The sequence below is a fragment of the Flavobacterium psychrolimnae genome, from assembly GCF_003312425.1.
Taxonomy (GTDB): Bacteria; Bacteroidota; Bacteroidia; order Flavobacteriales; family Flavobacteriaceae; genus Flavobacterium; species Flavobacterium psychrolimnae.
Genome location: NZ_QNUX01000007.1, coordinates 57672 through 115342, shown reverse-complemented (window position 1 = coordinate 115342; position 57671 = coordinate 57672). Strand labels below are relative to the sequence as shown.

Genomic DNA, 57671 nt, shown 5'->3' with positions numbered 1-57671 from the left:
AGTTGAAGTTCTCTTACTTTACCGGCTTGTTTGAAAATAACACTGAAAGGTTTAAAGGTTTTTCTGGGTTTAAAGTTCTTTTTGCAAAAGGCAGTTAACTCAAATAATGCTTTCAATTTTTTGATTTCAACGCGGAGTTCATGAAAAGTTTCTACAGAATATGATTCGGGTGCTTTTTCCAAAATGAGGTTCAAAGCACTTTCTCTGGTTTTAAAATATGTAACAAGTTCTTTCATTTCGCAGCCAAATAATTGATTTGATTTTCTATAAATTCCTTATGCGGTTTTTAAAATCCTTTGTATAAAAGCAGTTCAAGCTATTGAAGTAAATTTACAATAATATGGCGATAAATTTATTTAAGTTTTTGTAAATCAATCGCTTATTATTTTTATTTTACTAAAAGGCGTAAAAAAACCGAAAATCTCTTTTCGGTTGTTGTTTTTTAAATTTTTAAAATTTTCAGTTATAAGGTTTTATTTTTTTGCATTCATTTCCATGTAGTCTATTGTTAATTCGGACATCGCTTTCATTCCTAACACAAAGCCACCTTCGTCAATATAAAAATCAGGTGTGTGATGTGAGGCTGTTTCGGCAGGATTTTTGCCTTTCGGCATTCCGCCAAGGAAAAAGAAAAGTCCGGGTATTTTATCTTGATAGTACGAAAAATCTTCTGCTCCAGTTGCTGCCGGAGTTAGTATCACATTGCTTTTTCCAGCCACAGCTTCCAGTGTTGGTACCATTTTCTCGGTCAATGTTGGGTCATTGTAGGTTATCAATGTTTGTTTTGTAATGCTGATTTCAGCGGCGGCTCCTGCGCTTTCTGCGATATTAGTGGTGATTTGTTTCACTCGGTTGTGAATCATTTCCTGTACTTTTTTATCTAAAGTCCGAATTGTTCCTGCCATTTCAAGTTCTTCCGGAATAATATTGCTTCTTACACCGGATGTGATTTTCCCGACACTTACCACAGCTGCTGATTCCGTGAGATCTACATTGCGACTCACGATAGTTTGTAAACCCAATATGATCTGGGAAGCGGTAACAATAGGATCTACGGATTGCCATGGGCTGGCTCCGTGGGACTGTTTTCCTTTTATTTTTATTTTGAACCAGTCCGATGACGCCATGGCTCCTTTTGGTCGGTAATTGATTTTGCCGATTTCAGTATCAGCGCTAATGTGTAATCCAAAAATCACATCAACTTTTGGGTTTTCAAGAACACCTTCTTTAACCATTAGTGCAGCTCCACCTTCTTCACCTTCGGGCGGCCCTTCTTCAGCAGGTTGGAAAATGAATTTTACTGTTCCTTTTAATTCACTTTTGATAGAAGCGAGGATTTCAGCTGTTCCCATCAGCATGGCAATATGCGAATCGTGTCCGCATGCATGCATGACGCCTACTTGCTGACCGTTATATTCTCCCATTGCTTTGGAAGCAAAAGGAATATTTACTCTTTCGGTTACGGGTAATGCATCCATATCGGCTCGAAGAGCGACTACTGGACCGGGTTTTCCTCCTTTTAAAATACCTACAACACCCGTTTTGGCTACGCCAGTTTGTACTTCTATACCCAACGATTGCAAATGCACTGCTATTTTTTTGGCTGTTTTGAATTCTCGATTGCCTAATTCGGGGTTTTGGTGAAAATCTCTTCGCCAAGAGCTGACTTTGGATTCTAAAGATGCTGCTTTTTGAGCCACTTTAATTTTAAGATCGGAATTTTGTGCTGCAGCAAAAATAGAATACGTAAATAAGCCAGCAAAAAGAATAGTTTTTTTCATTAGTTGTGGTTTAAATTTTGGTTGGGTAACAGCTTTAATTTAATTGAAATTTAGTCTGTTTTGGTACTAAATAAAGTTGGTTGAAAACAAATATAGCAAAATTATTTTGCCTGGAGGGAATTTTAAATAGTGGCCTAAAGTATCTTTCTGTGAGTAGAATATAAAAAAAAACCGCCTTGTTTGTTACAACAAGACGGCAGCTTACGAATTTATTTTTGCTTCTTTAATTTGCTCTTAAATAGTTTTTCAAACTTTTCCATTTTGGGTTGAATTACCATCTGACAATAAGGCTGTGTTTTGTTATTTTCATAGTAATTCTGATGATAGGATTCTGCTTTGTAAAATTTGGTCAGAGGTTCTATTGTTGTTACTATTGGACTATCATAAATTTTAGCTTTTTTAAGGTCATTGATAACTGTTTGTGCAGCTTTCTTTTGAATTTCATTTTTATAAAAAATGGCAGAACGGTATTGTGTACCTACATCGGCACCTTGACGGTTTAGCGTAGTTGGATCATGAACCGTAAAAAAAACTTTGAAAATTTCATCCAGATTCGTTACATTTTTGTCGTAAGTAATCTGCACTACTTCGGCATAACCAGACCTTCCCGTAGACACATCTTCGTAGGTAGGATTCGCATTTTTACCGCCTGCATAACCTGATATAGCTGATTGTACTCCGTTTAAATTTTCATAAACGGCTTCCACACACCAGTAACACCCGCCGGCTAAAGTGATGGATTCAAGATTGGATTGCTTTGGTGCTTTACTTTGGGCAAACAAACTAGTTGTTGCCAAAAGGCACACTAAAAGTAGTTTCTTCATGTTATTTGGTGTCAGGAATAAAGTCAAGCGCGATAGAATTCATACAGTATCTTTTTCCGGTTGGTTCCGGCCCGTCATCAAAAAGATGCCCTAAGTGACCGTCACATCTTCCGCAAAGTGCTTCGATTCTTTCCATACCCAGAGAATTATCGGTTTTATAAACCACACTGTTTTTATTATCTTGTTCAAAGAAACTTGGCCAGCCACAATTGCTTGAAAATTTAGCACCGGAACGAAATAGTTTGTTCCCACAGGCGGCACAATAATAGGTTCCTTTGTCATCAGTATTCCAATATTTTCCTGTAAAAGGTCTTTCCGTATCTGCATTACGCGTCACTTCATACACATCTTCAGGCAATACTTTTTTCCACTCGGCATCACTTACGTTGAGTTTTGTCGTGTCCGTATTGGAATAGTATGGATTTCCGGGTTTTTTAATAGTATTTTCCATTGCGACTGTTTTTTTTGTGTTTCCTTGTTTTTTTGTGGTTTGCGCACAAGCTGTGAACATGAACAGCGGGATTAAAAATAACATGCTTAGTACCTGATTTCTTGTTTTCATTTTTTTTGTATTTAAATTACAAATGTAAAAGAGTTTTAAATTTTAAAATGTCGCTTACTTTGCAATTGAATTTTATTTTTATTCCGTTATGACTTCTCTCTATTTACGAAAAATTATTGTTTTTAGTTTTAAAATTTTAAAGTATAATAATCTGTAAATAAGCAGTGTATTTTTGACAATATAAAATTAGAATTTTAGGATATTCAACACTCGTTAAACTTTTCACAATTTCAAAAACCCTTCAGTTACCATTTCTTTTTTTGTATTTTTGACCTGAAATACATCGATATGTTAGAAGAAAACGTAATATTAGTTAACGAGAAGGATGAGCAAATAGGATTGATGCCTAAGCTTGAAGCACATGAAAAAGCGGTCCTGCATCGTGCTTTTTCGGTTTTTGTTTTAAACAGCAAAAACGAAATCATGTTGCAACAACGGGCACATCAAAAATACCATTCCCCTTTGTTGTGGACCAATACGTGTTGCAGTCATCAGCGTGAGGGAGAGACAAATGTACAGGCTGGAAGCCGAAGATTATTTGAAGAAATGGGTTTTAAAACCGAACTGAAAGAACTTTTCCATTTTATTTACAAAGCCCCTTTTGATAATGGTTTGACAGAGCATGAACTTGATCATGTGATGATTGGCTATTATAATGAGGAGCCAGTTATCAATCCGGAGGAAGTTGAAGATTGGAAATGGATGAAAATTGAGGATGTGAAAATGGATATGGAGCTTCATCCTGCATTGTACACCGTTTGGTTCAAAATAATTTTCGATGAATTTTATCATTTTCTGGAAGAACACAAAAGCCCTTTGTCCCCAAATAACCTATAATTCATAAATTTTATGAAAGTTACCATTTCACGGAAAGCCCATTTTAATGCGGCTCACAGATTATACAGAAAAGATTGGTCGTTTGAGCAAAACGATGCGATTTTTGGTAAGTGTAATAATCCTAATTTTCATGGGCATAATTACGAATTGATTGTTAGTGTTACCGGAGCAATTGACCCTGAAACAGGATATGTAATGGATGTGAAATTTTTGAGTGATATTATTAAAGAAGATGTCGAAAATCAGTTTGATCATAAAAATCTGAATTTAGATGTTCCAGAATTTCAGGATTTAAATCCAACCGCCGAAAATATTGTGGTGGTTATTTGGAATAAAATTAGAAAAAGAATCAAGCCTGAATTTGAATTAGAAGTGGTTTTGTATGAAACGCCTCGTAATTTTGTAACCTACAGAGGAGAATAATGGAAGTAAAAGTAGGGGATACAATTCCCAATTTCACAGCTAAAGATACTAATGGAACTGATTTTGATAGTGCAACTGTAGTGGGACATAAACCGCTTGTTATTTATTTTTATCCAAAAGACAACACGCCGGGTTGTACGGCTCAAGCGTGCAGTTTTAGAGATCAGTACGAGGATTTTAAGGATCTTGGTGCGGAAGTAATCGGAATTAGCAGTGATAGTGTTGGCTCACATCAAAAATTTGCTAAGCAATTTAAACTTCCTTTTATCCTTTTGTCGGATTCAGATAAAAAAATCAGAAAACTTTTTGGTGTTCCCACCGGAATGTTCGGATTACTTCCGGGAAGAGTGACCTATGTAACCGATAAAAATGGAGTGGTCCAAATGATTTTTGACAGTATGCTGGCTACAAAACATATTCCCAAAGCGCTAGAGGCTATTAAAAAATTAGTGTAATTTATTGCTGAAAGCTATTGGGATCCATTACTGAAGGATGCCGACTTATACTTTGTTTTTTGGTTATTAACTGGTTTCTGTAAATGGAAATCTATTTTCATCGGAAACAATATGGATTTTTTATACATTTGGACTTCGAAAAAAACATTTGAATGAAACTTTATCCTTTACAATTTGAGCCCATTTTAAAAGAAAGAATATGGGGTGGCGAAAAACTAAAAACGCTACTTCATAAACCAATTACTTCAAATATCACAGGAGAAAGCTGGGAGCTGTCTACCGTGGAAGGCGACGTAAGTATTGTTGCAAACGGAGAATTGAAGGGGAAATCATTGACTGAATTAATCAATTCGTTCCCTAATGAAATTTTAGGAACTGCTGTTCATATTCGTTTTGGAAAACAATTTCCGCTACTTTTCAAATATTTAGATGCACGCGAGGATTTGTCCATACAAGTTCATCCTAATGATGAATTGGCAAAAAAACGCCATAATTCTTTTGGAAAAACCGAAATGTGGTACATCATGCAAGCAGATGATAATGCTCGTATCATTGTAGGTTTCAAAGAAAATTCAAATGCTGAGGAATATTTAGAAAATCTGGAAAATAAAACCTTACTTTCTATACTGGATGATGTAAAAGTAAAATCACGAGATGTTTTCTTTTTAGAAACTGGTACGGTTCACGCCATTGGTGCAGGGCTTGTCGTAGCTGAGATTCAACAGACTTCAGATATTACCTATCGATTGTATGATTTTGACAGATTAGATGCGAATGGGAATACCAGAGAATTGCATGTTGATTTGGCTTTGGAGGCAATCAATTACAATAAGGTAGAAACTAAAAAATTATATACCACTAATAGCAATCAGTCCAATACAGTGGTTGATTGTCCTTATTTTACCACTAATTTTATTCCTTTAGACGGAGCAATTTCAGTTTCTAAATCTGGAGAAAGTTTTACGGTTTATATGTGTGTTGAGGGATCCTTTGAAATAGAATACAACCACTCAAAAATACAATATACAAAAGGAGAAACTGTTTTGATTCCTGCGGCAATGAATGCATTCATTCTCAATGGAAAAGCATCGATTTTAGAAATTTACATTTCATAGTCGGTAATAGAAAGATTATGTGTACTTTTGCAGACGCAAATTAAAATTCAAATTTTAAAAAAATAAAAATGGCAAACGTTAAGAATTTAAAAAAAGACATCAACTACGTTTTAGGAGATATTATTGAAGCAGTTTACTTGTTCGAAATTTCTACTACAGGAAAACCAACAACAGAAACTAATGCTTTAATCGACGAAGCTATCGCTGCTTTTGACGCTTTGATCACAAAAGTGAACGCAAAAAAGGTAGAAGATAAAAAAGCGCACTTCAAACAAATCAACGTTGAATTGGAACAAACTGCTAATCAATTGATTGCTAAAATCAACGAATTGTAGTCAAAAAAAACGCAAAAAAAGTTTGAATTTGTTTTGGAAAAAAGAAATTCAGTCTTATATTTGCACCCGTAATGAGTCGCCAGCGTAGCTCAGTTGGCTAGAGCAGCTGATTTGTAATCAGCAGGTCGTGGGTTCGAGTCCCTCCGCCGGCTCTTAATAAAACCATCTAACTTTTGTTAGGTGGTTTTTTGTTTTAGACAAAATAACAATTTAATTGTATTTTTATGTAATGTGCTAATTTTTTTGTTAAATTTGAAATCTAACCTAAAACCAATACATTATGGAAGAGCATTCAGTTATTGAAAGTTTCGAGATGAAACTTAATGAGTCAGCAAAAGACTTTTTAAAAGAAACGGCAAAGTGGGCGTATTTTTTATCTATCCTTGGCTACATAGGAATTGGCTTTATTATTTTTGCTGCTTTATTCGCCGGGACATTATTCTCCGCTATGGGCAAGATGAATCCTGCTATGGGCGCTATGGGCTCTTCTTTCGGGATTATGATGGCTGTGGTATACTTTTTAATTGCGTTGCTTTATTTCTTTCCGGTGTACTACTTAAATAAATTTGCGTCAAATGCAAAAGCGGCCTTCAAAAACAATGATTCCGAAACTTTGACAACTTCCTTAGAATATCTAAAATCACATTACAAATACATTGGAATCATGACTTTGGTCGTTTTCTCTCTTTATCTTTTAATGTTTGTAGGAATGATTGTTGCAGGAATTGCTTCCAGTACTGTTTAATCTCTTAGTAGGTTCTAAAACACGTTTGTTTGAATTTTATACTGAATTTGAATCTACTTCCTAATCATAAATGCAAAAAACCATCTTGCCGAGCAAGATGGTTTTTTAATTTTAGTTTTAAATTGGTGTAAGATTTAGAGAAAAACTTTGTGTTTTTAAAACTTTCGCTTTCTCATAAAATAATTACTGCTGTTTTTTGATAGTTGCAATATATTCCGTTAGTTTTTTTCCGTAAAGAGATTTTGCAACTTTTGCAGACATTGATTTCTGAATGGTATCTAAATATTTTACGTTGATATCGTAAATCTCAGATAGTGCAATAAAAGGCGATACTTCGTAATCTCTATTGTTTAAGGCAAAATTGGTAGCGAATAAATACTTTCTTTTGATATTAGAATCCTGTTTTGCAGCCAGACTATCTATAGCTTTTGTGTTTTGGTTTTTGATGGCATTGAATTTTTTCTCAATCAGCGAAAGATTTTCATCAGTGAAACGAGTATTTATTTTTTTATATTCTTCGAATATCTCCTGATTTTTTGATCCTGTGATTTTTGCATCAGACAAATAACGGTCTAAACTAGTTTCAATTTTGATGTTGCCCGGTTCAGCAAAGAATGGGATATTATTGTCTAAAGAATTACTCACGCCTCGGTCTAAGAACAAATAAAGCATTTCTGGAGATTGTAGGTTAAGATTGCTTTCGAAAGCAGCGCTTCCATCAATATTTATGGTGTCAATGGCTACCAAACTTGTGTCAACAACTCTTTGGATGTAAAGAGTTCCTTTTTTTAATCCTTTAATATTTCCGGTAATGTGAACATTGCCTTTAGATTCATTCTTGTTACAAGAGGCTATAAGGATAAGTGTAACGAATGCAATAATTGATTTTTTCATGTGAAATTAAAGTTTGTTTTGAATAGGGAATCGCCATTCTTATTCTAATTTTATTGGAACGATTGCGATTTAATTGGTGTTTGTATTTTGGCGCAAAATAAAGAAAATTGTTGGAAAGATTTTGGTAACGCATCCAAATTTTACAAAAAAAATCCCAATCTATTTCTAAATTGGGATTTCTTAAAATTATTTCAGGATTTATGCTTTAAACCAAGCTTCTTTCAATGCTTTTTTTGATGCATCAGTTGCTCTTAGTCCTTCTTTTTCTTCGTAAGGAAGTTTAACTTTTCCTTTGATTACTTGTTCTTTACCATCGCGTTTTATTTTTACGGCAATAGCATCGTTCTCTTTCCAGCTCTGACTTTCAGTAATCATTTCATAGATATTGTCTAATGAATACGGTTTGTCATTGATAGCAACTAGAATATCTCCGCCTTTTAATCCCAAATTGGTATAAAAAACATTCAACTCCATATTAGGAATAACCAAAATTTCTTTGGTAGCTTGATTCACAGTGATGTATGGAGATTGTCCTTTTAGGAATACATTTCCAGGTACTTTTTCCATAGATTTTGTCACCCCAACTTTAGCCAAATAAGTTTCGTAAGGAATTGGAGTTGCACCAGAAACATACGTAGTCAAAAAAGCTCCCACTTCAGGATAGGTGAATGAAGTAATTTTAGCGAAAAGCTCATTATCATTAAATGGTTTTGAAGCGCCATATTCATTAGATAATTTTTGCATCAAATCAAGAATTCCTCTTTCTCCGTTGCTTTTTTCTCTGATGATAATATCGAGACACATTCCAATAAGTGCTCCTTTTTCATACACGTTCAAGTATTGTGCTTTGTAAGGTTCTGTCAATACATTTGCACTCATTGTTGTGAAAGGCATCGTGTCATTCATAGCATTTGCGTGCTCAATTTTTTCTGCCATACGAGTATAAAACTCCTCTTCTGTAATCAACCCTTGGCTTATTTGGAAAAGGTTCGCAAAATATTCTGTTACTCCTTCATACATCCATAAATGTTCTGACATTTTAGGCGTGTTGTAATCAAAATAATGAATCTCTTTAGAATGAATTGTTAAAGGCGTTACAATATGAAAAAATTCATGTGAAACGACATCTTTCATAGATTTTACCAATTCTGATTTAGGCATCATTTCAGGTAAAACAACTGTTGTAGCTGTAGGATGTTCCAAAGCTCCAAATCCTTTTGCGTCAGTAGGCGTCATGCTGGATAAATACAGTAATACAGTATATTTTTTAGTAGCATTAATTTTTCCTAAAAACGTTTTCTGAGCAATCATCATCGTTTTCATTTCTGGAGTAATGCTTTCTGCAGTTACTTTTCCAGTTGGAGAATAAACACCAATCAGAATTTCCATTCCATCTACTGTGAAAGTAGTGTAGTCCGGTTTTGCATACATAACAGGATTTTCAACTAATTCAGCATAACGCTGCGTTTTAAAAACATCGTTGGTCGCACTTGCATCCAAATCAGTCATTGATGTTGCGCCCCAAAGCGTTTCAGGATGTGAGATGCTCACAGTGTATGCGAAATCTTTTTTGTCTTGGAAATAACCCACAAAACCATGCATGTTTAGCATGAAGTTTTTACCCGCATCAATATTGGTTCCCGCAGGAGAAAAAATATCGTTTTGACCAAAACCGCCCCCTTTTTCAGTATCGAAAGTATCATTAACCAGATAAGTGATTTTTACCAATGATTTTGCGTTCTTAATATTCCACGTGTTATCATCGGTTTTTGTGGTAGAAAGTATGTTTCCTTTGCTGTCAAATGCTTTGAAGTCATCGATGTATTTCCCATAATCATCAATAGAATACGTTCCTGGGACAATTTTAGGCACGCTATATGTAACTTCTTCGGTGTTGATTTTTGGCGAAGTAATGGTAACCATCACTTTATCGTCTTTAATGTCATTTAAATTAATGGCAACTTCCACTTGTTCTTTTGCTACAGCAGTGACAGCTGACGTTCCAGTTTTACAGCTCCAAAGAACTGAAGCAAATGCTAATGCAAAAATTATTCTTTTCATTTGTTGTTATTTTTTTAAATATTAGTCTTCCCAACTATAAAATTGTTACAGTTTACAATGATTTTACAAAGGCTATTATTGTGCTTTTTAATTTTGGAACTATTGGTAAATCGGGATTAGTATAGGATTTCATGTTTTCAGCATCATCGCTTTTGATTTCTTTAAAAACATGATTCATATTTTCGATCAAAACGAGTTCAGCCTCCGGCTTTGCTTTTTTTAGTAGTTCCGCTTCTTGAACTGAAACTTGTATATCCTTGGTTCCGTTAATTATTAGGATTGGCATTTGTAATTTTGCAAGTTCCATTTGCGGATTGTATTTTATCCACGAAATCATATAGGGTTGAATGCTTTCTCTAAAAATGGAAGCTAACATCGGATTTTTTAATTCGAAAGTTTTTCCGCTTTTCAGGATATCAAGATTTTTTTGTGTTTCTTCTTTTAGAAAAGGCGCCTGTTTTGCGATTTGTTCAACTAAAACGGCATCAATAGTTCTTGCGGCTCCAGCCAAAGAAATAAAACCATCAGCTTTGTCTTTTGCGGCAATCATTCCTATTAATGAACCTTCACTGTGACCGGCGATTATAATTTTGTTGTATTTTTTTTGATTTTTAAAAAACATCAAGACAGCTGTCGCATCGGTAATAAAATCGTCAAAAGTTAGCGTTGCCTCATTTACGTTTCCTATTTTCACTTGCGAAATGATTCTTTTATCATAACTGAAAACGGCAATGTCATTTTTTACTAATTCTTCGGATAGGTATTTTAAAGAATTGTTGGTTAATCCTTTTTGATTTCCATCCCTGTCTGTTGGTCCTGAACCAGCAATTAAGATGACAAGATTCGTCTTTTTATTTTGTTTTAATGGGGAATACAACGAACCATTTATCAATGGATTTATAGCGATTTCTTCTTTATTAAAAGATTTAGTTGCTGATTCTGTTTGAGAAAAACCGAATAGAGAAAACAACAGTAGTAGGAGCAGGAGAGATTTTTTCATTTTATATTTAGTAAGTTCAGCGTTAATTCCGGATTTTCAACTTCAATAATTAGTTTATGGTAGTAAGAATCTTTGAGTTCAACAATAATCGCATTTTTTTTATTGCAGACATCCCAGAAATTGCGTTTGCCGTTTTTTATATAGGTTCCGGCAGTAATAACCCAGGGTAATTGGGTACCCGGCATTTTCCACCCAATCCAAAACGTGAATTCATCTTTGCTTTGATACGCATGGATTATTTTGTCTTTTGGTACCCTAATTTTATTTTCGAAAGCCCAAAATTTGTGACTTCCTAAAATATCAAAAATAAATTCATCTTCGTTTGATGTTACTGAAACCATATTGTGAGGTGTAAAGCAAGTATATTAAAAAACAAAAAACTCCCGGATATCAGGAGTTTCATAGTTTAATCTAGTTTGTTTTTTATATAATATTTGCCATCCAAATCTTCATCAAAATCATCAATTTTAACGGGTTTTGGTTTTGGTTTATTTGCAGTAGCTTTCTTTTTCCACATTTCAAATTTTTCTGCCGGCATCTTCTTTTTCATTATCTCAAGAATCTCTTTTTCTGCCAGACCAAATTCTTTTTTTATGATTTCAAAAGGATTTTTTTCTTCTAAAGCCATTGTAACAAGTTTTTCTGTTTGCTCCCAGTTCAATTCTTTTCGGTTACTCTTTTTCATCACGTGAAAATTAATTCAAATAAGTTGTTAATGATTAATAAATTACATTTCTAATTTGATACCAATATTAAGAAAAAAAATAATTAGATTTTCTCAAAAGGCCATTTTTTTTATGCTTTTCACCTAATTTCTTTCAAAGGTGGTTTTTGAAAGGGTATTTTTAATAAACTTTTTAATTCATTGTGGTCTTCAGGATTCGGGTAAGTGTCAATACCGTATATGATTTCTTCTTTTGGCAGTGTCATAAAGGTTCCAAAAAGCCGGTCCCAAATTGAAAATATATTTCCGTAATTACTATCCGTGTACGGCAAAACATGATGATGGTGTACTTTATGCATGTCTGGAGAAACGATAAAATAACTCAAAATAGTGTCCACTTTTTTCGGAAGTGAAATGTTAGCATGATTGAATTGTGTGGCCACAACCGATAAGGTTTGATACAGAAAAACCAGCCACATGGGACTACCAATAATTAAAACACCTAATGCCGTAAAGGTAAACCGAATCACACTTTCGCCAGGATGATGTCGATTTGCAGTTGTGGTGTCAATCCAAGTATCCGTATGATGGATCAAATGGAAACGCCATAAGAATTTGGTTTTATGCTCCACTAAATGTACCAAATAAGCGCCAATTAAATCCAATAGAAGTAATCCGATGAAAGCGTAAAGCCACAAAGACATTTCAGGCAACCATTGTAGAATTCCAAAATTATTAGCAATAGTCCAATCGGCAGTTTTTAATAAAATAAATGCGAGACAAAAATTGACTACAATAGTAGTAAAGGTCATAAATATATTTATTCCCGCATGCTTCCATTTCTTATAGGTAAAGTTGAAAAGCGGAAAAGCATTTTCAAGTAACCAAAAAAATGTAATTCCGCCCACAAGAATTAAGCTTCGGTGTGAAGATGGAATTGTAGAAAAATAAGCAATAATATCATTCATAATTGGAGTATTTATTTCAAATTTAATACATTTTTGGAAAATATCTATTTGATAACGCGAAAAGTAAGGTTTATTCTTGGGTTAATGGGTTTTGCTGTTTTCGGGATTTGGTGTTTCCAAAAATGCTGCGTTTTTCCTCTCATCAGCAGCAAACTTCCATGTTGCAAAACAATATTTTTTTTAAGGTCTTTGTCCAAATTATGTTTCAATTGAAACGTACGTTCGGCGCCAAAACTCAACGAAGCAATCACAGGATTTGTTCCCAATTCTTTTTCGTTATCGGCGTGCCAGCCGTTGCTATCTTTTCCGTCGCGATACTGATTGAGTAAAACGGTTGTGAAAATGGTATCCGAAACCTTTTCGATTTCCGTTTTTAGCTTTTGCAAAAGCGAATTCCAAGGATGCGGTTGCATAGTTATATTCGAATAGGAATAGGGTTTTCCTTCGTTTCCAAACAAAGCCGTCAAGCGAGGTTGTGGATGAATTTTACCATAAACCCTAATTTCATCTTGTTGCCAAGGAATATCTTTTACTAATTCGGCAAAAATAATATCCGCTTGCTCTTTGTCATAAAACTGAGGGTAATAGATAATTTCAGCGTCCGGCAAGTCAAGGAATATAGGTTCTGGTGTGGATTCGAAAAGTGATTTCACTGGATTATGTATATTGGTACGCCCAGAAAATGAGAGCTAATTGTAAAGGCATTCGCAAAAGCAAAACCCATTTTGGTAAACCCATTCTTGCTTTTTCATCGAAATACATGTATAAATGTGTTGGGAAAATAGCAATTAATAAAGCAATAACTCCCCATGAAGCGTAGCTTGAAAGCACCGGAATACACAATGATATCCCTAAAATTATTTCGGCTAAACCGCTAATTTGGTTTAATACTTTTGGATTCGGGAAATAAGGCGGAATGATTTTCAGGTACAATCTCGGGTTTCTGAAATGGTTTAATCCTGCAATAAAGTAAACAAAAGCCATCACATATAAATGCCAAGGTAAATTCATAATAAAGTTATTTATCACGAATTTATAAAAATTTAAATGAAATTAGCACAAATGGTTTGAATAGAAATTAAGCTTTTTTCTTAAAATTCACATTCATAATCACAATTGCCAAGATGATTAAAACAATTCCAACCCATTGAAGCAGAATTACTTTTTCATTCAAAAGAAAATACGCCATCAGTACTGATACGGGAAGTTCCAGTGCCGAAACAATACTTCCAAGTCCAATTCCGGTAAGTGGGAAACCAGCGTTGAATAATAAAGGTGGAATTATAGTTCCAAAAAGAGCCAGTATGATTCCCCATTTCATGAAAATCTCAAAATTGAAAGGAGTAGTTTGTGTGGCAATTGCAAATCCGGTTACAATTACAGCTCCGCCAAGGAGCATGAATAAACTGCGTTGCGCTGACGAAACATGTGTGGCTACTCGATTAGCGGTAAACATCGTTGTGGTGAAGGAAGTTGCAGCCAAAAGTCCTAAAACGATGCCGCGCCAGTCTAATTCTACTTTGCTTTGAATCAAATTTGTGGCAAGCGCCGTTCCAAATAACACGATGATTACCGATATGATTTTTTGAGTGGAAGGTAATTTCTTTTCTAAAATCATTTCGAATAAAACGCCCATCCAAACGGTTTGCATCAATAAAACGATAGCAATCGAAACAGGAATGTATTTAACGGCTAAATAATAAAAAATACTCGTCATTCCCAGCGAAGTTCCCGCCAACATTAATTGGGTTATGTTTTTCTTGGAAGCCTTTACAACGTCATTTCCTTTTTTAGCTTTTTGGAACATATTAATCAGCAGCATTCCCGTGATTCCGTATACAAATTGCGCAATGGTAACTTCGGGTGTAGTGAAACCTTCACCGTAGGCTATTTTTACAAAAGTAGCCAGCATCCCATAACTCGTTGCACCAAGGCCTACTAGGAAAACCCCTTTTAATACATTATTCTTTATCATTTTTTTTCAATTTTAAAAAGCGGGCAAAGATAGGGTTTAGTTCCTAGTTATGAGGTATAAATTATAAGTTAATAGGTAAGACTTTAATTCTGTTGTGAATACGAGTCGGAAGGAGCTGATTTAATATAAATATTTAAGATTTTCAGACGAATACTGATGTTATTTTACTTCTTTCTCGACTAAATCACTCAAATGCAATCGCAATGCATTTACTGAAATACTGATTTCCCAAAACGATAATCCCAATGAAATCAATAATCCTAATAAACTCATTCCAAAAAGATAAATTCCGGCTGTTTGCTGTTCCAAGAATAATAACAGCATGGCAAAAACAGATAAAAACAGACTTAAAACGCCTGCCATTTGCATGTTGCGAATCAAAGTCAATCGTAAGTTCAGGTTTTTGATTTCCAATAAAATAGTATCGTTTTGTTTTTCCTTATACGTTTTTTTTAAACCTCTGACGATTGTGGCAATGGTCAAAAAGCGATTGGTATACGCTAATAAAATCAACGAGGTTGCACCGAAAAGTAAGGCAGGAGTTTCTATTTGTAAAATCATTTTGGATTTAGTTTTGGAATTGTATTTTAATAAAGAGTTGCAAAGTTCGTTATTCTGTGCTGAAATCGGTCTTTAAGTCTTGTGAAATATAATAATTTTCTTAAATCAGTTCGTTTTTTGGTAACGTTTAGAATTATAGTGCTACTAAAGGAATAACACAAATAGAAACGATGAAAAAGAATTATTTTTTAAGTATGTTTTTTTTAGGAGTAACATTCACAATCTCAGCGCAGGAAGAACCCAAAAAGGCTGTTGAATTAAATGAAGTTGCGATTGTAAAAACTAAAAAAGCAATTGAGCAAAAAGCAGACAGAACCATATTTGATTTTTCCAGTCAGCCCAGTTTGAATTCCGGATCCGTTTTAGAAGGGATTAAAAAACTGCCGGGACTTATCGCTTCAGATGTTGCTGGGATGATGTATCAAGGCAAACAGTTGGATGTTTTTATGGACGGAAGACCGCTTAATATTACTTCAAATGAATTGAATTCTTTTTTGGAAGGAATGCCTGCGAATGCCATTGAAAAAATTGAAATCATCACGCAACCAGGAGCGGAGTTTCCTGCTACTTCGGGTGGTGCGATTATGAATATCATCACGAATAAAAACGCTAAAAATTATTTAAGCGCTACGTATACCAACAGTACTAATTTTACGAGTTACGATCATTTACGATGGAGAATCAATAATAGTCTGTTGTTGAGCGCTAAGAATAAATATTTTGGATGGCAATTGAATGTTGGACAAAATTACAGAGAATCTGCTGTGTGGACTTCACTGACTAAAAATGAAAATAACACGACTTCGTTACTTTCCACAACTGAGGCTGATCGCTTCGGACGTACTAATTTCGCAAAATCTGCACTGACATTTGATATTGGCAACGACCGATTGTTATTTAATTACGATGTAAACTACAGCAACAATAATAGCAATACATTAGGAAATGGTCCCGGTTTTAGTACTAATGACGATTCCTTTACGGATGCTTTACGTCAAGATTTTGTGGTTACTTTCCAAAAAAAGTTTGAGGATAAATCTAAAAAATTAGATTTTAGATTCAATTACAATAGTAATCAAAACGATTTCATACTGAATTCCAGAAATAGTAATGCTACAATTTTAGATAATGCTTCGACACAGCAGTTGTACAATGCTAAAGTTGATTACTCACAACCCATTGCATTTTCTGATGAAGGGAAAATAAGCTTTGGTGGATTATATGAAGCACTTCTTTTTGAAACCCAAAACATGGAAATTGTCAATTTGGATTATCAACGGAAAACAGCAGCAGCTTACGGTGAGTTACAAACTAAATTTGATAAGTTCAATTTTATTGTGGGCGGTAGAGCCGAGGATTACAATATCACTGGAAAAACCAACACCGCTGATTTAATTCCGTTTAAACAATTCCGTTTTTTTCCAAATGGAAGTGCTCAATATAATTTCAGTAATTCTGTTTATTTTAATGTGAATTACAACAAGAAAATAAGTCTGCCAAGCACTTCTGCTTTAAATCCAAACAATACCAATTATCAGAATCCAAATATTGATTACTCCGGAAACCCCAATTTGCAACCTACCATTTTTGATAATTACGAAGCTAAATTGAGTGCTTTTGATTATGCTTTTATTGGCTATAATGTAAGTTCTGCGCAAAATCAGGTAATCAACAGAGTGTTGCTAACAGACGATGTTGTTGTAAATACCAATATAAATGTCCCTCAAATAAAAATTCACAACTTTAATGTGGGATTGCCAATTCCGTATATGTTGTTTACGGAAGGTCTTAAAGAAACTATGAAAATGAATATTAATCCGGATAAAATGAACTTTTTATATGTGTATACGGCGTATCAGTTCCATCAAATTCCCGAAATTAAGACCAATGGTTTTTGGATGTTTAATTTGATGTCTCAAATTGTGTTACCAAAAGACATCAAGTTTGTAGCTAACTTTAATTACATCATGCCGAAGGGGAATTATTTTTATTTCATCGCTGAGAAACCTTTTAATAATACGCTTGATTTAACGTTTTCTAAAAAGTTTTTCAAGGACCAATTATCGGTTTCCATAAGTGCGGACGATGTACTTAATTCGAACCGATTTGTGTTCAGTTCTGTGGGTACGCCTTTGTTATTAGCAAATAAAAACGATACACGTCGTTTTGGGTTCAGTGTAAATTATAAAATTCCCACCAAAAACAAATTGGCAAAAGAGGATCCTAATTTATTAAATAAAGAGAAAAAAGAAGAAGGAAATATCTTGAATCAATAACTATATTGTTTTTATTTTTGGACAATTCTAAACAAAAGAACCTGCAAGTTTACGCATGCAGGTTTTTTATGGTTTAAAATTTAATCAAATAATCTGAAAACTTCTCTTTACGAAATACGCCAATATTTCCCCTTTTTATGAGTTCTGATAAGTTTTTGCTAAGTTTACTGTCTCAACTACTTTTCTGTTTGATGTATAAAGCAAGCTAAATCATTCTGAAAAAGACATATTTCGGCTATATTTATCTATTGAAATTTAAATTATGATACAAAAATTAAGACAACGGGTCAAAAGTATGTTAGAACATCGTATAAAACATATGGGTACCTTTACCAGTGGTATTTATGCGTTTATTATTGGTTCTGTTTTACTGACGATTGACTATTATGTTGATTTTGGAATGAAATTCAAAATCAATGAAATGGAAATTTACAATCGGTTGATTCCGGTTTCTACTATTCTAATCTCCATTCTGATTGGAATTTCATTAACTACTTTCTCAGTTATTTTTGTTGTGATGCAGTTGGCGTCCTCTCAGTTTTCACCCCGAATTTTGAGACATTTTTTAGCAAATAATCTTAGAATGCAACAATTTATCGGTTTGTTTGTGGGTACTATTTCGTTGTGTGTATTACCTCAGTTAGCTTCTGTTTTTTACCAAACTTCTTTTCTATTAACACTTACAACAGGCTCTCTGCTTGCTTTTTATTGTCTGGTATGGTCTTATCCTAATATGATCAGCTATTTAAGTATAAACATGAATGTTTCCAGTATTACAAATGGAATCAAATCGGAAATGGTTGAAGAAATCAATGATTTGTATCAGGAAAATTGGAGTGTTGGAAAGAATCTCCTTTACAAACGATCCAAAATTAACCCGGATAAATTTCAAGTAAAAATTGTAAGTCCTTTTGAAACGGGCTATTTAGACAGCGTGAATTATAAAAAACTGGAAAAAATAACGGAAAATATCCATGGTTCTGATGTGGGTGTTTTTTTTGAGAACGCCTATCAAAAACCTATTGTAGGGGAATTTATTATGAAAGGTACTACTACGCTTATGGTATTAGTTTTTAGCGAGGAACTCCAAATGAATCAGATACTTCGTTTGAAGAATGAAATAGGAGCGATTGTCAGCGCAACTTTTAAAGTTAAGCTGTTCAGAAGCCATACGCAAGATGTGAATTTTGGTGTCAGAAAACTGGTAGATATTGCGATAAAAGCCATCTCTCCAGCGGTGAATGATCCAACGACTTGTTTGAACTGTATTGATCAAATAGGGGAAATAGCAAAAGAATTAGCCATACGAGAATTTCCTTCTACGGATTCTAGGACTTTGGGTTCCAAAAAAATACAAGTAAATGAATTCAATTTTGAAGAATTTATTGACTTTTGCTATGATCAAATTTTTCAGTGGGGAAAAGAAGATCCTACTGTTGTGAAAAGAATTATTAGATCAATCCGAATTATTTTACCATTAGTTGAAAACCCTTTCAATTTGAAAATATTAATTCAGCAAGTTGAGGAAATGGATTTGCTTGAAATTTATAATTTATCACAATACAAAAAAGGGAAGCTAAAAATATCAAAAGAAAAATTAGTAATTATAGAGAGAGAATTGTCTCGATTTAGACAAAAAGCAAAATTGCAAATTAAAGAGCTGGAGTTGAAAGGAGTATTAGATCATTACGAAAGAAATCATTATTCGGATAATTTAGAAATTACAACTGCTGAAATTGAAGCGATTGATTATCTTAAAGCCTACAAAGTGAATGCTGATATTATCTACAACGATGGAAATGAATTAACGTAAAAGTTTGAATAAAGAGAGCTTCATCGAGTATCGAGATTGCTACCTGTATTATGGTCTTAACAAGATCTCGGTAGTCAAAATCGATTTTGAGACAGAAATACAAATTTAAAAACTAATAAATGCCAAAGTTCTCATGTGCAAAATCATTTTGTTCTATGCTTGATTAACATCCTTTATTACATTTATCCAGTTAAATTTTTGCTCGATAATTCTTGTTTTTTCTTCTTGTATGAATTTTAAATACGCAGCAGCAACTGGTGAAAATTTCTTACCTTTTAACCAGATTAAATTCCAGTTGGATTGAATTGGCAAACCTTTTACAGGGATTATTTGTAAATCACGATTGTTAAGTTCATTTTTGATTCCAATTAAAGGCATAATAGAACATCCAAGTCCGGCCAATACAGCTTGTTTTATAGCTTCGTTACTAGTGAGTACCATTTTTTTTGGAACCGTCAATTGATTGTTTTCAATGAATTTTTCCATTACGAATCTTGTCCCTGATCCTTCTTCCCGATAGATTATTGATAGGGTTTCGATAATACTTTTATCTTGGATTCCTGATACTATCTTTTGATCACTATTAGCAATAAGGTACAGTGAATTAGGCATTAACTCCACTTTTTCGATTTGCAGAGAATCAGGTAATACTGATACCAAAGAGAAATCTACTTCATTTCTTTCTAAATTTTTCAGAACTTTAATTTTATTCGTTACATCCAAACTTAATTCTACACCTTGATTCATTTTTAGAAAATCAGATAAAAAATAAGGTATAACATACTTGCCTGTGGATACGACGGAAATTTTCAATTTTCCGGTAAGTTGCCCCTTAAATGCCATTGTTTTATAATTGATGGCATGTACTTCATTAAGAATTTTTTCAGCTGCCATGGCAATTTCTTTTCCAAAATCGGTCACATAAAGCTTTCTTCCGATTACTTCCGTTAATGGAACATCAAATTGATCTTGAAGATTTCTTAATTGAATGGATACTGCGGGTTGTGTAAGATGAAGTTCTGCCGCAGCCTTAGTAATGCTTTCGTTTTGTGCTATTTTTAAGAATACTTGTAGTTGATGAAGTGTATAGTTCATAAATATTTTTTATGTATATCATTACAAATATAAATAAAAATTTATGGATTGCCCATTTTACCTTTGTCAAAAAATAAACCATAAACAGATGCAAAGAATAACAATCGCAAAAGGAGACGGAATAGGTCCTGAAATCATGGATGCTACTCTGAAAAATAGTAAAGTTGTCTGTACACCAACAAATTTAAATGAAGTTGACGCATATAAAAAAAATAGTTTACTCATTTCAGTCATTTGGCTAATTGTAGCAATACTATTGACATTCCTAGAACCTAACAATTTGTTTTTTACCCTGTTTTTAGGTTTAGGAATATTTTTCACCACTTACACATTACAAAAAAACAAGATCTTAATATAAAATAGCTATGAAAAAAGAATATCAATTTAAGCTGGTTGAAGGGCAGTTTTCACCATCAGAAGCAGGAAAAGTACTGTTTTCTTTAATAAATAGTAAGGTTAACTATCATAATTTAGAAATTTTTAGCAATCAGATTCGGTTCAATAAAGAGAATCCACATTCAAAATTAAGACAAGAGACACTTTTAGAGGCATCAGCCTACATTAAGGAACTTATAAAGGAAGCGGCAGTAAATGATATGGATTTGCAAATTGAAGGTGTTATTCAACTAGTGCTTAAACCAAAAAACAGAGATTAAGCAATGTTTGAAGGCCGACGATTGTTGATTGCAACTAAGCATCAAAAAGAACAAGTCATCGCTCCAATTCTAGAGGAAGGACTAGGAGTACAGTGCATTGTACCTGAAAACTATGACTCGGATATTTTTGGAACTTTTTCGGGAGAAATAGATCGGAAAGATACAGCATTGGAAACCGTACGAGCAAAGTGTCTCATGGCTATGGAACAATTTGATAGTGATCTGTTCAGCGCCCACTCGTTCCACACTGAGTTTTATTTATAGTTGCAAAAAGTGTTCTTCTAGTTCCGAAAAAATGTATCCCCATCAAAAAACAACCGAAGATCCAGGATTTTGTGATTCCTGTAACCCTTAATTTATGAGTATAATTAGTAATTCGATTCCAAAGGCTGTAGCTTTTTTGGATCAAGATCAAATCATAGCGATTCCTACCGAAACGGTTTATGGATTAGCAGGGAATATCTATAGTCCAAAAGCCATCGAGAGTATTTTTGCGATGAAACAAAGACCATTTTTTAATCCTTTGATTGTTCATATAAAATCCGCAGATGTTCTTTCTGAAATAGCAAGAGACATTCCTGAAAAAGCCGCCTTGTTAGCGAAAGCTTTCTGGCCTGGACCTTTAACTTTGGTTTTAAAAAAGCAAATTGCTGTTCCGGATTTAGTCACCGGTGGTAAAGATACAGTGGCAGTGAGAGTTCCAAATCACCCAGTAATCTTATCCCTGCTTAATGAGTTAGCCTATCCTTTAGCGGCTCCAAGTGCTAATCCTTTTGGCTCTATCAGTCCCACTACGGCAACACATGTTGCGGACTATTTTGAAGAAGTATTGCCAATGGTTTTGGATGGGGGAGCTTGTCAAAGAGGCATAGAGTCAACTATCATAGGATTTGAAAATGGGGAGCCTATTTTATATCGCCTGGGTTCTTTGGCTGTAGAGGATATTGAAGCAGTTGTGGGGCAAGTAAAAATGATTACCCATGATGATATCGCTCCGGCGGCACCCGGTATGTTTTCTAAGCATTATGCCCCTTTAACGACGACTTTTTTGACAGCCGATGTGAAGAAGAAGTTGATAACGTTTCCAGATCAAAAAATTGGAGTTGTCGTATTCCAAAAGGAGGTAAATGATCCCAAAATTGTACAACAAGAAGTTTTATCCCCGACAGGAAATTTAGCAGAAGCAGCTTCACAACTGTATGCTGCCTTGCATCGATTGGATCATTGCAATCTCGACTGCATTATAGCGGAACGATTTCCGGATTTTGGCTTAGGCAAAACGATAAATGACCGATTAAAAAGAGCCACTCAAAAATAAAATAATAATTTTTTAAAATAAAAAAATAGATGAATTTAAGTTTATTGTTCGATAATTTAACCAATCCAGCCTTATTATTTTTTGTGTTAGGAATTATAGCGGTTTATGTAAAAAGTGACTTAGAAATTCCTGAAAATACCTCTAAATTTATATCGCTGTACCTTCTTTTTTCAATTGGTTTTAAAGGCGGACAGGAATTGGCTCACAGTCATTTTACCATAGACATACTTTGGTCTATTGCATTTGGGATAATTATTGCAGGATTAATTCCGCTATATACTTTTTTTATTTTGAAGAGGAAGTTTAGCATTGAGAATTCTGGGGCTATAGCAGCGGCTTATGGTTCCGTGAGTGCCGTAACTTTTGTAACAGCTATTTCCTTTTTAGAAATTCAAAACTATACTTTTAGCGGGCACATGGTTGCAGTAATGGCGCTGATGGAAGCTCCTGCGATTATCATAGGTGTAATTTTAATACGGTTATTCAGTAAGGAAGAAGTTCAAAAAACCAAGATGAGTTCTATTATTAAACATTCGTTCACTAATGGAAGTGTACTTTTGATTTTGGGTAGTTTGGTAATTGGGTTTTTAGCGAGCGAACAACAAGCCTTAGGAATTAAGCCTTTTACGACTGATATTTTCAAAGGGTTTTTAGCCTTATTCTTATTGGATATGGGAATTGTTAGTGGCCGAAAATTAAATGATTTTTTTAAAAGTGGGTGGTTCAGTATTTTCTTTGCAGTTGTTTTTCCGCTGATTAATGGTTGCATCGTCGCTTTTTTAAGTCAATTTATTACGGATGATGTTGGTAATCGTTTTATTTTTGCAGTCTTAGCGGCAAGCGCTTCCTACATTGCAGTTCCGGCAGCCATGAAAATAGCGGTACCAAAGGCGAATCCAGGAATCTTTCTGCCCATGGCTTTGGCAGTTACGTTTCCTTTTAATATTACTTTTGGAATGCCCATTTATTTCTCAATTGTATTGTGTCACCTTTAAATAGTTGCTTTGTAGAATTGAGATTCCGACTAATTGCTTTTAATTAAAAAAAAGTCTTTTAGACCTTTGATATTGTTTTACAAAAAAACCAAACCTGCAAGCGTTAACTTGCAGGTTTGGTTTTTTATTTAAAAAGCTATTGTTAATAAATGGAAGATTTGCAATGCATTGCCATCCCATTAATCAAGTGCAATATATTTTATAATCCTCTTCTTGAATTGCAGATTTCTTATGTTGATGTGTTAAGGAGTTCCCAAGAAACCATAGCTTTAATACACTTTTTAGAAAGTTTTTTTATTTTATTCCAAAAGGTTTCATCGGTAATTCTTTCAGCCAATCCTCTCCGTATTTTTTATTTAAATAATCAGCAATCATTATATTGTTCTCAGTAGTTCTTTTAAAAGACATTGGGTCAATTACACAACTTCCTTTTATAATGCCAATACCATACTTTTCTTTGAAATCCGAAAATTCTTTAGGTATTGAGCTGTCAATTCCATGACTAATGAAATTTAAGTTGCCTGTAGAAATTCTTTTCTCAATTTGTTCATCTGTTAGATTTGTGTCCAAATACATAGGAATAGAAAAAATTCCACTGTTCAAAGTCAATTCCTTTTTTTTAACTAATCGAATTGTTATTGTGTTTTTTTTGTTTGTAATTCTCGATGGATAATAGGTGTATGCTGTAAAATCCTCTGTTGAGAATCCGAATTGATATTTGCCTTTACCAGGCAAAGTTATTTGGAAACTTTTAGTGTTATTAATTTCGATTCTCTCATTAGTTTCGGTTATGAAAAATTCGCCAGCCCTTAATTCTTCACCTGTCAAATTCTCAAAAACCACTTCTGCAATTATTTCTTTTTCAGTCGCTTTAGAAATTGTAAAAGTCAAAGCTAAAATCAGAGTTAACATTATTTTTTTCATCGGTATTGGTTTTATATTTTTCATATATTTAATTTCTATTTTTTTTTTAAAATTCATAAATTATTACTTGCCATTTTTAGTTAGTAAAATAGTTTGTTACTTGATTCGTAATGTTTTATAACTTGCTTATGCTACTACCGCCTTTGCCGCATTTCATTATGGAAACAAATAGACCGCGCGATCTGGCTTATGAGAGTACATAAATTAATATACGATTTTTAAAAATATTCAACAATAAAAAAATAAAATAATGCCCAAATTATTATAAAAAATAGTCCAAGGTATACGTTATTTAAATTTTTATTTAAGTCTTTTTTAATTATTAGTCGGTATAAAATCCAACCTATAAAAGCGATTACTAAACCTATTGCCATTACAACTCTTGACATAATTTATTTGTTTTTAGTATCATATAATTAATTCCTTCTCATACCAATTTTAATTTATAGTTTTTTACTTTTAAGAATGTCCATGAGCGGGATGCTCGCGCTAGCTTGGGTACTACTCGATTATAAGCAGTAAATTTTTTAATTATATTTGAAATTTTCCTCAATATAGTTTTTTATTTCAAGAAGAAATTTGTCGTAATCATTTAAAAATTTTTTAAGTTCAATTTGTATAAATTTTGCTTCATTTTTTAGGTCATTATAATGTAAGTTATAAGCAAATACTACGGGGTATTCCGAGCCTTTATATGCCATAATTTGAGGATTGATAAATGAATGTTTGAATGTATTTGATATCTCATTTAACAATTTCAGTAAATCCTTATTTTCTTCGATTACTTCTATAAAAGGCGTTTTTAATTTTAAAAATTCTCCAATAGAACTTACTTTAATTTTTTTTGGATATTTACCATTGCTTTTGAAATCTGTACACAAAGAAATTAATGAAATTATTTCATCGGTAGTTTTTCTCAACCAATAGAAAATTTGCTCGGTTACCATTATATTCAAATATGATTCGTCTAAATTATACATAGCAAAACCTTCGGTTTCTCTTTTATGTTTTTCGATATAAAATTTGTGATATAAATCTATAATTTGGGAATTCACGCATTCAATTCTAATAACTATTTGACTATAATTTAAATTTAAATTACCAAAATCACTATCTGCATTTAAGCTTATGAACTGCTCTTGATTAAAATGTGTTTTGTACTTTTTTAATGATTCCAAAATTGGATATTCCATTTTTCACGATTTTCAGATTTATTGCTAGTAACTTGTATATATTGCTGACGTTTTTAAAGTTATAAACCTATATTGTGTTTGTTAAATCTACCAAAAGTCAAACTTCTCTATTAAAACAAATATATAAATAATTCTTTACAAATTAGTACTTATTTACTCCTGCTGCTAAACGAATTTGTAACCCTAAAATACTGTAAATAGCCCCGATAGGAGTGAAAATCCTTTGCTTTGGCGGGAGCCAAAAGCAAAGATTGCAGCGCATAGCGGGACGAAAGTGATTCTGGAAAACAATCGTTATGCTCCAAAAAAAAAGCTGCCCAATGGACAGCTTTAGTATTTTGGATATTCCGAAACAACTTCGGAATAAGCGATTCATACCATTTTACTTCATAAAATGGGTTCTCTGCTTATTTAATCATTTCAAAACTTCTTTTCACGAAAGCGGTTAATGCTTCTCCTTTTAATAGGTTTTGAGAAAGTTTAGCTAAGTCAAGTGCTTGTTTTACCAAACTTTCCTGAGCGTCTTTGTCTTTGTTGTTTAGGATGCTTGTTGCCAATTCAGAGTTAGTATTTACCACTAAATTATACATTTCCGGCATATTTCCCATTCCGAACATTCCTCCGCCGCCTGACTGGCTCATTTCTTTCATTCTACGCATAAATTCTGGTTGCGTGATGATGAATGGTGAAGCATTACTATCTAAAGCTTCCAGTTGAACTGAATAGGTTTGTTTAGGAACAATAGCTTCCAGAACTGTTTTCAAGTTGGTTTGTTCTTCCTCAGATAATTTAGAAATAGTCGTTTCCTCTTTCTTGATTAAATTATCAATATGATCTGAATCGACACGTACAAAAGTCATGTTGCTGTTATCGCCTTCAATTTTTTGAATTAGATGCGAGATAATAGGAGAATCTAGCAATAAAATTTCATATCCTTTATCTTTCGCAATTTCAATATAAGAGTGTTGCGCTTCTTTATTTCCAGCGTATAAAACCACTAATTTCCCGTCTTTGTCCGTTTGATTAGCCGCAAGGTTTTCTTTTAATTCTTCTAAAGTGTAATATTTACCGTCAACTGTTGGATACAAAACAAACGCACCTGCTTTTTCGTAGAATTTATCTTCAGAAAGCATTCCGTACTCTAAAACGATTTTGATGTCGTTCCATTTTTGTTCAAAATCTTCACGGTTTTCAGTGAACAACGATTTTAATTTATCGGCTACTTTACGCGTGATGTAATTCGAGATTTTCTTAACCGCAGCATCGGCTTGTAATCCAGAACGAGAAACGTTCAATGGAATATCTGGTGAATCAACAACACCTTTCAGCATCATTAAAAACTCAGGAACAATTCCTTCTACATTATCCGTTACGTACACTTGATTTTGGTACAATTGGATTTTGTCTTTCTGAATTTGTAAATCAGAACCTAGTTTTGGGAAATACAAAATACCGGTTAAATTGAACGGATAATCTACATTTAAATGAATGTGGAATAATGGTTCTTCAAATTGCATAGGATACAATTCATGGTAGAAATTCTTGTAATCTTCCGCAGATAATTCTGTTGGTTGTTTAGTCCAAGCCGGATTTGGGTTGTTGATGATATTATCTACTTCAACTTCCGTAAAAGTTTTGTCTTTATCTTCTTCAGCAACTTCTTCACCCTTTTTTTGCTCTATTTTCTCTGTTTTTGTTCCAAATTTAATTGGGATAGGCATGAACTTATTGTACTTGTTCAACAGTTCCTTGATTTTGTATTCTTCCAAGAATTCCAAAGAATCTTCGGCAATATGCAAAATGATTTCTGTACCACGAGAAGTTTTGTCAGCTGGCTCTAATGTGAATTCCGGGCTTCCGTCGCAAGTCCAGTGTGCAGCAGGTTCATCTTTGAACGATTTAGTGATGATTTCCACTTTTTCGGCAACCATAAAAGCAGAATAAAAACCAAGACCAAAATGTCCAATAATTCCAGAATCTTTAGCTGAATCTTTGTATTTGTCCAAAAACTCCTCAGCACCAGAAAAAGCTACTTGGTTGATGTATTTCTCTACTTCATCAGCCGTCATTCCCAGACCTTGATCAATGATGTGCAGTTTTTTGCCTTCCTTATCGATTTTCACCTCGATAATTGGGTTTCCGTATTCTACTTTGGCTTCGCCAATGCTGGTTAAATGCTTTAATTTAAGTGTTGCATCTGTTCCGTTCGAAATCAATTCACGCAAGAAAATTTCGTGATCGCTGTATAAGAATTTCTTGATTAAGGGAAAGATGTTTTCTACCGAAACATTAATTTTACCTGTTGTCATATTATGAATTTTTTAGTTTATTTTGATGGTTATAATTCTTTCAAATGTAATACCATTTATAATGGAAGTGACAAATTGTCGCAAGCGTTAATTATGATATAAAATAATTTAATTCTGAAACAAACGTGTTTAATTGCTTCGTATATTTGTGTAAGTATTAATTCATTAAATTTAAGAAAATGAAAAAAGTTATTTTATTATGCACATTAGCCGTTTTGATGTTTGCATGTAAGTCAACATCTGCTACAAGTACGAAAACCGATAGAAAATCTCAGGTAGCAATGAAAGGAAATTGGGTAATTAGTTCTGTAACGTATCCAGGTTCACAATATGTAAAAGTAAATTCTTTTCAAATAGCGGATTCAGAATGTTTCGTAGGAAGTAATTGGAAATTTGTTTCGAATAATAATAAAGGAACTATGGCTTTGACAAAAGCGAATTGTATGGCATTCAGCTCGCCAATTACGTGGTTTATCAATGATGATGGACTATTTGTCCTTAAAGTTCTTAATGCTGGAGAAAAAGCTAGAAAAGTGAAAGAAGGTTATATTTTATACGTAGCCAATCAAACAGAATCTTCTTTTCAATTGATTGATAAAATTGATGTAGCAGGAAAAATGACTGATGTTGTGTATCAGTTTCAAAAAGTTAATTAATAAGTAAAAAATACAGATATGAAAAAGATTTCGATAGTTGCAATAGCAACAATAATGGTTATGGGTTCAATGTTTACTAGCTGCGAGGCGGTAAAAAACACTAACAAAACTCAAAGAGGTGCTGGTATTGGTGCTGTTGCAGGAGCTGTACTTGGAGGTGTTCTTGGGAACAATCTTGGTAAAGGTGGTAAAGGTGCAATGGGAGCAGTATTAGGTGGTGTTATTGGTGGAGTTGCCGGTGGAGTTATTGGTAACAAAATGGATAAACAAGCAAGAGAAATTGATGCTGTTCTTCCAGGAGCTGAAGTAGTTCGTATTGGAGAAGGAATTAAATTAGTTTTGAATGAAAATGCTGTGCGTTTTGATACTAACAAATCTTCTTTGACTGCTGGTGCAAAAGCTAATTTAGATAAATTAGTTCCAGTTTTTGCAGAATATCCTGATACTGATATTACGATTTATGGTTATACAGACAGTACTGGTCCAGCTGATTATAACTTAAAACTTTCAGGACAAAGAGCTGCAGCAGTTAAAAATTATTTAGCTAGTAAAGGGGTTTCTTCAAGTAGATTTCAAGTTACTGGTTTAGGAATTGCTGATCCAATTGCTTCTAATGAAACAGTTGATGGTAGAAGTCAAAACCGTCGTGTTGAATTTGCTATTACTGCAAATGAAAAAATGATTAAAGATGCAGAAGCTGAAGTGAAAAACTAAGCAAAAAACACTATAAAAACAAGGGCTGTTTCGTCAAGAAGCAGCCCTTTTTTGTGCCTAAATTTGAATTAAACATCGTAAATTTGCAGCTTTAAATAAAGATGATGCTAGAGATAAAAGACATATCGTTTACTTACATTGACAAACCCGTTATTGAAAATGTTAGTTTCACAATTGCTAAAGGGGAAAATACAGCAATTATTGGCGAAAGCGGTTGCGGAAAAAGTACGTTACTTAAACTAATATACGGATTATATGATCTAAATAGCGGAGCGATAACCTATAATGACAAACCTATTTTGGGACCTAAATATAATCTAGTTCCGGGAGAAGATTATATTAAATATTTAGCTCAGGATTTCGATTTGATGCCTTACATAACCGTCGAAGAAAATGTAGGCAAGTTCTTGTCCAATATGTATCCTGAGGAGAAAAAAGCCCGTGTTCAAGAATTGTTGGAAATGGTCGAAATGACTGCTTTCGCAAAAGTAAAAGCGAAATTCCTAAGTGGCGGACAGCAGCAAAGAGTGGCTTTGGCAAGAGTTTTGGCTCTGGAACCTGAAATTATTTTGCTCGACGAACCGTTCAGTCAAATTGATTCTTTCCGAAAGAATTCGTTGCGCCGGAATTTATTCCGTTACTTAAAAGACAAAGGGGTTACCTGTATTATTGCTACGCATGACAGTACTGATGCGTTGTCTTTCTCTGATGAAACAATTGTAGTTCAAAACGGAAAGGTAGTGGCAAAAGGGGATTCTAAATCCTTATATGAAAACCCAGCTAATAAATACATTGCGTCTCTTTTTGGGGAAGTAAACGAATTGAAATTATCGCAGTTAATAGACATTGAAGACGATGAAGATGCCTTACTTTTATTATATCCTCATCAACTCAAAGTGGTGGACAACGCCCTTATGAAAGCAGTCGTGAAACAGTGCTATTTCAAAGGAAGTCATTATTTAGTAAAAGCAGCTTTTGAAAGAAGAGCGATTTTCTTTGAACATGATTCGGAATTAGAACTCAATCAGGAAGTGTTCTTGATGTTATCTTAAAAATAGAAAACCCCGAAATCAATATGATTTCGGGGTTTTGCTTTTATGTAAAGTTGGAATTAATTCTTCAAATATTTTTCTAAGAATTGATCTTGTTCCCAAAGCAAATGCAAAATATTTTCTTTGGTTACATAACCGTGAGCTTCTTTTGGAAGAATCACCATTCTTGCTGGAGCTCCTAAACCTTTCAAAGCTTGAAAATAGCGTTCAGTTTGTAAAGTAAATGTTCCCGGATTGTTATCGGCTTCACCGTGTACTAAAAGCATTGGTGTTTTCATTTTATCCGCATTCATGAATGGTGACATTGTGTTATAAACTTCAGGAGTTTCCCAGTAATTGCGTTGCTCACTTTGAAATCCAAAAGGAGTCAACGTTCTGTTGTACGCACCACTTCGGGCGATTCCGCATGCAAAAAGGTTGGAATGTGTCAACAAATTAGCCGTCATAAAAGCGCCATAAGAGTGACCACCAACGGCTACTTTTTTTCTGTTGATGTATCCGAGAGCATCTACTGCATTAATCGCTGCTTCTGCATTGTCAACTAATTGCGTTATGAAATTATCATTTGGTTCAGTCGTTCCTTCGCCAATAATAGGAAAAGCAGCGTCATCAAGAACTAAATAGCCTTTTGTTACCCAATAAACGAATGAGCCATAACTAGGAAATGTGAATTCATTCGGGTTTTGTGTGCTTTGTCCCGCTGAATTTTTGTCTTTATATTCAGCTGGATAGGCCCAAATCAATAACGGCATTTTCTCTTTTTTAACCTTGTCATAACCTACAGGTAAATACAACGTTCCAGATAATTCAACACCATCTTTACGCTTGTATTTAATCACTTCCTTACTCACATTTTTGATACTCTCAAAAGGATTTTTGAATGCGGTAATAGGCGTTAGTTTATTTTTTCGTTTGATGTTTCTAAGGTAATAATTCGGATATTCATTTTTAGACTGGATTTGTACTAAAACAGTTCCTTTCTTGAAATCTTCAATCTCCAAAATATCCTCTTTTTTATCTGTATAAGCTGAGGTGTACAAACGTTTTGCTTGTGCTGTTTTCAAATTAAATTCACTGATAAATGGAAATTGACCGTTTTTAGTAAAACCATCGCCAAGTAAATACGCATTGTCATTTTCGATAGCCAAAACATACCTGTTGTATTCGTTTTTTCTGGTTTCAAAATTCCCTGGATCAGAATATACATCTTGAGAATTTCTATCGAAAATTACTTTTGGAGCCTGACTTGGATTCGAAGGATTGATAATGTATGTTTTGGTATTACGTGTGTCGTACCATTCGTCAGAAATTATAGCAACATTGTCATTCCCCCAAATCATTCTGTCGTAGCGTTGAGGTGTTTTTACTAACGAAGTAGCTGCTCCATTAAATGGTGCGTTCCAAAGAAAAACTTCATCTCTGAATTCTACTTTGTTTGCAGGGTCTCCACCGTCTAAGGCTTCAGCATACGCTAATGTTGCCGGTTTATCAGCTCTCCAGCTCATGTTTCTTTTTCCTTTTCGAACGGCCATAAAACCTTTAGGGATTATTTCAGTAAGCGGCACTTCATTCACTACTTTTACTTCGTTTCCGGCTTTATCATAAACTACAGATTTTGATGGAAAACGACTTAATGGAACAATATATGAAAATGGTTTTTGAATCGTAGTCAGCATCAAATAATTTCCATCAGGAGAGAAGCTTTCTCCTGCATACATATCAGCTTTTTTGAATAAAGTTGCGGTTCCGTTCAAGTTTACTTTGTACAATTCAGAAGTCATGATGTTCTCAAAATTGATTTCATCATTCTTGTTTTTCAACATGTCTGGATAGGTTCTGTTTTGAGATTTTACACCATCGGCATTTGAAATTATCGGGCCGGTTGGCAAATCTTTTTTGGCATCCAAAAGCGCTGCTCTATTTTTTGGTAACATTTTTACCAAAATGGTTTCGTTGTCGTTCATCCAGCTGAACGGACTTCCGATATTCGCATTCACGGTGGCTTCTGTTAATTTAGTGGCTTTCGCCGAAGTAACATCGATAACCCAAAGTTCAACACCAGAAGCGGTGGTGTGCGAAAATGAGATTTTTTTATCATTTGGTGACCAAGCGATAGTACTAATGCGGGGATTTGTTGGTAAACCTGCAACCTGTACTTCATTTTTGTCTTTTATTTTGCGTAATTTCAGGTTGTTCACATACGTAACTGCACTCGAAATATTTGTAATTGGATTAATCCGCAATCCGCCCAAGCGCAGTTCATCTTGGTTTAAATCGTCCAGTGATTTATAGGTATTTCTATACGTCAACAGCATGTATTCTTTTTTGGTATCCATCGATACCGAAGGCGCTCTTTCATAATCAGCCAATTCCAAAATGGATTGAGATGGTTTTTGATAGGTTAAGTTTTCTTGTGCATAAGTGGTTAAGCTTAGTCCAAGAAATAAAAAAAATGGAATTTTTAACTTCATAATTTGAATGATTTTAAATTAGTGTTGACAGTGTCAATAATTGGTCTAAAATAATTCAATGTTGTTACATTTGGAAACAAATATCTCTTTTTAACTTTTGCATTGGTTTCAGTTTGCTTTCTTGTAGTTTTATTTTCATTTGCATTCTGTCATAATTTTATGACCGATGCTAGCTGTAAAGGATGACAAAAGGCATAAAACTTGTAAATTGCTAAAAAAGTGGTAATTTGTGAGCTCATATTTTCAAGTATGTTTTAAATTTGCACTCGTATTTTAATAAAATAACAATAGTATATGTATCATTCAAAAATAGAAGGATTGGGTTATTATGTTCCCGAAAACGTAGTGACAAATGACGATTTGTCCAAAATTATAGATACCAATGACGAGTGGATTCAGGAAAGAACAGGGATTCAAGAACGAAGACACATTATAAAAGGAGAAGATACAACGACTTCTATGGGCGTGAAAGCGGCTAAAATTGCGATAGAGCGTTCTGGTGTCGCTAAGGAAGATATCGATTTTGTGGTTTTTGCCACTTTGAGTCCTGATTTTTATTTCCCTGGACCAGGAGTTTTAGTGCAACGTGATTTGGGTTTAAGAACTGTTGGCGCACTAGATGTAAGAAATCAATGTTCTGGATTTATTTACGCCTTGTCAGTAGCTGATCAGTACATAAAAACTGGAATGTATAAAAACATATTGGTTATTGGATCTGAAGTTCATTCTACCGGATTAGACATGACGACCCGTGGACGTGGCGTTTCGGTAATTTTTGGAGATGGGGCAGGAGCTGCCGTTTTGAGCAGGGAAGAAGATTTGACAAAAGGGATTTTATCCACGCACTTACATTCTGAAGGGCAGCACGCCGAAGAACTAATTGTAAAAGCTCCAGGAATGGGAGGCCGTTGGGTAACGGATATTTTAGCAGATAATGATCCGGATGATGAAAGTTATTTCCCGTACATGAACGGACAATTTGTATTTAAAAATGCAGTGGTTCGTTTCAGTGAAGTGATTAATGAAGGATTACAAGCGAATAATTTACAGGTTTCGGATATTGATATGTTGATTCCGCATCAGGCTAATTTGAGAATTTCACAGTTTATCCAAAAGAAATTCAACTTGACAGATGATCAGGTATATAATAATATTCAGAAATACGGAAATACTACCGCAGCTTCAATTCCAATTGCTTTGACTGAAGCATGGGAACAAGGCAAAATAAAATCAGGAGATACTGTTGTTTTGGCAGCATTTGGCAGTGGTTTTACTTGGGGAAGCGCAATTATTAAATGGTAAAAAGTAGTTCAAGGAATCGGATTTCGATTTTAATTCTTACAGAATAAAAAGTCTAAGCCTGCGCAAATTATTGTGCAGGTTTTTTTATTTAAAGGTGAACCATTATATTTATAGTTCAAAATTGATACATCCAATACTAATCCAATCAAAATGACAAACCGTAGAAATTTTTTGAAAACAGCAGCTTTTGCTTCCGCAGCTGTGGCGTTACATTCATTCAAAGGGAAACCAGAGGAAGAAAATGATTTTTCATCTAAAAAAGGAACGAAACCCATTGTCCTTTCTACATGGAATTTTGGAATCCAAGCGAATGCAGCTGCTTGGGAAGTTTTAAAAAATAACGGTCGAGCCTTAGATGCTGTCGAGGCGGGAGTAAAAATTCCAGAAGGCGATCCAACGGAAAGAAGCGTGGGTTATGGCGGAAGGCCGGATAGAGATGGTCGCGTAACACTTGATGCGTGTATTATGGATGAAAACGCCAATATTGGTTCAGTGGGGTGTTTGGAATTTATAAAACATCCCATTGCTGTGGCTCGCGCTGTGATGGAAAAATCGCCACATGTTATGTTGGTTGGTGATGGCGCTTTGCAGTTTGCTTTATCGCAAGGTTTTGTAAAAGAAAATTTGTTATTGGAAGAATCCGAAAAAGAATGGAAGGAATGGTTAAAAACGAGTCAGTACAAACCAATTGCTAATATTGAAAATCACGATACCATTGGGATGATTGCTTTGGATGCTGATGGAAATCTTTCCGGTGCGTGTACAACAAGCGGAATGGCTTTCAAAATGCATGGACGTTTGGGCGATTCACCTATTATTGGGGCTGGTTTGTATGTAGATAATGAAATTGGTGCCGCAACAGCCACAGGACATGGAGAAGAAGTGATTCGGATTTCCGGTTGTCACTTGGTTGTCGAGCTGATGCGCCAAGGTAAATCACCACAAAAAGCCTGTGAGGAAGCGGTTTCAAGAATCGTGAATTTGACCCGAAAAAGAAATAAAAATCTAAAAGATATACAAGTTGGTTTCATTGCATTAAATAAAAAAGGAGAATATGGTTCCTATTGTATTCAGGGCGGTTTCAATTATGCTGTGAATGATGCAACTGGAAACCGATTAATCGATGCCGATTATTTTTTAAAATAAATGAAAAAAGCTCAACTGGAAATCGCCTGTTTCAATTTGGAATCAGCTGTTATTGCACAAGAAAATGGTGCTAATAGAGTAGAATTATGCGCCAATAGAACAGCGGGCGGAACAACGCCAGATTTCGAATTTACCAAAATTGTTCGGGATAAAGTCACCATTGATTTGAATGTTATGATTCGGCCTCGTGGTGGAGATTTCGTTTATTCTGATTTTGAATTCGAACAAATGAAATCAGAAATATTAGCATTGAAAAAACTTCAGGTTGATGGTTTTGTTTTTGGAATTTTAAACGAAGACGGTAGTCTTAATGAACTACAAAATGCAGAGTTAGTAGATTTGGCAAAGCCACTTCCTTGTACGTTTCATCGTGCTTTTGATGGTGTAAAAAATAAATTCCAAGCACTTGAATCGCTAATCGAATTTGGTTTTAAAGCCGTTCTGACTTCAGGAGAAGAAACAAATGCAGTTGACGGTGTTGATGTTTTGGCAAGATTAGTAGAAAAGGCTAATAATCGAATTGTAATAATGCCAGGTGGTGGGTTGCGTTCAACAAATATTGGATTATTAAAGGCAAAAACAAAAGCTGTTTTCTATCATTCTTCTGCAGTTATTGGTATGGGGGAAATAGCAAATCCAGAGGAAATAAAAGCCCTAAAAGCCCATTTATAATTCGCATAAAAGTTTTTAAATCAAAAAACTCGGAGTTGGCATACTCCGAGTTTTTCTTTTGGTAACTAACTATTAAAACTAATTTTTATTCAGGCATTTTATTTTTTGTTTAAAACAATCCTCCACCATCTTGTTTGGTATTGTTATCTCTTTGTTTGCGCTGCAAGTTTTTATTTTTCCCTGCGCCAAAGATGTAGTTAAAACCAAGATAAAGGGATTGGCTTTCCCAAGTAAACTGACCTACTTGCGGGTATGGATTTTGTCCATCAAAACCGGCTTTCATCGTATTGAAAATATCATTGAAACGAACGCTTAAAGTAGCTTTGTCTTTTAGGAAAGAATAACGTCCACCGGTATCAATTTTATACATTTCTTTACCGTTGAATTGTACACCATCAACTCCGGAACGATAAAATCCAAATAAAAGGAAACGAAGGTTTTTAGTGGCTTTGAAATTACTGTTGAAACGGGCATTGAAAGCTGATGCAGTTACTTCTTTGGAAACCAAATCAAATGTATTGGTGGTTGAATTAAGTACTGAAACTAATCCATTTTGGTTAATACTAGAAAAATCTATCGCCGGTTGTATGTCCCACCAACTATTGATTTTGTAATTTAAAGAGGCCTCAAAACCATAGGCTGTATTATTGTCGAAGTTATCAAAACTCATAATTTGTTGGTCCTGATTTTGTGGATCTGGATAGAGAATTCTGTTAATTTCATTGTAAATACTTCTTATAAAAAGACCAGTACTGAATGATCCTTTAGCAATTGTCTTAGTGTAATTTAATTCAATAGATGTGGTAAATTGCGGGTCTAATTCAGGGTTTCCAATGGAGGTTATTCTAGGTGTGCTGAATTCTCTGATAGGTTTGGTTTGGTCTAAACTAGGTCTGTCTACACGTCGGCTTAAACTGATTTGGAACTGATTCTTTTCAGTTGGAGAATAAGTCATCGAAGCTGAAGGATACACTGTGAAATAATCATCTTTGTAAGCGGTAACGCCGTTTAACATTGCGTTTACCTTGTAGCTTTCAAAACGGGCACCTAATTGATATCCTATTTTTTTGAATTTTTGACCAAATGTAGCGTAAGCAGAATAGATGTCTAAATCATAGCTGTAATCAGAATTTGATAACGAACTGTTGTTAGTCATGTAATTGTTTTCTGTTCGTATAATTCTGCTTTCAGCACCTAACTCTAAATTAGTTTTGTCATTAAGCGGATTTACATAGTCTAAATTGACGGTTGAATTTTGTCTTTTATCACCCAGATTATCGTTATAAGAACTGCTTGGAATATTTGGATTGTTGAAAGTAGTTAGAAAACTAGCATCTTGATTTTCAGAATAGATGCTGTGATTTATTTCTAAATCCAGTGTTTCACCTTCTTTTTTCGTTAAATGTTTGAACGCTACATTATAAGTTCCGTCCGTATTGTCTGAAAAATATTTGGAATTTAGCAGCAAATTTTGAGAGGTATTTGGATTTACAATGTTCACATCCACGATACCATTACCAACAAATATATTTTGATTCGTGTAAGCAGAAATAGTGTTTTTGTCATTGATGTAGTAATCCATTCCAATTTTGAACAAATGAGATTTATTATCATTCACGATATCAAACATTTGATTGGAGTTGTCGTCAAGCCTTGAAATATTTCCTTCATTGAAGTTTTTACCAAAATTATTTCCATAAGTGGAGAAAAAGTTCACCTTACCGGTTCTATAGTTCATGTTAAGGGAATTGCTAATCTTTGGTGTTTGTGCAAAAGTCAGACCTGTATTGATGCTGGCATTAAATCCGTCATTGGCATTTTTATGTAAAACAATGTTGATGATCCCAGACATTCCTTCCGGATTGTATTTGGCACTTGGATTCGTGATTAATTCAATTTTTTTAATGGAAGTGGACGGAATTTGTTTCAACAGCTGTGAAGCTTCAATATTACTTGGACGTCCATCTACCAGAACGCGTACGTTTTCGTTTCCTCGCAAAGATAATTTTCCATCTTGGTCTACATTTACAGAAGGAATATTATTCATGATTTCGGATGCCGTTGCACCTGCCGTGGTTAGATCTTTCCCTACATTGATTACTTTTCTGTCAATTTTTTGTTCAATGGTGGAAGGTTCAGCAATTATATTTACGCCCTTTAATTCAATGGCATCTTCTTCGATAGCAATCGTGTTCAGATTTGCATTTTTTGCGTCGTTTGTCAGTGAAATTGCTTTAGTGATGGTCTTATATCCCATAAACTGGATTTCAACAATGTAATCTTTTAAGGCTAAATTTTTTATTTGAAAAGTTCCTTTATCAGATGTGATTTCACCAGTAATAACTTTGTTGTTTTCTTTTACCACAATATTCACGTACGGTAAAGGTTCATTAGTTTTTTTGTCAGTGATCTTTCCAGAAATAATTCCTGTGTTTTCTAGAATCGTCGGTTTGACCGAAGTTTGTGCCTGCATCGAAAACAACGTTCCGATTAAACAGATTAAAATTAATTTAAGTTTCATGATTGATTTGATTTAAATGATTGATGAAGCAAAGGTAATTATTTATTTTAATTATTATGTATTGCAAAGTACTATTTTATGCATAATTATTATTTTGCATTTTGAAAGTACATAATAGACTGATGAGGCACTGTTTTGTTACAAGTATTTTTGGTTTTTATTATTTAAATAACAAAAAAAAAGGGCTTTCGATTATGAAAGCCCTTTTAGAGAATACGTTAGTGTTTATCTTTTTAATGAGAAATGGGATTTATATTCTTTTAAAACATTGTCCTCGGTGTATGAAATCGAAAACCAATAATCATCAGCTGGGAGTGGATATCCATTAAAGGTTCCGTCCCAACCCGAACCATTTGGAAATAATTCTTTGAGCAGTTTTCCATAGCGATCAAAAATATATAATTTTAAATTTTCACTATCTGGTATACCGGTAATATTCCAAGTATCGTTAAAGCCATCTCCGTTTGGAGTAAAGAATTTAGGACTATTTATAAGTCTGACAGATAAAGGAATTGTAAAAGTTCCGCAATTGGCATCGCTCACTATTATTTCATGAATTCCGGAGCTCACATTGGTGAACACATTACTCTCTTGTGGGGAACCTCCATCTAATGAATATAGGAAATTACTTCCGTCGCCAACAAATGGGACAGCAGTAACCGTTATGGTTTGGTTATCCGTGAACCATCCACTGGTTGTAAAGGTTACAGAGGCGGGTTTTGAAGATTCAATAACTGTAAAAGGGACAATGTCAGAAGTACAGCCAAAAATAGACAAGTTGGTAACTGTGAGCGTATAGTTTCCGGGCTCATTTGTTGAAAAATTATCAGCTGTACTGACTAAAGTTCCGTCTTCGCTTTTCCATTCAAAGGAGTACTGAGGTGCGGTAAATCCACTTTCAATAAAAGCAGCAGTAGTTATTCCAGTATCAATATCGATACAAATGGCCGGAATGTTTAGAGCCGGTTTTGGTTTTTCGGTGATAGTAATTACCATCGGTTTTTCAGTAGGACAAACCACAGTTGCAGATGTTCCTGATTCGGCATAGGCATAAATAGTAGTTGAAGCAGTGATAAAATCGCCTGGAAATCGTTCAGTGTTGTTACTTCCAGGACCGCCTGGATTCGTAAAATATCTTGTTACAGGAGCGGTATACGCCGGAAGTTCATAAGATTCACATCTGGTTACAGGAGCAATAGGTGTTATGGTTGGACTATTGTAAATGGTAATAATAAAAGGATCTTCATCAATACAGGTAACTCTATTGTTATTTTCTACATAAATATATAGTGTTGTCGTAGCAGTTATGGGAGAATAAGGAGGCAGTAATTGTACTCCAGTTCCTGCGGGACCATTGGGAGCGGTATAATAACTCCCCATTCCTACGATAGCTGGTAAATTGTAACTATTACATGCAAATTGATCGTCTATGTCATTTACAAATGTAACTATCACATCTATGCTGTATTCAGAAACACAGGTGTTAGGAGCTGCGGCTGCGGCATAAACATAGATTGTTTTTGAGGTTGTCAAAACGGTTCCGGGTGGTAAAACAGGATTCGTAGGAGAGGGTCCGCCCGCAAATTCATAATATTCCCCGTTTCTTAAATCATCTAAAATATAACTTTGACCACATCGAATAACTTCCACTGGTTTTGCATCAATTGCAGGAGATTTATTAATGGTAATCACGAATTCTTTTTCCACATAACATGTTCCGATTGGGGCTTTATCATAGAAGTACATTAGTTGTGTAGTGGTTACAGGATATCCCACGGGACGAAGTTCTCCAGTTCCTAAGGGACCTGTGAAATAATTTCCTGAATGTGCAACTGGAGGTAAATAATATACGTCGCATTGTGGCTCGGTATCTAGTATCTCTGGCAAAGGAGCAATATTCACTGTCACAGTAAAATCAAGATTATCGGTACACGCTTGTCCTGGTACATAAAACCAAAGTGTTGTGGTTGCATTGATGAATGTTCCAGCAGCAATTGAAGTTCCTCCGCCCGCTGCCGCAGTTCGATATTCTCCTACGACCAATGTCGGAAGTGTGTATGAAGAACATGAATTTACATCTGTTGGGGGAGTAATGCTAGCTAAACCAATAAAGACTGTAAAGGTCTTTTCGTCGGAACAATTTACTGGAGAAGTACCACTCTCTTTATATACATAGATTTGGGTAGTCGTACTCACTATTGTTCCTGCTGGCAAAAGAAATCCGCTCTTATTAATTCCAGTGTAATAAATACCACCATTAGGATCGTTAGGTAATGTGTAAGAGGTGCATGCAAATTGATTTGAATAATTAGGTAATGCAGTAAATGGAATAATAGTTATATCAAATGGTCTTTCTTGTGTACAAGATGGTGTAATAGTTGTGTCTTCAAACCAAACATAAATTCTGTTAACTCCCGGTGTATTTACCGTAAATCCAGCTGCTAACTCTATATTACCAGGAGTGTTAGTTCCTCCGCTTTGAGTAAAATATCGGGCATAGGGTAAAGAGGGTAGCTGATATTGCGTGCAATATGTTTGTGAAACTGGTGTTATTGAGTCTAAATCAGCAATAGTCACGTTAAAAGAATCTTGGTTGGTACACAGCCCAGATTGATTAAAAACATAAAGGTTCAATGTAGTAGTATTTATTATATCTCCTACAAAAAGTTGTGTTCCGGTTCCGTTATTTCCGGTCCAGTATTGCGCTCCGGCTTTTGTTAATGGTGGGAGAGTATAAGAGTCACATACAAATACATCTGGTAATATATCTACTTCTGGCAAAGGATTGACAATCAATTTAAAACTGGTAACAACATAACAATTAGGATTTGAAATATTTTGTAATCGAACCCATAACGTTGTGCTTGGAGATAATAATTGGTTACTTGCATTTGGAGTTATAATATTAGTATTGTTATTTGCTCCCGTTTCTGAGGAGTGAAATGTAAGAAGGTTGTACGATGTATTTTGAGAACCAATAATGGACGCAATTTGTGTTGTTAAGTTGAAATTAGCTCTCAAAGGAGTTTCAGATAAATTTCTGGAACATAGTGTTGCATCTGCCGGGATATTTGCAATTTGAGGTGGCGGAACAATCAGCAATTGAAAAGACCTAACTTCAAAGCATAACGTGTCCGGGTTTTGAATTCTGGCAAAAATTTGTTTCCCACTTTCAGTACTTGAAATAGTCTGAAGAATTGATATTGCGCCAATATTTCCCCGTGCATCTGCATCAGTTAAGTGATAAGTAATAATAGTATTTGCGGGTAAATCATCTAAAGCGCCATCTGTACTCGTCGATTGGTTAATCCCAGCCCTAATGATTATAGTGTTTTTATTTAGATCAAAATCATAGGAGGAAGCCCCAGAATCACATGCGTAAATGTTAGGAACTGTCGTGATTACGCCGATCTTAGGATAAATTTCTATCGTGATTTCATCTGTAACTTCGATGCATCCGGGTTCTTTATACATTACACTATAAGTATGAATTCCGGAACTAACCAGTGGAGTGATTGCATTGAGATCTAATGTCACCCCTGTTTGTGCCGGCGAAAATACTATTCCATTTTTTTTCCAAACAAAAGTAGTTGCCGGATCTAAACCTGCGGCCGATAATATTGGCAACGTGTTACCAGGACAAATTGCAGCATTGTTTGCCGTAGTGTAATCAAGTCCTAAAACATCTTGTCCAATATTAAAACTATTTGCTTCTAAAAAGATGGCAGAATCATAACCCGTATTATTTCCTCCGTCAGCAATTACTAATTTAATTCGATAGACGTGAGTAATATCTAAGCCGGTTGCCGAAGCTAGCATTGAAACTGTTTGTCCGTTGAAATTTATGGCAGGACCAAATCCACCTCCATTAAAAGCTCCAAAATAGTTTGGATTGGCGGAAGGGCAACTAGGATTATAAGCCATGTCTCTTATGGTTTCAACAGAAACCGGGATAGCAGTACCGGGAATTACAGCTAAATTTACATTTGTGCCACCAGCAGTTACATCTTTTAAAAGAAAAGCAAAAGCATCGGAAAAATTACATTGGGAAGTTCCATATTCTTCGGAAGCAAAAAGAAAAGAAAAATCGAAATTGGGTGTTTTAGGTTGGAAATCAAATTCAATGTAACTCGCATTTGTCGAATTAATAGTTATTCCAGACTGCGAAAGTAAATTGGCCTCCAAATCAGAATCTCCTATCCATGCCGCTGAACCATCACTGAGAACGCTGGTATTAGGACTTACTACTTTGTTTACATCTCCGGTCGTTAATACGACACCGTTAGAAAATGGAAAGGCACTATTGGTGTTTTCAAAATATCCTATTCCGTTTGAAGATCCAAATGCTGTTCCTGTTCTCGAACTTACATTGACACCCTCAACACAAGGCGAATTCACTAATACCTGATTTACCAATTCGTTAACCGTGTATTTCGTTGTGCTTATGTTAACTGATTGGGAATGAATATTTTGTAAAACCATCAACAAAATAAAAATAAGTGTCTTTTTCATGTTTTAGGTTGTTAATTTGCATATCAAAAATAGTGAAAATTGAATTACCATTTTTAAAAAATGCTAAATTTATGTTAACTCAATCTTAAAGGCAGTTGTAAAACGGCTTTTTTCATTTATTAGTGTTTTTAAGACGTAATTGAAAAACTTTTATAAGCATATTAAGGAATTAGAATTATCTTTGCATTTTTAAATTTACACCATGACATTACAACAGATTCTTACACCCTCTATTGAAAAAGCTGTAAAAGCTTTGTTTGACGTTACCATTGATAAAGTTGAATTTCAAACTACACGCAAGGAATTTGAGGGAGATATTACAATGGTTATTTTCCCCTTGTTGAAAGTGGTGAAAAGTAATCCAGTAGAATTAGGAAATAAAATAGGGAACTATTTAGTTGAAAATTTAGCTGAGGTAAGTAGGTTTAATGTAGTTTCAGGATTTTTAAATATTGTTATTTCAGATGAATATTATTTGGATTTCTTCGGAGAAATAAAAGACGATGTTAAATTTGGTTTCGTTACTCCAAATCCAGAAGATAAAGCGGTAATGGTGGAATATTCTTCGCCAAATACCAATAAACCCTTGCATTTAGGTCACGTACGTAATAACCTTTTGGGATATTCAGTGGCAGAAATCATCAAAGCTTCGGGTAAGAAAGTATATAAAACTCAAATCATTAATGATAGAGGAATTCATATTTGTAAATCAATGTTGGCTTGGCAAAAATTCGGAAACGGACAAACGCCGGAATCAACAGGTTTAAAAGGAGATAAATTAGTTGGAAATTACTACGTTGCTTTTGATAAAGCGTATAAAGAAGAAATAGCGCAATTAATGAGCGCCGGCAAAACAGAAGAAGAAGCTAAAAAACAAGCGCCAATCATTCTCGAAGCTCAGGAAATGTTGCTAAAATGGGAAGCTGGAGACGAAGCCGTTATTTCGCTGTGGAAAACCATGAATCAATGGGTTTATGATGGTTTTGCTAAAACCTATAAAAATCTTGGTGTTGATTTTGATTGTTTTTATTACGAAAGTAACACCTATTTATTAGGGAAAGATGTTGTTCAGATTGGTTTGGACAGAGGTGTTTTCGAAAAAGATCCTGACGGTTCGGTTTGGATTGATTTAACGGATGAAGGTTTGGACCGTAAAATTGTATTGCGTTCAGATGGAACTGCGGTTTACATGACGCAGGATATTGGAACGGCGATTCAGCGTGTGAAAGATTATCCAGATGTTGGTGGAATGGTTTATACGGTAGGTAATGAACAGGATTATCACTTTAAAGTGTTGTTTCTTATCTTGAAAAAATTAGGTTTTGAATGGTCTAAAAATTTATTTCATTTGTCGTACGGAATGGTGGATTTACCTTCCGGAAAAATGAAAAGTCGAGAAGGAACAGTTGTAGATGCCGATGATTTGATGCAGGAAATGGCTGATACAGCACAGAAAATTGCAGAAGATTTAGGGAAATTAGAAACTTATACAGCCGAAGAAAAAAGTACTTTGTATAAAACCATAGGTTTAGGCGCTTTGAAATATTATATTTTGAAAGTAGATCCTAAAAAGCGAATCCTTTTCAATCCGGAAGAATCGGTAGATTTTGCAGGAAATACTGGCCCGTTTATTCAATACACCTACGCCAGAATTCAATCTATTATTCGTAAAGCAAATTTTGATTTTTCGAATAAATCAAAAATTACAACGTTGCACGAAAAAGAGAAAGAACTGGTAAAACAATTAGAGTTATTTCCTGAAGTGATTCAAAATGCAGCACAGCATCACAGTCCTGCTTTGCTGGCAAATTTTACCTATGATTTAGTTCGTGAATACAATTCATTCTATCAAGCAGTTCCTATTTTGGGCGAAGAAGATTTAGAAAAGAAAATCTTCCGTGTTCAATTGTCTAAAAAAGTAGCAGATATAATTGCAGCTTCATTTAAATTGTTGGGAATTAGTGTTCCTGAAAGAATGTAAATAAAGTTGATTTTAATACGAAAAAGATAATATTTTTAGTAATTTTAAACGAAATTACTAATGTATTATGAAAAAAATAGTGCTTTTCCCGTTTGTGCTTTGTATTTTTTTGCTAAACATTGCAGGTACATGTTGCGATGATGACGCAATAGTATCAAATACTGTAGCTAAAAGTCCGGAAAGTATACTGGCGACTTTGAATCACGGAACTTGGAAAGTCACTTATTTTTTGGATAGTAAAACAAATAAATCGAGTTCTTTTTCAGGCTATAATTTTAGTTTTGGTCCAAATAATATTTTAATGGCAGATAATTTCAATGTAGATTACAGCGGAAAATGGACAATCACAAAATCAGATATCGCGGATGATAATCCAAATAATGATATCGATTTTGCTATTTCGTTTTCAAATCCTTTAGCTTTTGTCGGGTTATCTGAGGAATGGGATGTTGTTGAAATCACTGCTACACAAGTACGATTAAGAGCTTTAAAGAATGGTAATGCTGAAATGAATTATTTGACATTTGAAAAGAATTAGTTTATTTTAAGTTAAATCAGCGAATACAACTTCAAAACAGTCTAAAAAGGCTGTTTTTTTTATAATATTATGAATACAACTTCAAAATCAAATGCTTAAATTTGCATTTCAAAATAAATAAATACTATGTTCGATAATTTAAGCGATAAACTAGACAAAGCCTTTCATATATTAAAAGGACACGGAAAAATTACTGAAGTAAACGTAGCCGAAACTTTGAAAGAAGTTCGACGTGCCTTGCTTGACGCCGATGTCAATTTTAAAATTGCAAAAGATTTTACCACTAAAGTAAAAGAAAAAGCAATCGGACAGGATGTATTGACAACGCTTCAGCCGGGACAATTATTGGTGAAGTTAGTCAAAGATGAACTGACTGAATTAATGGGTGGCGATGTTGCCGGAATCAATCTTTCGGGAAATCCAACAGTTATTTTGATGGCTGGTTTACAAGGATCTGGAAAAACAACTTTTTCTGGAAAACTAGCGAATTATCTTCTTACAAAAAAGAACAAGAAACCACTTTTAGTGGCCTGTGATATTTACCGTCCTGCGGCGATTCAACAATTATATGTAGTTGGAGATTCGATTGGAGTTGAGGTGTATTCAGAACCAGAAAATAAAAATCCGGTAGAAATTGCTCAAAATGCAATCAAACATGCGAAGGCAAACGGATTCAATGTAGTGATTGTCGATACAGCAGGTCGTTTAGCTGTTGATGAGGAAATGATGAACGAAATAGAACGCGTTCATAAAGCCATTCAGCCGCAAGAAACCTTATTTGTTGTGGATGCAATGACAGGTCAAGATGCTGTAAACACGGCAAAAGCTTTCAACGAAAGATTAAATTTTGATGGGGTTATTTTAACCAAATTAGATGGTGATACACGTGGTGGAGCAGCAATTTCGATAAAATCGGTTGTTAATAAACCAATTAAATTCGTAGGTACCGGAGAAAAGATGGACGCCATTGATGTGTTCTATCCAATTCGTATGGCCGAAAGGATATTGGGGATGGGAGACGTTGTGTCTTTGGTAGAAAGAGCGCAAGAGCAATTTGACGAAGAAGAAGCACGAAAAATCCAAAAGAAAATTGCCAAAAACGAATTCGGTTTTGATGATTTCCTTTCTCAAATTCAACAAGTAAAGAAAATGGGTAATATGAAAGATTTGGTTGGAATGATACCAGGTGCTTCAAAAGCCATGAAAGATGTGGAGATTGAAGACGATGCTTTCAAACATATTGAAGCCATTATTCACTCGATGACGCCAATTGAAAGAAGCAAGCCGGCTTTGATTGATGTAAAAAGAAAAGCAAGAATTGCAAAAGGTTCCGGAACCAAAATCGAACAGGTGAATCAGTTAATGAAGCAGTTCGACCAAATGAGTAAGATGATGAAAATGATGCAGGGTCCAGGAGGGAAAAACCTAATGAAAATGATGGGCGGTATGAAAGGCGGAATGCCAGGAATGAAATAAAATGAGTAAAAAGCCGAAAGTCTTAAAGTCGTAATGATTTTAAGACTTTCGGCTTTAATATATTAAACCCAATAACAATGCAACTACTAGACGGAAAAAAAACAGCGGAGGATATTAAAAGTGAAATCGCTGTAGAAGTACAAAAAATGAAAGACAATGGGGAGAAAGTTCCTCATTTAGCAGCCCTAATTGTTGGAAATGATGGTGCAAGTTTAACTTATGTAGGGAGTAAAGTAAAGGCGTGTGAAAGAGTAGGTTTTGAATCTACTTTAGTAAAAATGCCAAGTACTACTACTGAAGTTGAATTGCTAAAGAAGATTAAAGAATTGAACGAAAATGATGCTATTGATGGATTTATCGTTCAATTGCCGCTTCCAGAACAAATTGATGAGCAAAAAGTATTGATGGCGGTAGATCCAAGCAAAGATGTCGATGGATTTCATCCTGAGAATTTTGGAAAAATGGCTTTAGACATGACTACTTTTATTCCTGCGACACCTTTTGGAATTCTGGAATTGTTAGAAAGATATGGAGTAGAAACCAAAGGTAAACATACCGTAGTTATTGGGCGTAGTCATATTGTGGGAAGACCAATGAGTATTTTGATGGGTAGAAAAGGTTTTCCTGGAAATTCAACAGTCACTTTGACGCACAGTTACACTAAAAACATTGAGGAAATTACTATTCAAGCGGATATCATTATTACGGCTTTGGGTGTTCCAAATTACCTGAAAGCAAATATGGTAAAAGAGGGAGTTGTCGTTATTGACGTAGGTATTACTCGTGTTCCTGATGAAACAAACGAAAAAGGATACGTAATCACGGGTGATGTTGATTTTGAAAATGTAAGTAAAAAATCATCGTTTATCACTCCAGTTCCAGGTGGAGTAGGGCCTATGACCATTGCAATGTTGTTGAAAAACACGCTTTTGGCAAGGGAAATGAAAAGAAATAAATAAAGACAAAATAGTTTTGATCGAAAGCCTTAAACATACGTTTAAGGCTTTTTTTATCTTAATAAACGCATAAAATTCTGATAATTGATGCTAAAATGGAATTTAAAAGAATACTTTTACAACACTTAAAAAAGACCTTTAAAATGGACGATTATTATTCGGAAATGTTGAACTAATATAGCACTTGACTTTTTCAAGAGGCTATACATAAACCTATAGAATTTTGAAATGAGAGCTTTTTACAAAAACAATAACGGATTAATTGCCACTGCTGATTGGACTCCAAACTGCTGGATCAATATTGAATGTCCTACTGAAGCAGAAAAAAAATATTTACTCGAAGAATTACAAATTCCCGAAGCATTTTATAACGACATTGAAGATATTGATGAAAGACCAAGGATAGAAATTGAAAATGGTTGGACTTTGATCATCATGCGAATTCCTGTTAAGAGTAACGATGTGAAGTTGCCTTTTCATACGATTCCTGTCGGGGTTGTTTTTAAAGGAGAAGTTTGTATTACCATTAGTTTTCATAAAACGGAAATGCTTACGGATTTTGTAACCTATACCAAACGCAAGAATATCGATATTAAAGACAACTTCGATTTAGTGTTGAAGTTATTGCTGTCATCCAGTGTTTGGTTTTTGAAATACTTAAAACAAGTCAACCAAAAAATAAAATTAGCCGAAGACAATTTAGAAAAGTCAATTAAAAATGAAGAGTTGCAGGCGTTACTTCAAATAGAAAAATGTTTAGTATTCTTTATGACTTCCTTGAAGGGCAACGATATTTTGTTGCACCGAATCAAGAACATTAAATCCCAAAAAGAGCATTTTGACTTGGATTTGCTGGAAGATGTTGAGATTGAATTGCGTCAGGCGCAGGAAACTACTAATATTTATAGCGACATCTTAACGGGAACTATGGATGCGTATGCTTCTGTGATTTCAAATAATATGAATACGATTATGAAGCAGATGACTTCGATTTCGATTATTCTGATGATTCCAACATTGATTGCCAGTTTATATGGAATGAACGTTCCTAATGATTTAGAAGATAATCGCTTTGGAATATGGATTGTTATTTCTGTATCAGTTTTGTTATCTGCTTTTGGTGTGTTTTTATTCAAAAGAAAAAGATGGTTTTAATTTTAAATTAATATTAATCTTACTTTTTTCGATTTTTGATTCAATTAATTTATATATTTAAGCAAATAATTAAATATTATAAAAATGAAAATTTCAAACAGAGACATAAAAATATTTTTCTTAGGATTTGCTACACTTTTTATCATACAAACAATCTACGACTGGGATTCTACTATTGGTGAGATTCAAAGAGGTTGGGAAGCAGGCAAAAAATAGATTCTGAGCAAACGAATCTTTTATACCACTCTTTTCTTTTAAACAGAAAGGGAATTATTTTTAATAAATATTTATTAAAAATAATTCCCTTTCTGTTTTGAAATCTAAAATTAATAAGTAACTTTGTAGTTCAAAGTACTTTATTTATGAGTCAAAAACTTCAAGAAGATTTATCACATATTCGTTCCATGATGGAGCGCTCTTCCAGATTTATTTCGTTAAGTGGCCTTTCAGGAGTATTTGCGGGCTTATTCGCATTAGCGGGATCAATTTATGCATATCAATTATTTAAAAATAATGGTATTGAATATTTTGATGGAAAGCAAAAGATGTATAGTTATGATTTAATAATCGAATTAGTTTTCGTTGCTTTGGCAATTTTGATACTTGCATTTGGGGCAGGGATATTTTTTACTTTGAGAAAAAGTAAAAAGTTTGATTTGCCGATTTGGACGAATACCACTAAAAAAATGTTACTGAATCTAGCGATTCCTTTATTAGTTGGAGGCGTATTTTGTGTAGCACTTTTATACCATCAATTGTTTGCTCTGATTGCTCCTGTTACTTTATTGTTTTATGGTTTAGCACTTATTAATGCTGGGAAATATACTTTTTCGGATATTAGATATTTAGGTGCATGTGAAATTATTCTAGGATGTATTTCACTTTTTTATCTTGGTTTTGGTCTTGTTTTTTGGGCAGTAGGATTTGGAATTTTGCATATTTTGTATGGAATAATTGTGTTCAAAAAATACAAATAGAAATGGGAATCATTGATAAATTAAATAAAGATTTCGAAAGTCGGGTTAGATTAGGCATTATGTCTGTTCTGATGGTAAGCGATTGGATTGATTTTACTGAAATGAAATCTTTATTGAATATCACTGATGGAAATTTAGCAAGTCATTCTTCGGCGTTAGAAAAATCTGGATACATAGAAGTAAAAAAAGAATTTGTTGGTAAAAAACCAAAAACGTCGTATCGAGTTACCAATATTGGCAGAACTGCTTTTGTTTCACACTTGAATAGTCTAGAAAAATTAATCAAATCGAAATAACCCTTTTTTTTAACTTTATACTTTGAAATACAAAGTACTTTTAAATCATTAATTATGAAAAAACTACATTTTATTTTAATCAGCAGTTTGGTTTTTACACTGCTTTTTTACAACCAAGATTTGGGTCTCAATTGGGCCATTTTCGGTATGATGCAAACCGCCTTAATATGTTATTTCTTCCAAGAGAAATTTACTAGTAGGTTGCATTTGATTTTAGTGGTTACATCGGTTCTGTCTTGCTTTGCATTTGCCTGGTACGGAGATTTTCCATCGTTTTTTGCCATGGCTTTGTCGATTATCTTTTTACAATTCAAAACTCAGGAACCAAAACTTAAATTGTTACAGGCTATTCCTTTAGTATTAATGAACGGTATCGCTTCGTTAGGTCGCATATTGATGTTCAGTCAATATCTTCCTAAGCGAAAAGTCAATAACGGTTTTGCTAAAAAACTGATTGCTTATTTTGTTATTCCAATCCTATTTCTTGGGTTGTTTTTAATTGTATATTCTTTTGGAAGCGATCATTTTTCGTCTTTGTTTACTGGTTATTATTTAGATATTGATGCGTGGCAAGCATTTGTACTGACCGCTTTAGGATTTTTCATTTCGTTCACTTTCTGGAATTATTGGATTCCTGAGGTTTGTTATGAAAAGAATAATTTACTGGACAATGATTTTAAGGAAGAAGCCAAAACGCAAAATCTAAATTCATTTTCGTTTCTGGATATTGATTTTGAAAGAAGAAGTGGCGAGATTACGTTGTTTCTTTTAAATACGTTGCTTTTGGTTTTTATTGCAACTTATAATTACGAACAGTTTTTTGAAGTGGTCCAAAAATCTAACTTAAGTTCTGATACACACGAAAGAGTTGCTGCCGTTATTTTTTCAATTATAATGGCAGTTGGCGTTATTTTATTCTATTTTAAAGGAGGATTTAATTTTGATGAAAAAGCTAAAAATCTTAAAAAATTAGCAAAGATTTGGATTTTCTTAAACGGAGTTTTAATCCTTAGTACAATTATTAAAAACTCAGAATATGTTTCTTTTTTCGGATTGACTTATAAAAGATTGGGTGTTTATGCTTTCTTGATTCTAGCCATAATTGGATTGGTTATTTCTTTTATAAAAATTACCAAGCAAAAAACGAATGCTTTTCTTTTCAATCAAATGATTTGGTATTTCTACGGAACAATCTTACTATGCAGTTTTGTGAATTGGGGAAATCTGATTACCAATTATAATATTTCGGTAAACAAAGGTGTTGAACAACGTTTTCTGAGAAGTTTGAACTTTAATGATAAAGCCTATTATGATTATTTTAAACTTCATCCAGAACAGATGCAAGGGAAAGAGAATTTTAAATTCGGCTATGAAGAGAATTTACCTGAAGAAAGCTTTTTGTCGAAATCACTTTATTACGAATTTTTGGATTCTAAAAACGAATAAAATAGAAAATCAATGAAGGATATTGCAATACCATTTCATTTAGCCGCACCAACAATTCTTTGCTTAGTTGGGTTATCAATGATAGTTTTTTATTATAAAATTTTAAAAAAGAATAGATTGTTTTGGAATAGCTTAATACTATTTTTGGGTTTATACCTATTGATTGTTGGCAAAGCTACGTATGACACCATTTATTATCAATGGGATTTAAATCGTTACGATCTTAACAAGGATGGGTTCTTTAATGGAATTGAAATAACAAATAGTCAAAAAGAAGCGATGAAAGTTCTAACAAATGATACTGGAAGAAATTTCTTATTTATTTCAGGTTTTATTTTTGCTTTTTTTAGTACAACAATTTTTTATGTTTTGGGACTAATTACTTCAAAAGTAATTCGAAGCAAAAAATGAGTAATATTGTTATTTATTTTTTCTAAATCGCTCTATTTTTACTACCAATATGAAAATTCCATCAGCTTCAACTGATGGGATTTGTATTTTTTAATAATCTCCTCGTCCTTTAAATCTGGGATCATCTCTTTTAATGAATTCGGTTCTTCTTTTGGCAGGCTCCGCTTTGGGCAAACTCGCTTCTTCTGTTTTGCTGGAAGGTTCAATCAATTCGTTCAGTTCTTTGATTTCGGCATCGGTCAAATCGCGGTATCTTCCAACAGGAACATCAAGCGAAATATTGATGATTCGGATGCGTTTTAGCGCTGTAACATCATAGCCTAAATACTCTGTCATTCTACGGATCTGACGGTTTAAACCTTGTGTCAAGATAATTTTGAAAATGAATTTACTAATTTGTTCCACCTTACATTTTCGGGTAACGGTGTCTAAAATTGGAACTCCATTGCCCATTCTTTCGATAAAACGATCGGTGATGGGTTTGTTTACGGTTACCGTATATTCTTTTTCGTGATTGTTTCGGGCTCTTAATATTTTATTGACGATATCACCGTCATTGGTCATAAAAATCAAGCCTTCACTGGCTTTGTCCAATCGTCCGATAGGAAAAATACGTTTCGGATAATTGATGTAATCCACAATATTATTGCGAACATCAAGGTTTGTGGTACACTCGATTCCAACGGGTTTATAGAAAGCAAGATAAACAGGTTTCTCATTTTGCTCACGGATTAGTTTACCGTCAATACGCACTTCGTCATTTGGGGAAACTTTTGTACCTAATTCCGGAACAACTCCATTGATGGTTACACGACCTTCTTCAATGATTTTATCAGCTTCGCGGCGGGAACAATAACCAGTTTCTCCTATGAATTTATTGAGGCGTTTTAAATTTTCTTCCATACTGCAAAAGTAATGAATTTGTTTGTTAGATTTTAGACTTCTTAAATTTTTGGATTGTTAGAAAGGTAAGTTTCGATGGATTGTATTTAGTCTTCTCAGATTTAATACAGAAGTTCATATCATCTAAGAATCTATTTTTCTTCAAATAAAAAATGAGATACTTTCTTATACAACTCATCGTCGTGCATGCTATGACCTAAGCCTTTAGTCTCAATGAAAATTACATTTTTCCAAGCTCCTGCAATTTTTTTTCCTTCTTCGAATAAAACTACGGTGTCGTCAATGTCGTGGGCGATTAATCCTTTTATATTTAATTTTGATGCAAATATTTTACCGGAAAATTGTTCCAGGCTCAATTTGAAATTATTAAGATAATGCGCCTCCAATGACTTTGAAATTTTAGTATTCAAGCTTAATAATGTAATGTAATTATTCAAAATAATTTTGAAATCACTTGGCGCTCCCAATATCACCATTTTTTTTAAAGCATCATTTTGATAAACAGATTGATAATACAAACAGGTTTTTCCACCTATAGAATGACCAATAAGATATTGTGGTTTAAATTTTTGTACAGCAACATGAATAAATTCAGCGTATTGGGGAATGTTGAATTCTTTTCCGCTGGATAACCCGTGAGCCGGACCGTCAATGGCAATGATGGTGCTTCCTGATTTTTTAAGATACGGGAGTAAATTTTCCCAGCGTGAGGCATTGCTTTCCCAACCGTGAACCAAAAGTATTACAGTATCATTCCCTTTCCAAGTATATGTATGAAAGGAATCTTCTTGAAGTTGGAACATTTCAGACTTTGCTTCTTGCAGAATTCCCGGAAGTTTGTCTTTAGATAATTTCCCTTCTCGGGGTTCACTAAAAAAAGCATACGCTAGTTGCGATGCTTTTTTTGGAAATACAAAACTCAAAAGGTTAATGTATAAACCAATAGATTTAGTGAATATAAAAAATGCTGTTTTTTTCATAAAAAAAAAGTCCCGATGTGTATCGGGACTTAAATGTAATTAGAATTTAGAAAACAATTGTTCCATTTTCTCTTTTTCTTCGTCGGCTAATGAACTGTCGACTAATATTCTTCCGGAGTGTTCATCAGTAATGATCTTCTTTCTAGAAGCAATTTCTACTTGTGTCTGTGGTGGAATAGTGAAGAAAGATCCTGCAGAAGCTCCTCTTTCGATAGAAACTACAGCTAAACCATTACGAACGCTACTTCTGATTCTTGTGTAAGCTTTCAATAATCTTTCTTCAATTAAAGCTTGGAATTCTGCTGATTTCTCAGATAAGAATGCTTCTTCTTTTGCAGTTTCAGCCATGATAGCGTCTAACTCTGATTTTTTATGCTTTAAGTGATTTGATTTTGCTTCTAATCTTTCTTTAGAACTTGAAATTACTTCTTTCTTGTGTTCGATAGAAGCTTTCATTTCTTTAATTTGTTTTTCTGACAATTGAATTTCTAATTCTTGAAATTCAATTTCTTTAGTCAACGAATTAAATTCTCTGTTGTTACGAACAGTTTCTTGTTGCTTAGTATATTTTTTGATAGCTTCTTTGTGCTCATCAATTGCATTCTTTTTTGATTTGATTAGATCCTCGATAACTTCAAGTTCTCCTTTCAATTTTTCTGAACGTGTGCTTAAACCAGCCACTTCATCTTCTAAATCTTCAACTTCTAAAGGAAGTTCTCCTCTTACGTTTCTGATTTCGTCAATTCTAGAGTCAATAAGTTGTAAATCGTAAATTGCTCTTAACTTGTCCTCAACACTTAATTCTTTCGTATTCGCCATATTCTATAAGTACTTAACTGGATTTGAATTTTCTTCTGATAAAATAACTGCAAAATTAAGGATTTTTTTCCGAAGATACTCTACAATATAATTTTTTGTATAGCGTTCGCTTTCAAAATGTCCAATATCGGCCAAAAGTAACTTGTTTTCGGCTTCATAAAACTGATGGTATTTCAAATCGGCAGTCAAATATGCATCAGCTCCCGCCTGAATAGCATTTTTTATTGCAAAACTTCCTGCTCCGCCAAGAACAGCTACTTTTTTAATTTCCTTTCCAATAAAATTCGAATGTCTAATTCCGCCACATTGCATTTTTTCTTTTGCAAAAAGCAAAAACTCTTTTTCACTTATCGGATTTTTTAATTCTCCAATCATTCCCAAACCAATATTCTGATGTTGGTTTTGCAACTCATAAATCTCGTATGCGACTTCTTCGTATGCGTGGCTTTTGAATAATGCTTTCAGGATTTTGTTTTCCAAATGTTTTTCGAAAGTGACTTCGATTTTTATTTCGTCGCCTTGCACAAATTCAAATCGCTCTCCAACTTGGGGATTGCTATGCTCATTTCCCATGTAGGTTCCAATTCCTTTCGAATTAAAACTGCAATTTTCATAGTTGCCAATGGTTCCCGCGCCAGCATCAAATAGTGCATTTCGCACTTCTTCTGCATTTTCAGGAATGGTAAAAGTCACTAATTTCCGAATGAAGTTTTGTTTGGGAATCAGGATTTTAGTATTTATTAATCCTAATGCGTCACTGAATATTTTATTTACGCCTTCCTGATGATTATCCAAAGCGGTGTGAACGGCATAAATGGCAATGTCATTTTTTATGGCTTTAATAACGGCGCGTTCCACATAGTTTTTTCCCGTAATTTTTTTCAAACCAGAAAATAATATCGGATGAAAACAAACCACTAGGTTGCAGTTTTTTGTAATCGCTTCGTCAATTATATTTTCTAAAGCATCATGGCAAACCAAAATTCCGGTAGCTTCCACATCTTGATCGCCAACCAATAACCCAACATTGTCAAAATCTTCAGCATAGGCGAGTGGCGCCATTTCTTCGAGTACGGAAATTATTTCTTTGATTTTCATGTTTTTTTAGTTTAAAGTCTTAGGTTTAAAGTTTAATGTTGATCAACTTTAAACAGTAAACAAAAGAAACAAAATTTTAAATCAAAGATAATTTATTCTACTTTCGTAAAATGAATTTACTGCGAAAATTGCTGTTTCCATTTGCCATATTATATGGTTTGATAACGAGTATTCGTAATTTTCTTTTCGATAAAGGTATTTCAAAATCGTACTCTTTTGATTTGCCTATTATTGCTGTCGGGAATCTTAGCGTTGGTGGAACCGGAAAAACGCCCCAAATCGAATATTTGATTCGGTTGCTTTCTGATAAATATAAAATCGCCACATTAAGTCGAGGGTATAAAAGACAATCCAAAGGTTTTATTTTGGCGGAAGCCAATTCAAATGCCGCAACTATTGGAGATGAACCATTTCAGTTTTTTCAAAAATTCCCATCGATACAAGTTGCAGTTGATGCCGATAGAAAAAACGGGATAGAACAATTGCTTTCGCAAACAGAAAAACCAGAAATTATCTTGCTTGATGACGCTTTTCAACATCGAAAAGTAAAAGCGGGTTTTTATATTTTATTGACATCCTACGGCGATTTGTATTCGGATGATTATATGTTGCCAACCGGAAATTTACGCGAAAGCAGGAGCGGAGCAGACAGAGCGAACGTGATTATTGTAACCAAATGCCCTTTTAATCTTTCATTCGAGGAACAAGAAGACATTAAAAAGAGATTAAAACTTTCGAAAAGCCAAGAATTATACTTTACTTTTATAGCTTACGATGATTGTATATATGGAGAAAATCGAAAGATAAAGGTTGCTGAAATTCAATCTGCTGCTAAAGTATTGGTAGCAGGAATTGCAAAACCTGAACCGTTTTTTGCCTATTTACAAAACTCAAATGATGTCTGTTTGTCTTTTCCAGACCATCATAATTTTACCGATAAAGACATTTTAGAAATTAAAAATTTAGCTCAAAACAACATTATTATCACTACCGAAAAAGATTATGTGCGTTTAAAGGGAAGTTTGCCAAACGAACAACTTTTCTATTTGCCAATACAAAGCTCTTTCGTTTCGGGTCCCGATTCCGAGGCGTCGGAATGGAGTGAAAATTTTGATAAAACAATTATTGATTATGTGGGAAAAAGTACAAGAAACAGTAAGTCAGATTAAAGGAAAAATCAATTTTACTCCAGAATACGGTGTAATCTTAGGCTCAGGATTAGGGAGTTTTACGGACGAAATGAAAGTAGAATTTACGCTGCCGTACAATGAAATTCCAAATTTTCCGGTATCAACAGTGCAAGGACATAAAGGCGCATTAGTTTTTGGAACAATAGGGGACAAGAAAGTTGTTGCTATGCAAGGACGTTTTCATTTTTATGAAGGCTATTCAATGACAGAAGTTACTTTTCCTGTAAGAGTGATGAAGTTTTTGGGTGTTGAAAAACTGGTAGTTTCTAATGCATCAGGTGGTGTGAATCCAAATTATAAAGTAGGTTCTATTGTTATGATTACAGATCATATCAATATGACACCGGAACATCCTTTGCGTGGAAAAAATGACGAACGTTTTGGACCTCGTTTTGTAAATATGAGCGAACCATATTCCCGAAAAATGATTGCCAAAGTAACGGAATTAGCCAAAGGACTAAATATTACCGTTCATGAAGGAATTTATCTGGGTTTGCAAGGTCCAACTTTTGAAACTTTGGCAGAATACAAAATGGTAAAAATTCTGGGTGCAGATTGTGTAGGAATGTCTACCGTTCCCGAAGTAATTGTGGCGCGTCACATGGATTTGGAAACATTTG

Annotated in this window: 56 protein-coding genes and 1 tRNA gene (2 of these 57 cut by a window edge); 32 read left to right on the top strand and 25 right to left on the bottom strand. The window is 34.3% G+C overall.

The features are described from left to right. From DR980_RS09130 to msrB, 4 genes are all read right to left on the bottom strand, one after another. A protein-coding gene (locus DR980_RS09130) for a CHAD domain-containing protein (protein WP_113635294.1) crosses the window boundary here: on the bottom strand, window positions 1-236 show its start. 550 nt of this gene lie to the left of the window's left edge; the window shows 236 of its 786 coding nt (coding positions 1-236); its start codon is at window positions 234-236; its stop codon lies off the left edge, out of view. Window positions 237-473: 237 nt separating this feature from the next. After that, window positions 474-1781: an amidohydrolase gene (locus DR980_RS09125; RefSeq protein WP_113635292.1), complete on the bottom strand. Its 1308-nt coding sequence runs from the start codon at window positions 1779-1781 to the stop codon at window positions 474-476. Between the two features lie 209 nt (window positions 1782-1990). After that, entirely contained in the window at window positions 1991-2605 is a 615-nt protein-coding gene (msrA, locus tag DR980_RS09120) for a peptide-methionine (S)-S-oxide reductase MsrA (protein ID WP_113635290.1), read from the bottom strand. A gap of 1 nt (window position 2606) precedes the next feature. After that, window positions 2607-3167, bottom strand: coding sequence for a peptide-methionine (R)-S-oxide reductase MsrB (msrB, locus tag DR980_RS09115; RefSeq protein ID WP_113635288.1), 561 nt, complete (start codon window positions 3165-3167; stop codon window positions 2607-2609). 288 nt (window positions 3168-3455) lie between these two features. Here msrB and idi point away from each other — a divergent pair, with 288 nt between their 5' ends. From idi to DR980_RS09080, 7 genes are all read left to right on the top strand, one after another. Further along, window positions 3456-4004 carry an isopentenyl-diphosphate Delta-isomerase gene (gene idi / locus DR980_RS09110; RefSeq protein ID WP_113635286.1) on the top strand — a complete coding sequence of 183 codons (549 nt, stop codon included), beginning with the start codon at window positions 3456-3458 and terminating at the stop codon, window positions 4002-4004. 12 nt (window positions 4005-4016) lie between these two features. After that, window positions 4017-4427 carry a 6-pyruvoyl trahydropterin synthase family protein gene (locus DR980_RS09105; protein ID WP_113635284.1) on the top strand — a complete coding sequence of 137 codons (411 nt, stop codon included), beginning with the start codon at window positions 4017-4019 and terminating at the stop codon, window positions 4425-4427. Continuing rightward, window positions 4427-4882 carry a peroxiredoxin gene (locus DR980_RS09100; RefSeq protein WP_113635282.1) on the top strand — a complete coding sequence of 152 codons (456 nt, stop codon included), beginning with the start codon at window positions 4427-4429 and terminating at the stop codon, window positions 4880-4882. Before DR980_RS09105 ends, DR980_RS09100 begins: the two co-directional genes overlap by 1 nt. Before the next feature lie 152 nt (window positions 4883-5034). Further along, a complete protein-coding gene (locus tag DR980_RS09095; RefSeq protein ID WP_113635280.1) occupies window positions 5035-5997 on the top strand; it encodes a type I phosphomannose isomerase catalytic subunit in 963 nt (320 codons plus the stop codon). Window positions 5998-6065: 68 nt separating this feature from the next. Next, complete coding sequence (locus tag DR980_RS09090) at window positions 6066-6332, top strand: hypothetical protein (protein ID WP_073209770.1); 267 nt, start codon at window positions 6066-6068, stop codon at window positions 6330-6332. 78 nt (window positions 6333-6410) lie between these two features. Continuing rightward, a tRNA-Thr gene (locus tag DR980_RS09085) sits at window positions 6411-6484 on the top strand. 128 nt (window positions 6485-6612) lie between these two features. After that, window positions 6613-7077: a DUF5362 family protein gene (locus DR980_RS09080; RefSeq protein WP_113635278.1), complete on the top strand. Its 465-nt coding sequence runs from the start codon at window positions 6613-6615 to the stop codon at window positions 7075-7077. Window positions 7078-7260: 183 nt separating this feature from the next. Here DR980_RS09080 and DR980_RS09075 read toward each other — a convergent pair whose 3' ends face one another. The 10 genes from DR980_RS09075 to DR980_RS09030 form a co-directional block, all read right to left on the bottom strand. Next, complete coding sequence (locus DR980_RS09075; protein WP_113635276.1) at window positions 7261-7971, bottom strand: DUF4369 domain-containing protein; 711 nt, start codon at window positions 7969-7971, stop codon at window positions 7261-7263. Between the two features lie 198 nt (window positions 7972-8169). Next, the gene (locus DR980_RS09070) at window positions 8170-10032 is read right to left on the bottom strand and encodes a M61 family metallopeptidase (RefSeq protein ID WP_113635273.1); all 1863 of its coding nucleotides are present in this window, start codon (window positions 10030-10032) and stop codon (window positions 8170-8172) included. A gap of 52 nt (window positions 10033-10084) precedes the next feature. After that, window positions 10085-11032 (bottom strand): alpha/beta hydrolase, encoded by a 948-nt coding sequence (locus tag DR980_RS09065; protein ID WP_113635270.1) that lies wholly within the window; start codon window positions 11030-11032, stop codon window positions 10085-10087. Further along, window positions 11029-11373, bottom strand: coding sequence for a hypothetical protein (locus DR980_RS09060; protein ID WP_113635267.1), 345 nt, complete (start codon window positions 11371-11373; stop codon window positions 11029-11031). The genes DR980_RS09065 and DR980_RS09060 overlap by 4 nt, the downstream gene beginning before the upstream one ends. Window positions 11374-11438: 65 nt before the next feature. Further along, window positions 11439-11717, bottom strand: coding sequence for a DUF2805 domain-containing protein (locus DR980_RS09055; protein ID WP_066081282.1), 279 nt, complete (start codon window positions 11715-11717; stop codon window positions 11439-11441). 119 nt (window positions 11718-11836) lie between these two features. Then, window positions 11837-12664 (bottom strand): sterol desaturase family protein, encoded by an 828-nt coding sequence (locus tag DR980_RS09050; RefSeq protein WP_113635265.1) that lies wholly within the window; start codon window positions 12662-12664, stop codon window positions 11837-11839. A 44-nt stretch (window positions 12665-12708) separates the two neighbouring features. Next, a complete protein-coding gene (locus tag DR980_RS09045) occupies window positions 12709-13317 on the bottom strand; it encodes an alpha-ketoglutarate-dependent dioxygenase AlkB family protein (RefSeq protein ID WP_244199285.1) in 609 nt (202 codons plus the stop codon). 4 nt (window positions 13318-13321) lie between these two features. Then, the gene (locus tag DR980_RS09040) at window positions 13322-13675 is read right to left on the bottom strand and encodes a DoxX family protein (RefSeq protein WP_113635262.1); all 354 of its coding nucleotides are present in this window, start codon (window positions 13673-13675) and stop codon (window positions 13322-13324) included. Between the two features lie 67 nt (window positions 13676-13742). Beyond that, window positions 13743-14639: an EamA family transporter gene (locus DR980_RS09035; protein ID WP_113635259.1), complete on the bottom strand. Its 897-nt coding sequence runs from the start codon at window positions 14637-14639 to the stop codon at window positions 13743-13745. Between the two features lie 159 nt (window positions 14640-14798). After that, window positions 14799-15200 carry a DUF2721 domain-containing protein gene (locus tag DR980_RS09030; protein WP_113635257.1) on the bottom strand — a complete coding sequence of 134 codons (402 nt, stop codon included), beginning with the start codon at window positions 15198-15200 and terminating at the stop codon, window positions 14799-14801. A 170-nt stretch (window positions 15201-15370) separates the two neighbouring features. Between DR980_RS09030 and DR980_RS09025 the strand changes: the two genes are divergently transcribed. Both DR980_RS09025 and DR980_RS09020 read left to right on the top strand, forming a co-directional pair. Next, entirely contained in the window at window positions 15371-17476 is a 2106-nt protein-coding gene (locus tag DR980_RS09025; RefSeq protein ID WP_113635255.1) for a TonB-dependent receptor domain-containing protein, read from the top strand. Between the two features lie 262 nt (window positions 17477-17738). Continuing rightward, window positions 17739-19289, top strand: coding sequence for a DUF2254 family protein (locus tag DR980_RS09020; protein ID WP_113635252.1), 1551 nt, complete (start codon window positions 17739-17741; stop codon window positions 19287-19289). Window positions 19290-19442: 153 nt separating this feature from the next. Here the strand turns inward: DR980_RS09020 and DR980_RS09015 are convergent, their stop codons facing one another. Then, window positions 19443-20384: a LysR family transcriptional regulator gene (locus tag DR980_RS09015; protein WP_113635250.1), complete on the bottom strand. Its 942-nt coding sequence runs from the start codon at window positions 20382-20384 to the stop codon at window positions 19443-19445. A gap of 88 nt (window positions 20385-20472) precedes the next feature. Here DR980_RS09015 and DR980_RS09010 point away from each other — a divergent pair, with 88 nt between their 5' ends. The 5 genes from DR980_RS09010 to DR980_RS08990 all read left to right on the top strand — a co-directional run bounded on the left by DR980_RS09010 (window position 20473) and on the right by DR980_RS08990 (window position 23353). Continuing rightward, window positions 20473-20742 carry a hypothetical protein gene (locus DR980_RS09010; protein ID WP_146779233.1) on the top strand — a complete coding sequence of 90 codons (270 nt, stop codon included), beginning with the start codon at window positions 20473-20475 and terminating at the stop codon, window positions 20740-20742. A 7-nt stretch (window positions 20743-20749) separates the two neighbouring features. Next, the gene (locus tag DR980_RS09005; protein ID WP_113635245.1) at window positions 20750-21040 is read left to right on the top strand and encodes a hypothetical protein; all 291 of its coding nucleotides are present in this window, start codon (window positions 20750-20752) and stop codon (window positions 21038-21040) included. Window positions 21041-21257: 217 nt separating this feature from the next. Beyond that, the gene (locus DR980_RS16655; protein ID WP_317047928.1) at window positions 21258-21395 is read left to right on the top strand and encodes a DUF6671 family protein; all 138 of its coding nucleotides are present in this window, start codon (window positions 21258-21260) and stop codon (window positions 21393-21395) included. Window positions 21396-21398: 3 nt separating this feature from the next. Next, entirely contained in the window at window positions 21399-22358 is a 960-nt protein-coding gene (locus DR980_RS08995) for an L-threonylcarbamoyladenylate synthase (RefSeq protein ID WP_113635243.1), read from the top strand. Window positions 22359-22387: 29 nt separating this feature from the next. Further along, window positions 22388-23353, top strand: coding sequence for a sodium-dependent bicarbonate transport family permease (locus DR980_RS08990; protein ID WP_113635240.1), 966 nt, complete (start codon window positions 22388-22390; stop codon window positions 23351-23353). Window positions 23354-23647: 294 nt separating this feature from the next. On the opposite strand, the gene DR980_RS08985 is transcribed toward DR980_RS08990, so the two are convergent. From DR980_RS08985 to htpG, 3 genes are all read right to left on the bottom strand, one after another. Continuing rightward, the gene (locus DR980_RS08985; RefSeq protein ID WP_113635447.1) at window positions 23648-24277 is read right to left on the bottom strand and encodes an FEKKY domain-containing protein; all 630 of its coding nucleotides are present in this window, start codon (window positions 24275-24277) and stop codon (window positions 23648-23650) included. A gap of 527 nt (window positions 24278-24804) precedes the next feature. Next, window positions 24805-25455: a hypothetical protein gene (locus DR980_RS08980; RefSeq protein ID WP_146779232.1), complete on the bottom strand. Its 651-nt coding sequence runs from the start codon at window positions 25453-25455 to the stop codon at window positions 24805-24807. Between the two features lie 422 nt (window positions 25456-25877). Then, window positions 25878-27779, bottom strand: a complete 1902-nt coding sequence (gene htpG / locus DR980_RS08975) for a molecular chaperone HtpG (protein ID WP_113635236.1) — start codon at window positions 27777-27779, stop codon at window positions 25878-25880. 179 nt (window positions 27780-27958) lie between these two features. On the opposite strand from htpG, the gene DR980_RS08970 reads away from it, so the two are divergent. The 3 genes from DR980_RS08970 to DR980_RS08960 all read left to right on the top strand — a co-directional run bounded on the left by DR980_RS08970 (window position 27959) and on the right by DR980_RS08960 (window position 30201). Further along, a complete protein-coding gene (locus DR980_RS08970; protein WP_113635234.1) occupies window positions 27959-28435 on the top strand; it encodes a lipocalin family protein in 477 nt (158 codons plus the stop codon). Window positions 28436-28453: 18 nt separating this feature from the next. Then, window positions 28454-29149: an OmpA family protein gene (locus tag DR980_RS08965; RefSeq protein ID WP_113635232.1), complete on the top strand. Its 696-nt coding sequence runs from the start codon at window positions 28454-28456 to the stop codon at window positions 29147-29149. A gap of 104 nt (window positions 29150-29253) precedes the next feature. Then, window positions 29254-30201 (top strand): ABC transporter ATP-binding protein, encoded by a 948-nt coding sequence (locus DR980_RS08960; protein ID WP_113635230.1) that lies wholly within the window; start codon window positions 29254-29256, stop codon window positions 30199-30201. Between the two features lie 59 nt (window positions 30202-30260). Here the strand turns inward: DR980_RS08960 and DR980_RS08955 are convergent, their stop codons facing one another. Further along, entirely contained in the window at window positions 30261-32672 is a 2412-nt protein-coding gene (locus DR980_RS08955) for a S9 family peptidase (RefSeq protein WP_113635227.1), read from the bottom strand. A gap of 294 nt (window positions 32673-32966) precedes the next feature. Here DR980_RS08955 and DR980_RS08950 point away from each other — a divergent pair, with 294 nt between their 5' ends. The 3 genes from DR980_RS08950 (at window position 32967) to DR980_RS08940 (ending at window position 35792) form a co-directional block, all read left to right on the top strand. After that, entirely contained in the window at window positions 32967-33974 is a 1008-nt protein-coding gene (locus DR980_RS08950) for a 3-oxoacyl-ACP synthase III family protein (RefSeq protein WP_113635225.1), read from the top strand. A gap of 150 nt (window positions 33975-34124) precedes the next feature. Beyond that, on the top strand, window positions 34125-35120 hold the full coding sequence (locus DR980_RS08945; RefSeq protein WP_113635222.1) for an isoaspartyl peptidase/L-asparaginase family protein: 996 nt from the start codon (window positions 34125-34127) through the stop codon (window positions 35118-35120). After that, window positions 35121-35792 carry a copper homeostasis protein CutC gene (locus DR980_RS08940; protein WP_113635220.1) on the top strand — a complete coding sequence of 224 codons (672 nt, stop codon included), beginning with the start codon at window positions 35121-35123 and terminating at the stop codon, window positions 35790-35792. Between the two features lie 109 nt (window positions 35793-35901). Here the strand turns inward: DR980_RS08940 and DR980_RS08935 are convergent, their stop codons facing one another. Next, window positions 35902-38313, bottom strand: a complete 2412-nt coding sequence (locus DR980_RS08935; protein WP_113635217.1) for a TonB-dependent receptor domain-containing protein — start codon at window positions 38311-38313, stop codon at window positions 35902-35904. Between the two features lie 225 nt (window positions 38314-38538). Continuing rightward, window positions 38539-42825: a T9SS type B sorting domain-containing protein gene (locus DR980_RS08930; RefSeq protein WP_113635214.1), complete on the bottom strand. Its 4287-nt coding sequence runs from the start codon at window positions 42823-42825 to the stop codon at window positions 38539-38541. A gap of 202 nt (window positions 42826-43027) precedes the next feature. Between DR980_RS08930 and argS the strand changes: the two genes are divergently transcribed. The 10 genes from argS to DR980_RS08885 all read left to right on the top strand — a co-directional run bounded on the left by argS (window position 43028) and on the right by DR980_RS08885 (window position 52061). Next, window positions 43028-44806, top strand: coding sequence for an arginine--tRNA ligase (gene argS, locus DR980_RS08925; protein ID WP_113635211.1), 1779 nt, complete (start codon window positions 43028-43030; stop codon window positions 44804-44806). Between the two features lie 67 nt (window positions 44807-44873). Next, window positions 44874-45344 (top strand): hypothetical protein, encoded by a 471-nt coding sequence (locus DR980_RS08920; protein ID WP_113635209.1) that lies wholly within the window; start codon window positions 44874-44876, stop codon window positions 45342-45344. Window positions 45345-45470: 126 nt separating this feature from the next. After that, on the top strand, window positions 45471-46820 hold the full coding sequence (gene ffh / locus DR980_RS08915) for a signal recognition particle protein (protein ID WP_113635207.1): 1350 nt from the start codon (window positions 45471-45473) through the stop codon (window positions 46818-46820). A 77-nt stretch (window positions 46821-46897) separates the two neighbouring features. After that, a complete protein-coding gene (locus DR980_RS08910) occupies window positions 46898-47779 on the top strand; it encodes a bifunctional 5,10-methylenetetrahydrofolate dehydrogenase/5,10-methenyltetrahydrofolate cyclohydrolase (protein WP_091171725.1) in 882 nt (293 codons plus the stop codon). Between the two features lie 225 nt (window positions 47780-48004). Next, the gene (locus DR980_RS08905; protein ID WP_113635205.1) at window positions 48005-48931 is read left to right on the top strand and encodes a magnesium transporter CorA family protein; all 927 of its coding nucleotides are present in this window, start codon (window positions 48005-48007) and stop codon (window positions 48929-48931) included. 84 nt (window positions 48932-49015) lie between these two features. After that, on the top strand, window positions 49016-49147 hold the full coding sequence (locus DR980_RS16620; RefSeq protein WP_262510251.1) for a hypothetical protein: 132 nt from the start codon (window positions 49016-49018) through the stop codon (window positions 49145-49147). Window positions 49148-49293: 146 nt separating this feature from the next. After that, window positions 49294-49908 (top strand): hypothetical protein, encoded by a 615-nt coding sequence (locus DR980_RS08900; protein ID WP_113635203.1) that lies wholly within the window; start codon window positions 49294-49296, stop codon window positions 49906-49908. A gap of 2 nt (window positions 49909-49910) precedes the next feature. Next, on the top strand, window positions 49911-50204 hold the full coding sequence (locus tag DR980_RS08895; RefSeq protein WP_113635200.1) for a winged helix-turn-helix domain-containing protein: 294 nt from the start codon (window positions 49911-49913) through the stop codon (window positions 50202-50204). Between the two features lie 54 nt (window positions 50205-50258). Next, complete coding sequence (locus tag DR980_RS08890) at window positions 50259-51650, top strand: DUF4153 domain-containing protein (RefSeq protein WP_113635197.1); 1392 nt, start codon at window positions 50259-50261, stop codon at window positions 51648-51650. A 12-nt stretch (window positions 51651-51662) separates the two neighbouring features. After that, the gene (locus DR980_RS08885) at window positions 51663-52061 is read left to right on the top strand and encodes a hypothetical protein (protein ID WP_113635194.1); all 399 of its coding nucleotides are present in this window, start codon (window positions 51663-51665) and stop codon (window positions 52059-52061) included. Between the two features lie 90 nt (window positions 52062-52151). On the opposite strand, the gene rluF is transcribed toward DR980_RS08885, so the two are convergent. The 4 genes from rluF to DR980_RS08865 all read right to left on the bottom strand — a co-directional run bounded on the left by rluF (window position 52152) and on the right by DR980_RS08865 (window position 55861). Then, window positions 52152-52964, bottom strand: a complete 813-nt coding sequence (gene rluF / locus DR980_RS08880; RefSeq protein WP_113635192.1) for a 23S rRNA pseudouridine(2604) synthase RluF — start codon at window positions 52962-52964, stop codon at window positions 52152-52154. 131 nt (window positions 52965-53095) lie between these two features. Further along, window positions 53096-53944, bottom strand: a complete 849-nt coding sequence (locus DR980_RS08875) for an alpha/beta fold hydrolase (protein WP_113635189.1) — start codon at window positions 53942-53944, stop codon at window positions 53096-53098. 39 nt (window positions 53945-53983) lie between these two features. Beyond that, window positions 53984-54763: a zinc ribbon domain-containing protein gene (locus DR980_RS08870; RefSeq protein ID WP_091171710.1), complete on the bottom strand. Its 780-nt coding sequence runs from the start codon at window positions 54761-54763 to the stop codon at window positions 53984-53986. A 3-nt stretch (window positions 54764-54766) separates the two neighbouring features. After that, the gene (locus DR980_RS08865) at window positions 54767-55861 is read right to left on the bottom strand and encodes a Nif3-like dinuclear metal center hexameric protein (RefSeq protein ID WP_113635186.1); all 1095 of its coding nucleotides are present in this window, start codon (window positions 55859-55861) and stop codon (window positions 54767-54769) included. A gap of 110 nt (window positions 55862-55971) precedes the next feature. Here DR980_RS08865 and lpxK point away from each other — a divergent pair, with 110 nt between their 5' ends. Both lpxK and DR980_RS08855 read left to right on the top strand, forming a co-directional pair. Beyond that, the gene (lpxK, locus tag DR980_RS08860) at window positions 55972-57030 is read left to right on the top strand and encodes a tetraacyldisaccharide 4'-kinase (RefSeq protein WP_113635184.1); all 1059 of its coding nucleotides are present in this window, start codon (window positions 55972-55974) and stop codon (window positions 57028-57030) included. Then, a protein-coding gene (locus tag DR980_RS08855; RefSeq protein WP_113635182.1) for a purine-nucleoside phosphorylase crosses the window boundary here: on the top strand, window positions 56993-57671 show its 5' portion. Its footprint extends 134 nt past the window's final position; only the first 679 of its 813 coding nucleotides appear in the window; it begins with the start codon at window positions 56993-56995; the stop codon falls past the right edge of the window. Before lpxK ends, DR980_RS08855 begins: the two co-directional genes overlap by 38 nt.

What these genes read in the sequence shown, in the direction of transcription:
- DR980_RS09105 (WP_113635284.1), top strand. Translation starts at nt 4,017, where the DNA reads ATGAAAGTTACCATTTCACGGAAAGCCCATTTTAATGCGGCTCACAGA.
- DR980_RS08950 (WP_113635225.1), top strand. Translation starts at nt 32,967, where the DNA reads ATGTATCATTCAAAAATAGAAGGATTGGGTTATTATGTTCCCGAAAAC.
- DR980_RS09010 (WP_146779233.1), top strand. Translation starts at nt 20,473, where the DNA reads ATGCAAAGAATAACAATCGCAAAAGGAGACGGAATAGGTCCTGAAATC.
- rluF (WP_113635192.1), bottom strand. Translation starts at nt 52,964, where the DNA reads ATGGAAGAAAATTTAAAACGCCTCAATAAATTCATAGGAGAAACTGGT.
- DR980_RS08895 (WP_113635200.1), top strand. Translation starts at nt 49,911, where the DNA reads ATGGGAATCATTGATAAATTAAATAAAGATTTCGAAAGTCGGGTTAGA.
- msrB (WP_113635288.1), bottom strand. Translation starts at nt 3,167, where the DNA reads ATGAAAACAAGAAATCAGGTACTAAGCATGTTATTTTTAATCCCGCTG.
- argS (WP_113635211.1), top strand. Translation starts at nt 43,028, where the DNA reads ATGACATTACAACAGATTCTTACACCCTCTATTGAAAAAGCTGTAAAA.
- DR980_RS08910 (WP_091171725.1), top strand. Translation starts at nt 46,898, where the DNA reads ATGCAACTACTAGACGGAAAAAAAACAGCGGAGGATATTAAAAGTGAA.
- ffh (WP_113635207.1), top strand. Translation starts at nt 45,471, where the DNA reads ATGTTCGATAATTTAAGCGATAAACTAGACAAAGCCTTTCATATATTA.
- DR980_RS08945 (WP_113635222.1), top strand. Translation starts at nt 34,125, where the DNA reads ATGACAAACCGTAGAAATTTTTTGAAAACAGCAGCTTTTGCTTCCGCA.
- DR980_RS08890 (WP_113635197.1), top strand. Translation starts at nt 50,259, where the DNA reads ATGAAAAAACTACATTTTATTTTAATCAGCAGTTTGGTTTTTACACTG.
- lpxK (WP_113635184.1), top strand. Translation starts at nt 55,972, where the DNA reads ATGAATTTACTGCGAAAATTGCTGTTTCCATTTGCCATATTATATGGT.
- DR980_RS09075 (WP_113635276.1), bottom strand. Translation starts at nt 7,971, where the DNA reads ATGAAAAAATCAATTATTGCATTCGTTACACTTATCCTTATAGCCTCT.
- DR980_RS09070 (WP_113635273.1), bottom strand. Translation starts at nt 10,032, where the DNA reads ATGAAAAGAATAATTTTTGCATTAGCATTTGCTTCAGTTCTTTGGAGC.
- DR980_RS08870 (WP_091171710.1), bottom strand. Translation starts at nt 54,763, where the DNA reads ATGGCGAATACGAAAGAATTAAGTGTTGAGGACAAGTTAAGAGCAATT.
- DR980_RS08970 (WP_113635234.1), top strand. Translation starts at nt 27,959, where the DNA reads ATGAAAAAAGTTATTTTATTATGCACATTAGCCGTTTTGATGTTTGCA.
- msrA (WP_113635290.1), bottom strand. Translation starts at nt 2,605, where the DNA reads ATGAAGAAACTACTTTTAGTGTGCCTTTTGGCAACAACTAGTTTGTTT.
- idi (WP_113635286.1), top strand. Translation starts at nt 3,456, where the DNA reads ATGTTAGAAGAAAACGTAATATTAGTTAACGAGAAGGATGAGCAAATA.
- DR980_RS08875 (WP_113635189.1), bottom strand. Translation starts at nt 53,944, where the DNA reads ATGAAAAAAACAGCATTTTTTATATTCACTAAATCTATTGGTTTATAC.
- DR980_RS09055 (WP_066081282.1), bottom strand. Translation starts at nt 11,717, where the DNA reads ATGAAAAAGAGTAACCGAAAAGAATTGAACTGGGAGCAAACAGAAAAA.
- DR980_RS08885 (WP_113635194.1), top strand. Translation starts at nt 51,663, where the DNA reads ATGAAGGATATTGCAATACCATTTCATTTAGCCGCACCAACAATTCTT.
- DR980_RS08955 (WP_113635227.1), bottom strand. Translation starts at nt 32,672, where the DNA reads ATGAAGTTAAAAATTCCATTTTTTTTATTTCTTGGACTAAGCTTAACC.
- DR980_RS09080 (WP_113635278.1), top strand. Translation starts at nt 6,613, where the DNA reads ATGGAAGAGCATTCAGTTATTGAAAGTTTCGAGATGAAACTTAATGAG.
- DR980_RS09035 (WP_113635259.1), bottom strand. Translation starts at nt 14,639, where the DNA reads ATGATAAAGAATAATGTATTAAAAGGGGTTTTCCTAGTAGGCCTTGGT.
- DR980_RS09065 (WP_113635270.1), bottom strand. Translation starts at nt 11,032, where the DNA reads ATGAAAAAATCTCTCCTGCTCCTACTACTGTTGTTTTCTCTATTCGGT.
- DR980_RS09020 (WP_113635252.1), top strand. Translation starts at nt 17,739, where the DNA reads ATGATACAAAAATTAAGACAACGGGTCAAAAGTATGTTAGAACATCGT.
- DR980_RS08995 (WP_113635243.1), top strand. Translation starts at nt 21,399, where the DNA reads ATGAGTATAATTAGTAATTCGATTCCAAAGGCTGTAGCTTTTTTGGAT.
- DR980_RS16620 (WP_262510251.1), top strand. Translation starts at nt 49,016, where the DNA reads ATGAAAATTTCAAACAGAGACATAAAAATATTTTTCTTAGGATTTGCT.
- DR980_RS08990 (WP_113635240.1), top strand. Translation starts at nt 22,388, where the DNA reads ATGAATTTAAGTTTATTGTTCGATAATTTAACCAATCCAGCCTTATTA.
- DR980_RS09095 (WP_113635280.1), top strand. Translation starts at nt 5,035, where the DNA reads ATGAAACTTTATCCTTTACAATTTGAGCCCATTTTAAAAGAAAGAATA.
- htpG (WP_113635236.1), bottom strand. Translation starts at nt 27,779, where the DNA reads ATGACAACAGGTAAAATTAATGTTTCGGTAGAAAACATCTTTCCCTTA.
- DR980_RS08905 (WP_113635205.1), top strand. Translation starts at nt 48,005, where the DNA reads ATGAGAGCTTTTTACAAAAACAATAACGGATTAATTGCCACTGCTGAT.
- DR980_RS09050 (WP_113635265.1), bottom strand. Translation starts at nt 12,664, where the DNA reads ATGAATGATATTATTGCTTATTTTTCTACAATTCCATCTTCACACCGA.
- DR980_RS09015 (WP_113635250.1), bottom strand. Translation starts at nt 20,384, where the DNA reads ATGAACTATACACTTCATCAACTACAAGTATTCTTAAAAATAGCACAA.
- DR980_RS08930 (WP_113635214.1), bottom strand. Translation starts at nt 42,825, where the DNA reads ATGAAAAAGACACTTATTTTTATTTTGTTGATGGTTTTACAAAATATT.
- DR980_RS08940 (WP_113635220.1), top strand. Translation starts at nt 35,121, where the DNA reads ATGAAAAAAGCTCAACTGGAAATCGCCTGTTTCAATTTGGAATCAGCT.
- DR980_RS08965 (WP_113635232.1), top strand. Translation starts at nt 28,454, where the DNA reads ATGAAAAAGATTTCGATAGTTGCAATAGCAACAATAATGGTTATGGGT.
- DR980_RS09025 (WP_113635255.1), top strand. Translation starts at nt 15,371, where the DNA reads ATGAAAAAGAATTATTTTTTAAGTATGTTTTTTTTAGGAGTAACATTC.
- DR980_RS08935 (WP_113635217.1), bottom strand. Translation starts at nt 38,313, where the DNA reads ATGAAACTTAAATTAATTTTAATCTGTTTAATCGGAACGTTGTTTTCG.
- DR980_RS08960 (WP_113635230.1), top strand. Translation starts at nt 29,254, where the DNA reads ATGCTAGAGATAAAAGACATATCGTTTACTTACATTGACAAACCCGTT.
- DR980_RS08985 (WP_113635447.1), bottom strand. Translation starts at nt 24,277, where the DNA reads ATGAAAAAAATAATGTTAACTCTGATTTTAGCTTTGACTTTTACAATT.
- DR980_RS08865 (WP_113635186.1), bottom strand. Translation starts at nt 55,861, where the DNA reads ATGAAAATCAAAGAAATAATTTCCGTACTCGAAGAAATGGCGCCACTC.
- DR980_RS09100 (WP_113635282.1), top strand. Translation starts at nt 4,427, where the DNA reads ATGGAAGTAAAAGTAGGGGATACAATTCCCAATTTCACAGCTAAAGAT.
- DR980_RS09040 (WP_113635262.1), bottom strand. Translation starts at nt 13,675, where the DNA reads ATGAATTTACCTTGGCATTTATATGTGATGGCTTTTGTTTACTTTATT.
- DR980_RS09060 (WP_113635267.1), bottom strand. Translation starts at nt 11,373, where the DNA reads ATGGTTTCAGTAACATCAAACGAAGATGAATTTATTTTTGATATTTTA.
- DR980_RS09090 (WP_073209770.1), top strand. Translation starts at nt 6,066, where the DNA reads ATGGCAAACGTTAAGAATTTAAAAAAAGACATCAACTACGTTTTAGGA.
- DR980_RS08920 (WP_113635209.1), top strand. Translation starts at nt 44,874, where the DNA reads ATGAAAAAAATAGTGCTTTTCCCGTTTGTGCTTTGTATTTTTTTGCTA.
- DR980_RS08900 (WP_113635203.1), top strand. Translation starts at nt 49,294, where the DNA reads ATGAGTCAAAAACTTCAAGAAGATTTATCACATATTCGTTCCATGATG.
- DR980_RS09005 (WP_113635245.1), top strand. Translation starts at nt 20,750, where the DNA reads ATGAAAAAAGAATATCAATTTAAGCTGGTTGAAGGGCAGTTTTCACCA.
- DR980_RS09030 (WP_113635257.1), bottom strand. Translation starts at nt 15,200, where the DNA reads ATGATTTTACAAATAGAAACTCCTGCCTTACTTTTCGGTGCAACCTCG.
- DR980_RS09125 (WP_113635292.1), bottom strand. Translation starts at nt 1,781, where the DNA reads ATGAAAAAAACTATTCTTTTTGCTGGCTTATTTACGTATTCTATTTTT.